Source organism: Curtobacterium sp. L3-7 (genome assembly GCF_048756585.1).
Classification (GTDB): domain Bacteria; phylum Actinomycetota; class Actinomycetes; order Actinomycetales; family Microbacteriaceae; genus Curtobacterium.
This window is the reverse complement of the sequence record NZ_CP151474.1, coordinates 780,882-837,430: the sequence shown is the minus strand read 5'-3', so window position 1 is coordinate 837,430 and position 56,549 is coordinate 780,882. Positions and strand designations below refer to the sequence as shown.

General features: G+C 67.6%; 55 protein-coding genes, 1 tRNA gene and 2 pseudogenes (2 of these 58 cut by a window edge). 23 read left to right on the top strand and 35 right to left on the bottom strand.

Annotated features, from left to right (window positions below; genetic code table 11):
- Both AAEP80_RS04300 and AAEP80_RS04295 read right to left on the bottom strand, forming a co-directional pair.
- Positions 1–10, bottom strand: partial view of an alpha/beta fold hydrolase gene (locus AAEP80_RS04300; protein WP_420366086.1) — the 5' end (the start) only. The gene continues 827 nt to the left of window position 1, outside the view; 10 of the gene's 837 nt are visible here — the first part of the coding sequence; the start codon lies at positions 8–10; the stop codon falls past the left edge of the window.
- A 69-nt stretch (positions 11–79) separates the two neighbouring features.
- Positions 80–799, bottom strand: coding sequence for an alpha/beta fold hydrolase (locus tag AAEP80_RS04295; protein WP_420366085.1), 720 nt, complete (start codon positions 797–799; stop codon positions 80–82).
- A gap of 90 nt (positions 800–889) precedes the next feature.
- Here AAEP80_RS04295 and AAEP80_RS04290 point away from each other — a divergent pair, with 90 nt between their 5' ends.
- Together AAEP80_RS04290 and AAEP80_RS04285 are read left to right on the top strand one after the other, a co-directional pair.
- Positions 890–3,139 (top strand): helix-turn-helix domain-containing protein, encoded by a 2,250-nt coding sequence (locus AAEP80_RS04290; protein WP_420366084.1) that lies wholly within the window; start codon positions 890–892, stop codon positions 3,137–3,139.
- Positions 3,140–3,305: 166 nt separating this feature from the next.
- Complete coding sequence (locus AAEP80_RS04285) at positions 3,306–5,627, top strand: fibronectin type III domain-containing protein (RefSeq protein ID WP_420366083.1); 2,322 nt, start codon at positions 3,306–3,308, stop codon at positions 5,625–5,627.
- Between the two features lie 179 nt (positions 5,628–5,806).
- On the opposite strand, the gene AAEP80_RS04280 is transcribed toward AAEP80_RS04285, so the two are convergent.
- On the bottom strand, positions 5,807–7,003 hold the full coding sequence (locus AAEP80_RS04280) for an FAD-dependent monooxygenase (RefSeq protein ID WP_420366082.1): 1,197 nt from the start codon (positions 7,001–7,003) through the stop codon (positions 5,807–5,809).
- A 55-nt stretch (positions 7,004–7,058) separates the two neighbouring features.
- Between AAEP80_RS04280 and AAEP80_RS04275 the strand changes: the two genes are divergently transcribed.
- Entirely contained in the window at positions 7,059–7,586 is a 528-nt protein-coding gene (locus tag AAEP80_RS04275) for a MarR family winged helix-turn-helix transcriptional regulator (RefSeq protein ID WP_420366081.1), read from the top strand.
- Positions 7,587–7,696: 110 nt separating this feature from the next.
- Entirely contained in the window at positions 7,697–8,041 is a 345-nt protein-coding gene (locus tag AAEP80_RS04270) for a YciI family protein (RefSeq protein ID WP_420366080.1), read from the top strand.
- Between the two features lie 82 nt (positions 8,042–8,123).
- Here the strand turns inward: AAEP80_RS04270 and AAEP80_RS04265 are convergent, their stop codons facing one another.
- Positions 8,124–8,735, bottom strand: coding sequence for a TetR/AcrR family transcriptional regulator (locus tag AAEP80_RS04265; RefSeq protein ID WP_420366079.1), 612 nt, complete (start codon positions 8,733–8,735; stop codon positions 8,124–8,126).
- A 109-nt stretch (positions 8,736–8,844) separates the two neighbouring features.
- On the opposite strand from AAEP80_RS04265, the gene AAEP80_RS04260 reads away from it, so the two are divergent.
- From AAEP80_RS04260 to AAEP80_RS04250, 3 genes are read left to right on the top strand one after another with little or no spacing between them, the layout of a single operon-like run.
- Positions 8,845–9,789, top strand: a complete 945-nt coding sequence (locus tag AAEP80_RS04260) for a zinc-binding dehydrogenase (protein WP_420366078.1) — start codon at positions 8,845–8,847, stop codon at positions 9,787–9,789.
- A 52-nt stretch (positions 9,790–9,841) separates the two neighbouring features.
- Entirely contained in the window at positions 9,842–10,627 is a 786-nt protein-coding gene (locus AAEP80_RS04255) for an SDR family oxidoreductase (protein ID WP_420366077.1), read from the top strand.
- A gap of 40 nt (positions 10,628–10,667) precedes the next feature.
- Positions 10,668–11,750, top strand: coding sequence for a zinc-binding dehydrogenase (locus AAEP80_RS04250; RefSeq protein WP_420366076.1), 1,083 nt, complete (start codon positions 10,668–10,670; stop codon positions 11,748–11,750).
- A gap of 703 nt (positions 11,751–12,453) precedes the next feature.
- On the opposite strand, the gene AAEP80_RS04245 is transcribed toward AAEP80_RS04250, so the two are convergent.
- The 8 genes from AAEP80_RS04245 to AAEP80_RS04210 form a co-directional block, all read right to left on the bottom strand.
- The gene (locus AAEP80_RS04245; RefSeq protein ID WP_420366075.1) at positions 12,454–14,331 is read right to left on the bottom strand and encodes a hypothetical protein; all 1,878 of its coding nucleotides are present in this window, start codon (positions 14,329–14,331) and stop codon (positions 12,454–12,456) included.
- A gap of 87 nt (positions 14,332–14,418) precedes the next feature.
- Positions 14,419–14,730 carry a putative quinol monooxygenase gene (locus AAEP80_RS04240; RefSeq protein WP_420366074.1) on the bottom strand — a complete coding sequence of 104 codons (312 nt, stop codon included), beginning with the start codon at positions 14,728–14,730 and terminating at the stop codon, positions 14,419–14,421.
- A gap of 264 nt (positions 14,731–14,994) precedes the next feature.
- Positions 14,995–17,640, bottom strand: coding sequence for an ATP-dependent chaperone ClpB (clpB, locus tag AAEP80_RS04235; protein WP_420366073.1), 2,646 nt, complete (start codon positions 17,638–17,640; stop codon positions 14,995–14,997).
- 17 nt (positions 17,641–17,657) lie between these two features.
- Entirely contained in the window at positions 17,658–17,948 is a 291-nt protein-coding gene (locus AAEP80_RS04230) for a chaperone modulator CbpM (protein ID WP_420366072.1), read from the bottom strand.
- On the bottom strand, positions 17,945–18,904 hold the full coding sequence (locus AAEP80_RS04225; protein ID WP_420366071.1) for a DnaJ C-terminal domain-containing protein: 960 nt from the start codon (positions 18,902–18,904) through the stop codon (positions 17,945–17,947). The genes AAEP80_RS04230 and AAEP80_RS04225 overlap by 4 nt, the downstream gene beginning before the upstream one ends.
- A 4-nt stretch (positions 18,905–18,908) precedes the next feature.
- Positions 18,909–19,445, bottom strand: a complete 537-nt coding sequence (locus AAEP80_RS04220) for a nucleotide exchange factor GrpE (protein ID WP_420366070.1) — start codon at positions 19,443–19,445, stop codon at positions 18,909–18,911.
- A 13-nt stretch (positions 19,446–19,458) separates the two neighbouring features.
- Positions 19,459–21,348 carry a molecular chaperone DnaK gene (dnaK, locus tag AAEP80_RS04215; RefSeq protein ID WP_420366069.1) on the bottom strand — a complete coding sequence of 630 codons (1,890 nt, stop codon included), beginning with the start codon at positions 21,346–21,348 and terminating at the stop codon, positions 19,459–19,461.
- Positions 21,349–21,374: 26 nt separating this feature from the next.
- Positions 21,375–21,719, bottom strand: coding sequence for an Hsp20 family protein (locus tag AAEP80_RS04210; protein WP_420366068.1), 345 nt, complete (start codon positions 21,717–21,719; stop codon positions 21,375–21,377).
- Positions 21,720–21,864: 145 nt separating this feature from the next.
- Here AAEP80_RS04210 and AAEP80_RS04205 point away from each other — a divergent pair, with 145 nt between their 5' ends.
- Entirely contained in the window at positions 21,865–23,523 is a 1,659-nt protein-coding gene (locus AAEP80_RS04205; protein WP_420366067.1) for a helix-turn-helix domain-containing protein, read from the top strand.
- A 180-nt stretch (positions 23,524–23,703) separates the two neighbouring features.
- Here the strand turns inward: AAEP80_RS04205 and AAEP80_RS04200 are convergent.
- The 5 genes and pseudogenes from AAEP80_RS04200 to AAEP80_RS04180 form a co-directional block, all read right to left on the bottom strand.
- Positions 23,704–23,977 (bottom strand): annotated as a pseudogene (locus AAEP80_RS04200) (DUF1931 family protein); the annotation flags it as partial.
- An 18-nt stretch (positions 23,978–23,995) separates the two neighbouring features.
- Positions 23,996–24,412: a hypothetical protein gene (locus AAEP80_RS04195; RefSeq protein WP_420366066.1), complete on the bottom strand. Its 417-nt coding sequence runs from the start codon at positions 24,410–24,412 to the stop codon at positions 23,996–23,998.
- A 605-nt stretch (positions 24,413–25,017) separates the two neighbouring features.
- The gene (locus AAEP80_RS04190; protein ID WP_420366065.1) at positions 25,018–25,284 is read right to left on the bottom strand and encodes a helix-turn-helix domain-containing protein; all 267 of its coding nucleotides are present in this window, start codon (positions 25,282–25,284) and stop codon (positions 25,018–25,020) included.
- Positions 25,285–25,332: 48 nt separating this feature from the next.
- Complete coding sequence (locus AAEP80_RS04185) at positions 25,333–25,716, bottom strand: cupin domain-containing protein (RefSeq protein WP_420366064.1); 384 nt, start codon at positions 25,714–25,716, stop codon at positions 25,333–25,335.
- Complete coding sequence (locus AAEP80_RS04180) at positions 25,713–26,300, bottom strand: TetR/AcrR family transcriptional regulator (protein ID WP_420366063.1); 588 nt, start codon at positions 26,298–26,300, stop codon at positions 25,713–25,715. The genes AAEP80_RS04185 and AAEP80_RS04180 overlap by 4 nt, the downstream gene beginning before the upstream one ends.
- A 55-nt stretch (positions 26,301–26,355) precedes the next feature.
- Here AAEP80_RS04180 and AAEP80_RS04175 point away from each other — a divergent pair, with 55 nt between their 5' ends.
- The 3 genes and pseudogenes from AAEP80_RS04175 (at position 26,356) to AAEP80_RS04165 (ending at position 28,022) form a co-directional block, all read left to right on the top strand.
- Positions 26,356–27,135, top strand: coding sequence for an oxidoreductase (locus AAEP80_RS04175; protein WP_420366062.1), 780 nt, complete (start codon positions 26,356–26,358; stop codon positions 27,133–27,135).
- 118 nt (positions 27,136–27,253) lie between these two features.
- Positions 27,254–27,625 (top strand): annotated as a pseudogene (locus AAEP80_RS04170) (SDR family NAD(P)-dependent oxidoreductase); the annotation flags it as partial.
- A 118-nt stretch (positions 27,626–27,743) separates the two neighbouring features.
- Positions 27,744–28,022, top strand: coding sequence for an SDR family oxidoreductase (locus AAEP80_RS04165; protein WP_420366061.1), 279 nt, complete (start codon positions 27,744–27,746; stop codon positions 28,020–28,022).
- Positions 28,023–28,051: 29 nt separating this feature from the next.
- Here AAEP80_RS04165 and AAEP80_RS04160 read toward each other — a convergent pair whose 3' ends face one another.
- Positions 28,052–28,921, bottom strand: coding sequence for an alpha/beta fold hydrolase (locus AAEP80_RS04160; RefSeq protein WP_420366060.1), 870 nt, complete (start codon positions 28,919–28,921; stop codon positions 28,052–28,054).
- A complete protein-coding gene (locus tag AAEP80_RS04155; protein ID WP_420366842.1) occupies positions 28,914–29,333 on the bottom strand; it encodes a helix-turn-helix domain-containing protein in 420 nt (139 codons plus the stop codon). Before AAEP80_RS04155 ends, AAEP80_RS04160 begins: the two co-directional genes overlap by 8 nt.
- Before the next feature lie 102 nt (positions 29,334–29,435).
- On the opposite strand from AAEP80_RS04155, the gene AAEP80_RS04150 reads away from it, so the two are divergent.
- Both AAEP80_RS04150 and AAEP80_RS04145 read left to right on the top strand, forming a co-directional pair.
- Positions 29,436–30,005, top strand: coding sequence for a HEAT repeat domain-containing protein (locus tag AAEP80_RS04150; RefSeq protein WP_420366059.1), 570 nt, complete (start codon positions 29,436–29,438; stop codon positions 30,003–30,005).
- Positions 30,006–30,053: 48 nt separating this feature from the next.
- Positions 30,054–30,623, top strand: a complete 570-nt coding sequence (locus AAEP80_RS04145; RefSeq protein WP_420366058.1) for a GNAT family N-acetyltransferase — start codon at positions 30,054–30,056, stop codon at positions 30,621–30,623.
- A 199-nt stretch (positions 30,624–30,822) separates the two neighbouring features.
- Here the strand turns inward: AAEP80_RS04145 and AAEP80_RS04140 are convergent, their stop codons facing one another.
- From AAEP80_RS04140 to AAEP80_RS04130, 3 genes are all read right to left on the bottom strand, one after another.
- Positions 30,823–31,440, bottom strand: coding sequence for an arginase family protein (locus tag AAEP80_RS04140; protein WP_420366057.1), 618 nt, complete (start codon positions 31,438–31,440; stop codon positions 30,823–30,825).
- Between the two features lie 1,052 nt (positions 31,441–32,492).
- The gene (locus tag AAEP80_RS04135) at positions 32,493–33,902 is read right to left on the bottom strand and encodes a carboxylesterase family protein (RefSeq protein ID WP_420366056.1); all 1,410 of its coding nucleotides are present in this window, start codon (positions 33,900–33,902) and stop codon (positions 32,493–32,495) included.
- A complete protein-coding gene (locus AAEP80_RS04130) occupies positions 33,899–35,191 on the bottom strand; it encodes an MFS transporter (RefSeq protein ID WP_420366055.1) in 1,293 nt (430 codons plus the stop codon). The genes AAEP80_RS04135 and AAEP80_RS04130 overlap by 4 nt, the downstream gene beginning before the upstream one ends.
- Positions 35,192–35,375: 184 nt before the next feature.
- Here AAEP80_RS04130 and AAEP80_RS04125 point away from each other — a divergent pair, with 184 nt between their 5' ends.
- Positions 35,376–36,002: a GntR family transcriptional regulator gene (locus AAEP80_RS04125; RefSeq protein ID WP_420366054.1), complete on the top strand. Its 627-nt coding sequence runs from the start codon at positions 35,376–35,378 to the stop codon at positions 36,000–36,002.
- Positions 36,003–36,623: 621 nt separating this feature from the next.
- A complete protein-coding gene (locus tag AAEP80_RS04120) occupies positions 36,624–36,887 on the top strand; it encodes a hypothetical protein (protein ID WP_420366053.1) in 264 nt (87 codons plus the stop codon).
- A gap of 419 nt (positions 36,888–37,306) precedes the next feature.
- Here AAEP80_RS04120 and AAEP80_RS04115 read toward each other — a convergent pair whose 3' ends face one another.
- From AAEP80_RS04115 to AAEP80_RS04105, 3 genes are read right to left on the bottom strand one after another with little or no spacing between them, the layout of a single operon-like run.
- A complete protein-coding gene (locus AAEP80_RS04115; protein WP_420366052.1) occupies positions 37,307–38,863 on the bottom strand; it encodes a PIN domain-containing protein in 1,557 nt (518 codons plus the stop codon).
- A gap of 16 nt (positions 38,864–38,879) precedes the next feature.
- Positions 38,880–40,031 (bottom strand): helix-turn-helix domain-containing protein, encoded by a 1,152-nt coding sequence (locus tag AAEP80_RS04110; RefSeq protein WP_420366051.1) that lies wholly within the window; start codon positions 40,029–40,031, stop codon positions 38,880–38,882.
- The gene (locus AAEP80_RS04105; protein ID WP_420366050.1) at positions 40,024–40,785 is read right to left on the bottom strand and encodes a hypothetical protein; all 762 of its coding nucleotides are present in this window, start codon (positions 40,783–40,785) and stop codon (positions 40,024–40,026) included. The genes AAEP80_RS04110 and AAEP80_RS04105 overlap by 8 nt, the downstream gene beginning before the upstream one ends.
- Before the next feature lie 253 nt (positions 40,786–41,038).
- Between AAEP80_RS04105 and AAEP80_RS04100 the strand changes: the two genes are divergently transcribed.
- Together AAEP80_RS04100 and AAEP80_RS04095 are read left to right on the top strand one after the other, a co-directional pair.
- Positions 41,039–41,239: a hypothetical protein gene (locus tag AAEP80_RS04100; RefSeq protein ID WP_420366049.1), complete on the top strand. Its 201-nt coding sequence runs from the start codon at positions 41,039–41,041 to the stop codon at positions 41,237–41,239.
- 294 nt (positions 41,240–41,533) lie between these two features.
- A complete protein-coding gene (locus AAEP80_RS04095; protein WP_420366048.1) occupies positions 41,534–41,782 on the top strand; it encodes a hypothetical protein in 249 nt (82 codons plus the stop codon).
- Between the two features lie 36 nt (positions 41,783–41,818).
- Here the strand turns inward: AAEP80_RS04095 and AAEP80_RS04090 are convergent, their stop codons facing one another.
- The 7 genes from AAEP80_RS04090 to AAEP80_RS04060 all read right to left on the bottom strand — a co-directional run bounded on the left by AAEP80_RS04090 (position 41,819) and on the right by AAEP80_RS04060 (position 48,029).
- Positions 41,819–42,799: a hypothetical protein gene (locus AAEP80_RS04090; protein ID WP_420366047.1), complete on the bottom strand. Its 981-nt coding sequence runs from the start codon at positions 42,797–42,799 to the stop codon at positions 41,819–41,821.
- A 324-nt stretch (positions 42,800–43,123) separates the two neighbouring features.
- The gene (locus AAEP80_RS04085) at positions 43,124–44,248 is read right to left on the bottom strand and encodes a hypothetical protein (protein ID WP_420366046.1); all 1,125 of its coding nucleotides are present in this window, start codon (positions 44,246–44,248) and stop codon (positions 43,124–43,126) included.
- Positions 44,245–45,123, bottom strand: a complete 879-nt coding sequence (locus AAEP80_RS04080; protein WP_420366045.1) for a hypothetical protein — start codon at positions 45,121–45,123, stop codon at positions 44,245–44,247. Before AAEP80_RS04080 ends, AAEP80_RS04085 begins: the two co-directional genes overlap by 4 nt.
- A 296-nt stretch (positions 45,124–45,419) precedes the next feature.
- Entirely contained in the window at positions 45,420–46,430 is a 1,011-nt protein-coding gene (locus tag AAEP80_RS04075; protein WP_420366044.1) for a DUF4365 domain-containing protein, read from the bottom strand.
- A gap of 76 nt (positions 46,431–46,506) precedes the next feature.
- The gene (locus AAEP80_RS04070; protein WP_420366043.1) at positions 46,507–46,926 is read right to left on the bottom strand and encodes a hypothetical protein; all 420 of its coding nucleotides are present in this window, start codon (positions 46,924–46,926) and stop codon (positions 46,507–46,509) included.
- Between the two features lie 280 nt (positions 46,927–47,206).
- Entirely contained in the window at positions 47,207–47,362 is a 156-nt protein-coding gene (locus AAEP80_RS04065; RefSeq protein ID WP_420366042.1) for a hypothetical protein, read from the bottom strand.
- Between the two features lie 241 nt (positions 47,363–47,603).
- On the bottom strand, positions 47,604–48,029 hold the full coding sequence (locus AAEP80_RS04060) for a hypothetical protein (protein ID WP_420366041.1): 426 nt from the start codon (positions 48,027–48,029) through the stop codon (positions 47,604–47,606).
- Positions 48,030–48,091: 62 nt separating this feature from the next.
- Between AAEP80_RS04060 and AAEP80_RS04055 the strand changes: the two genes are divergently transcribed.
- Entirely contained in the window at positions 48,092–48,322 is a 231-nt protein-coding gene (locus AAEP80_RS04055; RefSeq protein ID WP_420366040.1) for a hypothetical protein, read from the top strand.
- A gap of 153 nt (positions 48,323–48,475) precedes the next feature.
- Here the strand turns inward: AAEP80_RS04055 and AAEP80_RS04050 are convergent, their stop codons facing one another.
- Together AAEP80_RS04050 and AAEP80_RS04045 are read right to left on the bottom strand one after the other, a co-directional pair.
- The gene (locus tag AAEP80_RS04050) at positions 48,476–49,333 is read right to left on the bottom strand and encodes a Kiwa anti-phage protein KwaB-like domain-containing protein (protein ID WP_420366039.1); all 858 of its coding nucleotides are present in this window, start codon (positions 49,331–49,333) and stop codon (positions 48,476–48,478) included.
- A gap of 86 nt (positions 49,334–49,419) precedes the next feature.
- A complete protein-coding gene (locus AAEP80_RS04045; RefSeq protein ID WP_420366038.1) occupies positions 49,420–50,043 on the bottom strand; it encodes a hypothetical protein in 624 nt (207 codons plus the stop codon).
- Positions 50,044–50,239: 196 nt separating this feature from the next.
- Here AAEP80_RS04045 and AAEP80_RS04040 point away from each other — a divergent pair, with 196 nt between their 5' ends.
- The 3 genes from AAEP80_RS04040 to AAEP80_RS04030 all read left to right on the top strand — a co-directional run bounded on the left by AAEP80_RS04040 (position 50,240) and on the right by AAEP80_RS04030 (position 54,187).
- Positions 50,240–51,355, top strand: a complete 1,116-nt coding sequence (locus AAEP80_RS04040; protein ID WP_420366037.1) for a hypothetical protein — start codon at positions 50,240–50,242, stop codon at positions 51,353–51,355.
- Positions 51,356–51,581: 226 nt separating this feature from the next.
- Positions 51,582–52,244, top strand: a complete 663-nt coding sequence (locus tag AAEP80_RS04035; protein ID WP_420366036.1) for a hypothetical protein — start codon at positions 51,582–51,584, stop codon at positions 52,242–52,244.
- Positions 52,241–54,187, top strand: a complete 1,947-nt coding sequence (locus AAEP80_RS04030; protein WP_420366035.1) for a hypothetical protein — start codon at positions 52,241–52,243, stop codon at positions 54,185–54,187. The genes AAEP80_RS04035 and AAEP80_RS04030 overlap by 4 nt, the downstream gene beginning before the upstream one ends.
- Before the next feature lie 288 nt (positions 54,188–54,475).
- Here AAEP80_RS04030 and AAEP80_RS04025 read toward each other — a convergent pair.
- Positions 54,476–54,565 (bottom strand) — tRNA-Ser (locus tag AAEP80_RS04025).
- Positions 54,566–54,707: 142 nt separating this feature from the next.
- Between AAEP80_RS04025 and AAEP80_RS04020 the strand changes: the two genes are divergently transcribed.
- Positions 54,708–55,742: an SGNH/GDSL hydrolase family protein gene (locus AAEP80_RS04020; protein ID WP_420366034.1), complete on the top strand. Its 1,035-nt coding sequence runs from the start codon at positions 54,708–54,710 to the stop codon at positions 55,740–55,742.
- 9 nt (positions 55,743–55,751) lie between these two features.
- Positions 55,752–56,549: the 5' portion of a DNA repair protein RadA gene (radA, locus tag AAEP80_RS04015; RefSeq protein WP_281266472.1), read on the top strand. It continues 564 nt past the right edge of the window; the window shows 798 of its 1,362 coding nt (coding positions 1–798); the start codon lies at positions 55,752–55,754; its stop codon lies beyond the right edge, outside the window.

The following is a 56,549-nucleotide window of genomic DNA, read 5'->3' as shown; positions in this document are numbered from 1 at the left end:
CGAATCCCATGGTGTTCTCCTGTACGTGGTCGTGGGTGGTGGATGGTCGTCGCTGGTGGGTCGGTGGTCGGGCGCGGCGCTAGTCGGTGGTGGTCTCGCGGACGGCGGTCTCGATGACGCGGGCGACCTCGGCCGGGTGGGTGTGCATCACCAGGTGCGGCGCGGGGAGTTCCACGACGTCCCGGAGGCCGGCGCGTTCGTACCCGAAGCGTTCGACGTCGGGGTTGATGGTGTGGTCGTTCGTGGAGACGATGCCCCACCCCGGCGTGGCCTTCCACGCCGCCGTCGACGCCGGATCCCCGAACGCTGCTCCGGTCAGCGGCCGCTGGGACACCGCGAGGACCTCGGCGGTCTTCGGGTCGACTCCGTCGGCGAACACGGGCGGGAACGCGTCGACCTTCACGGAGACGTCGGTGCCGTCCTCCGCGCCGGCGATCGGGTACGGCGTGTACACCAGGTTCGCGGCGAGGTCGGAGTCCGGGAAACCGCCCTGCAGCTGCCCGAGGCTCTCACCGACCTCGAGGACGTAGCCGGAGACGAACACCAGCCCGACGACGTTCTCCGCGGCGCCGGCGACCGTGATGACCGCGCCACCGTAGGAGTGGCCGGCGAGGACCACGGGGCCGTCGACGTGCTCGGCGACGGCCCGGACGGAGGCGGCGTCCTCGGCGAGACTGCGGTTGTAGACCGGCGGCACGAGCACCGTGTGACCGCGGTCGAGGAGCTCCCTGGTGACGGGAGCCCAGCTCGCGGAGTCGGCGAAGGCGCCGTGCACGAGGATGATGGTGGGCGTTGGCATGAGCAGTTCCCCTTCCCCGTGGTGCGGTCCTCTCGCGTCTGATCGGACGGTCAGGCACCATGGTGATGCCCCTCATGAAAGGGCCACCGGGTGCACCGACGCCAGGAAGAAAGCATGAAGAAACCGCACGCAGAACCACTGGGTGACCGGCTGCGCCGGCATCGCCTGCTGTCGGGCTTCACCTTGGAGAGCCTCGCGCACGCATCCGGCATCAGCGACCGGACCATCAGCAACATCGAACGCGGCATCAGCGCCGCCCCACAGCGGCGGACCCTCACCGCGCTCTTCGACGCGCTCGGCCTCGACGACGCCGAGCAACAGGAGCTGCTGCGTCTGGCACGCGCCCCCCGTGTCGTCTCGGGGAGCTCTCGTCGTTCCGCGATGCTGGCCCCTCCGCTCGTGACGGACTTCACCGGACGGCCCGACGTGATGGCGGCGGTCGCGGCGTTCCTCCGCGGCACCGACAGCGGTCGGGCCGCGCCGGTCCTCGTCATCTGTGGCCCTGCCGGCGTCGGGAAGACCACCGTCGCGCTGGAGGCACTCCGCCGCCACGAACACGACGACTGCCGACGTGCGTTCATCGACCTCAACGGCATGAACTCGCTGCCGCTGTCGCCGCTCGGAGTACTGGCGTCGCTCATCGCGCAGACGTCCGAGATCCGTGACATCTCGAGCATGGACGAGGCCATCGCGCACTGGCGTCGGATCACCGACGCGCAGCGCGTCGCGATCGTGATCGACAACGCCGCGAACGAGGACCAGATCAGGCCGGTCCTGACGGCGACCAACATCGTCGTCATCGTGACCTCACGCAGGAGCCTCGCCGGACTGGTGAACGTGCAACGCATCACGCTCGAGTCCCTCAGCCGTGCCGAGAGCACCCAGCTCATCGGTCGGATCGTCCCAGCCGCCCAGCGCACAGACCGGGACACCGACGCGCTCGCTGCGGCGTGTGGCGATCTGCCGCTCGCGTTGCGGATCGCGTCGAACCGCGTGGCGGCGCAGCCACGCTCCACGGTCGGTGACTTCCTCGACAAGATGTCCGCGCGCCGCAACCCGCTGAGCGCGCTCGTCGCAGGAGACCTCGCGGTCGAGCCGGCACTGACGCTCTCCTACGACCAGACCGACACCGCGTCGCAACAGCTGTTCAGGAGCCTGTCGCTGATCGACGGTGCAACCTTCGATGCGCACCTCGCCGCAGCACCGACCGCCACCGACCCCGACGACGCTGCCGACCGACTCGACGAACTGACCGATCTCGGTCTCGTCGAAGCCCGGGGCAGCAACCGCTACCACCTCCACGATCTGGTCCGGCTCTTCGCCGCCGCCCTGTCCAGACGCGACGAGCCGGCCGTCGGGCACCAACGACGAGCACTCCGACACTGGGTGCTGCAGACCGCCCAGAACGCCGGCCTCTGGTTCGAGCCCGACCGCGAGCCTGATCAAGCAGCCCCCGGACGGCACTTCTCGTCGGCAGACCAGGCACAGACCTGGCTGCGCATCGAAGGCGCGCAGTGGGCCAGCGCGATCCAACAGGCGTACGCCCTCGGCGAGGACCAGCTCGTCCTCGACGTCGCCGAGGCGTTGCACTGGTTCTCCGACACGTGGCCTGCATGGGATCTCTGGCGCATCCTCTTCCTGACCGCCGCCGACGCTGCCACCCGATCCGGCACCGACCGGGACATCGCCGTGCACCACGGGTACGCGGCGTGGTTGCACCTCACACAGGACGAGTTCGATGCCGCGCACCGCGCCGCCGTCATCGCGGTGGAAGCCGCCGAACGCACGGACGACGTGAAGGAACAGGGCTGGGCGCTGTTCTACCTCGCGTGGACGCGCGGCCGTCTCCTCGACTTCGACACGGCGCTCCGTGAAGCGGGCCGGGCGATGGAACTCCTCACCGTCGCCGGTGATCAGGACGGCGTCACACAGACGCTCTCGATGACCGCGAACTTCCTCATGCACTCCGGCGATCTCGCCGGTGCAGCCGCCCACTACGAGCAGATCCTCCGGCTCCTCGCCGACCGTGGCGACCGGGTCCAGCCGAACCTCATGCTGGTCACCGGTGTCAGCACACGGACCGTCCTCGCGGACGTGCTCACCCGGTCCGGCAATCCCGCCTACGCCCTGGAGACGATGCCCGGCGTCATCGAGGAAGCCGCGGCGGCCCACTACGCCGAAGGTCTTGCCAGGGCGCACCTCGAACTCGCGCGAGCGCTCCGGCAGACCGACGAAGCCAAACGCGCGGAGCACCATCTCGCCGTCGCCGAGCGGATCGCCTCCGAGAACCGGTTGCTCGCCGTCCTGCCGGACGTCGAGCGGCTCCGGGCCGAGAGGTAGCGGCCCTTCGGGCGTCACTCGGGACCCGAACTGGGGTGAGCATCGCGGCGTAACGAAGCGAAGAGGGCTCATATGATCGGCCTGCTCCCTGCAGGAGGGAGCCTCTCCCGAAGGAACGCTCTTGCGCGCACGCACCGCTCCGTCTCCAACCCGAACCGTCCGGCCGATGCGGATGGCCGTCGCCAGCATCGCAGTCCTCGCGGCAGCGCTCGCGCCGGCGCTGCTCTCCGCGGGCGCCGCCCAGGCTGCCCAGCAGGGCACGCTCGACCAAGCGAGTGAGACGTACCGCCTCGGCCCGTGGTCGAACGGCGACAACGGCCAGACCTTCACGCCGACGGTCAGCGGACTCGTGTCGGGCATCGACCTGTACGAGGCGCAGGTCACCGGGTCTGCCACGTACAACCTCACCATCCGCGCGGCGCAGAACGGGCTCCCCACCGGCCCGGTCCTCGGTACCGGGTCGGCGACCGTCTCCAGTGTCGGATGGTTCTCGGTCCCGATCACGTCCACCGCCCCCGTCACCGCGGGGGGTTCGTACGCGATCTCGTTCCAGGGTCCGTCGAACGCGTACGTGGGTTGCGACACGAACGTCTACCCAGGCGGCGGCGCGATCTACATGGGCCAGAGCTACGCCTCCAGCTACGACCTCGCCTTCCGCGAGTACGTCGTCGCCGGTGGCACGATCTCGGGCACCCCGACGTCGAACACCCCTGTCGACCACCCCTACTCCTACGACTACACGGTGGGCGGCTACCCCGCTCCGACGCTCTCGGTCGTCGACGGCACGCTCCCCGCGGGCCTCACCCTCTCGCAGTCCGGCCGGCTCTCCGGCACGCCGACCGAGGTCGGCTCCTCGACGTTCACGATCCGCTCCGCGAACGACAAGGGACAGCAGGACGTCACCTCGACCATCGTCGTCCGACCGGCGGCGGTGCCGTCGGCTCCGGGTGACGTCACCGCAGCCGCCGGCGCGGGTTCCGCGACGGTGTCATGGTCGGCACCCACCGACGCCGGCGACGACCCCGTCACCGGGTACACCGTCACGTCGACCCCTGGCAACGTGACGGCGACGACCGCCGCCACCAGCGCGACGATCGACGGCCTGACCCCTGGCACCGCCTACACGTTCCAGGTCGCCGCCACGAGCGCCTCCGGCACCGGTGCCGCGTCCGGCCCGAGCGCCGCTGTGACCCCCTACACGACGCCGTCCGCTCCGGTCGGTTTCCGCATGACCCCCGGTGACGGATCGGTCGAGCTGAACTGGGCCGCGCCCGCGAGCGACGGCTTCAGCCCGCTGACCGGCTACACCATCTCCCAGAGCGTCGACGGCGGACCATGGGCCGACGTCGCCACGCCGGCCGCGGCCGACACCAGCGCCGTCATCGACGGGCTGCAGAACGGCTCCACCTACGAGTACCGGATCGCCGCGTCCAACGCTGCGGGCACCGGGCCCGCCGCGTCGAGCAACCCGACCACCCCGTTCGGCGTGGCCGGATCGCCGCAGGCGGTCAAGGCGACCGGTGACGACGAGTCCGTCTCGCTCACCTGGTCGGCGCCGGCCGACGCGAACGGCGCCCCGGTCACCGGGTACCAGGTCGAGTACAGCAGCGACGGTTCCACGTGGAGTGAGCCCATCGCCGCCGCCACCGGATCCGCGCACGTCACGGGCCTCACCAACGGCACCGAGTACTCCTTCCGCGTCGCCGCCGTGAACGCAGCCGGCACCGGCCCCTGGAGCGAACTCGCCACCGCGACGCCCCTCACCGTGGCGAGCGCACCGAACGACCTGGCCGTGAACCCCGCCGACGGGGCGGCCGTCCTCTCCTGGACCGCGCCCACGGACGACGGCGGTGCGGCCGTCACCGGCTACCGGGTCGAGTACCGTGCCGCCGGCGCTGAGTGGACCGGCGTCGACGCGTCGACCTCCCCGGTCACGATCAGTGGTTTGGACAACGGGTCCCGCTACGAGTTCCGCGTGCGTGCCGTCACGCCCGTCGGGCCGGGCACCCCGAGTGCCAGCGTCTCGACCACGCCGTTCGTGTTCGATCCCACCGCGCGGATCGACGGGGACTCGATCGACGGCACCACGCTGTCCGTCGGTGCATCCGTCCACCTCGGCGCGACCGACCTGCCCGCGGGTGCCACGGTGACGATCGACCTGCACTCGACGCCGGTCCGCCTGGCGACGGTGACGATCGGCGACGACGGCGTGCTCGACACCGACGTGATCATCCCGGCCGGCACTGCCGCAGGTGCCCACGAGCTGGTGCTGACGCTGGACGGCACCGGGGCGGACCCCGTCACCGTGTCGCACGCATTCACGGTCGCGCCGGCCACCGTGGCCGCCACGACCACCGCGGTGGCTCGTCAGGCCGCCGCGGAGCTCGCCTTCACCGGGTCGACGATCTCGCCGCTCCTCGTCGGCGGTGCCGCACTCGCGGTCCTGCTCGGTGTCGGCCTGATCGTGGTACGGCGCCGCCGCGCCTGAGCGCTGACCTGACGGCCTGGCGACGACGTGCACGGAACGCTGCACGCCGTCGCCAGGCCATCGACGCACCGCTGCTCGACACCGGCGCAAACTCGTCGTCGGTGCATGTCAGGTTGCCGAGCGCGGCGACGTTTCGAACTCGCGCGAGCGCTCCGGCAGACCGACGCAACACCTCGCCATCACCGTCGTTCGTCATGGAGCGGCGGCAGGTCGCGTTCGGTCTGTGCGACCTGGGTCAGCTTCGCCGCGAGTGGGCGGAAGGGCCGGGAGAGCAGGACCTTGTCCGCGACCCCGCGCACTGCGAGACCGACGCGCGTCTGCGGGTACGCGAAGGCCGTGATGCCGCGCGGCAGGTGCTGGACGTCGTCGACCAGTGGGCGCATCCACCTCTCGTAGGCGATGAGCGCGCCGGGTTGATCGTCGGGTGCTGCGGCGAGTTCGGCGGCGAGCACGTACCCGGCGGTGAGGGCGAGGGATGCACCACCACCACCCATCGGTGTCACGCACCACGCTGCGTCGCCGGCCATCACGACCCGGCCGCGGTGCCAGGTCTGCATGCGCACCTGCTGCAGCTGGTCGACGTAGACGTCGTCGGACGTCTCGAGCGCCTCCAGGATGCGCGGTGCCTCCCACCCTGCCCCGTCGTACCGCTCCCGCACGGCGGTGAGCATCTCGGCCCGCGTCAGGCCGAGGAGGTCGCCGCCCGGCGAGTACGCGAGGATCGCGCGGATCGTTCCGTACGGGTCGGGCCGGAGGTGGACCTGCCGGCCGCCGACGGAGTTGTGCCAACGCCAGCGGTCGTCGTCGCCGTCGGTCCGGGGGATCGTCCCGAAGACCATCGTGACGTCGAGGTCGCGCTCCTCGACGTCGTCGCCAGAGAAGAGGAGTCGACGTGTGGACGACCGAACACCCTCGGCGACGACGAGCAGGTCCGCGTCGAGCGCCCGGCCATCCGCGAGGCGCACCGTGACCGCGTCACCGCGGTCCTCGACCGCGGTGATGGTCTGTCCGTACACAAAGTCGACGCCGTCCGGCAGGTGGTCGAGCACCACCCGGGCGAGGTCGCCGCGGAGCACCTCGAGCTCCGCCGTCGCACCGTCCGTCCCCTCCGAGGGCAGTTCGGCCGTCACCTTCCCGTCGGCGTCGACGAGGACCGTGCCTGTCTCAGTGGTGTTCTTCGCCTTCACGGCATCGAAGAGACCCATGCGACGGAGGACGTCCCTCGCGACGCCGCGGACATCGACGTTCTGGCCGCCGTCCCGGAAGGAGACCGCGCGTTCGACGACCGTGACCTGCCAGCCCGTGCGCCGCAGCCAGTAGGCCACCGAGAGTCCGGCGATACTGGCTCCCGAGACGATCGCGGTGCGTTGTTCCATGGCTCCTCCTCGATACTGTCTTTACAGTAAAGCGACTGCACATTGAAGGAGTCTGATGGAAAACGTCTTCGACACGACCTGGTCTGTCCCCCAGGTCGACGTGATGCAGGCGCTCCGCGACTGGGCCGTGGCCTTCACGGAGCTGAACCAGCAGATGGCGGTCTGGCTCGACCTGCCGACCAACGACGCGCACGCACTCGGACAGGTGCTCTGGGCCGCCTCTGCCGGGGAACCACTGTCCCCCGCACGGCTCGGGCAACTGATCGGCATGACCTCCGGGTCGGTCACGGTGCTGGTCGATCGCCTCGAGGGAGCGGGCTTGATCGTCCGGAGCCGGGAGCACACCGACCGACGGCGCGTGACGCTCCGCCCGACCGCGGCGGCGGAGGACCGGGCGCGCGCGTTCGCGGAACGGTCGAGCGAGGAGATCGCCACGGTCCTCCGACGCACAGGCGCCGACGACCTCCGCCAGGTCACCACCTTCCTCCACACCATCACCGACGCCGCGACCACGGCGGCCGGTCGCCTGCGGGAGACGCCGGCGCCGCCGCGCACCGGCGCCGAGCCCGTACGGCGCCGGTGACACTCGGGCCCTGCCGAGGTCAATTACCGAACGACGTCCGTTTCGGCGAAGCACCGTGTATGCCGTGTACGTGAGACCGCACGAGCGGTGGACGACCGAAGGAGACAACGATGCAGTACCTCGTCAACGTCCTCGACGGCAGCCCGACCACGGGCGGGCAGACATCCGGGCGCGCCACCGACGCCGAGATGGCCGCCATCGATGTGTTCAACGACCGGCTCCGCGCCGACGGGCACTGGGTGTTCGCCGCCGGCCTGGCGGCGCCCGAGCTCGCGACGGTCGTCGACAACCGGGACGACGCCGGCTTGGTCACGGACGGCCCGTACGTCGCGACGACCGAATTCGTCGCCGGTGTGTGGATCTGGGACGTTCCCGACGCCGACGTCGCCCTCTGGTTGGCGGCAGAGGCGTCGAAGGCGTGCAACCGGAGGCTCGAGATCCGTCCGGTCCTCTGAGGGCGTGCGGATCAGTGCCGACGGCGCCGCGGCGCGGGGCGTCTGGCGCGAGAGCCACAACACCACGCACGCGCTCCGAGACTCAGTCGTTGGTGGTCAGCCAACTCGGTAGCAGCTGCGCGACCGTGTCGACGATGTCGTCGTCACTGCGTCCGCGCGGGCTCTCGAGCCATCCGAGGAGGACACTGAGGACCCCGCCGGCGATGTACTCCCCCGCCGTGTCGAGGAACTCGTCCGATGCGTCCGGGCGTTCGGTGAGGATCGTCCTCCGCAGGCTCGCAGACATCTCCTCGACGAGATGCTCACGGACACGCTCGGTTGCCGGCGCCGACACCGCGTACAGGAGGTAGCGGCGATGGAGGCGGAACGCGGCCAGGAGCTCCTCGAGACCCGTCCGTGTGATGGCGGCCCTGGCCATGACCTGGCCGGTTCGCCGCGAGACGTCTCGCGGTCCGATCTCGTCGAACATCGTGTCGACGACGTACACGACGACGTCTCCGACGGTCGCGAAGTGCGTGTAGAAGGTGCTCCGGCCAACCCCGGCTCGCGTGCAGACGGCGGCGACCGACACGGCTTCGCCGGCTTCGAGCAGCGCGTCGAGCGCAGCGACGAGCCGGTCACGCGTCCTCGCCGCTCGGGGATCATCCGTCGCAGCGAGTTCCCGCCGCCGATTCCCCTGCGCTGCACTGGTCATGTGTCGATCATCTCGCATGGCACAGTTCATAGACACCTGTCCAGAAAATGGCGTAGGGTCCGATCAGGCGCGCAAGGAAGCCACGCCGCACATCGATGAAGGAGTCGACATGAGGGCCTGGGTACTCGGGCAAGTCCACGGAGCGGTCACCGAGACGGAAGTGGACACCCCGACACCGGGTCCCGGTCAGGTCCTGATGAAGATCGTCGCGTCCGGCCTGTGCCACAGCGACGTCGGCTACATGGAGGGCGTCATCCCGTTGACGATCCCGCTGCCGGTGATCCTCGGGCACGAAGCCTCTGGCACCATCGCCGCGGTCGGCGAAGGCGTCACCGGATGGGCGGTGGGCGACGCGGTGGCCAGTGCCATCTCCCCCGACGACGCCCCCGGCGTCTCCCGCGACGGCGCGTACGCGGAGTACACGATCGTGAGCGCCGCGAAGCTCGTCCGGCTCCCGGAGGGCATGGACTGGTCCCAGGCCGCGGCCGCCACGGATGCCGGCTTGACCTCGTACACGGGCGTCGTCGTGTACGGGCAGGTCGGCCCCGGTGACCGCGTCGGCATCGTCGGACTCGGCGGGCTCGGGATGACCGGGGCGCAGATCGCGATCGCGCAGGGCGCCACCGTGGTCGCCGCCGATCCCCGTGAAGCGCTGTGGGAGACCGCGAAGGCGCACGGCGTCAGCGAGGTCGTCGCGGACGTCGAAGAGCTCGAGGGACGCGACCTCGACGTCGTCATCGACTTCGCCGGCTTCGGCACCACGACCTCCGGAGCGATCCGCGCCGTGAAGACCCGTGGCCGCGTGGTCCTGGTCGGTCTCGGCCGGTCCGAGTGGACGATCAACTCCATCGACCTCGTCAGCCGCGCGATCGACCTGCAGGGCGCCACCGTCGCCGGCATTCCGGAACACCTGGAGGCAGTTCTCGCCCTGATGGGCGACGGTCGCGTCACGGTCGCAGCGGAGGAAATCGGGTTCGCTGACATCGCCGAGGGCCTCGGTCGGTTGCAGCGCGGCGAGGTCGACGGCCGACTCGTCGCCCGACTCGACCGCTGACCGACCCCACCCGCACGAACACACGCTCGAACCCGATCGAAGGAGATCACCAATGACCCGCACCTACGTCGTCACCGGAGCCGCATCCGGCATCGGGAAGGCCACCACCGAGAAGCTCCGCACCGACGGTCACACCGTCGTCGGGGTCGACATCAAGGACGCCGACGTCGTCGTCGACCTGAGCACCGACGAGGGCCGCACCGCCCTGGTCCACGAGGTCTCCCAACGCGCCGGCGGACGCATCGACGCCGTCATCGCCGTCGCAGGACTCGTCGCCGCGAGCCCGGTCACGGTCGGAGTGAACTACTTCGGCGCGAAGGCCACCCTCGAGGGACTCCGACCGCTCCTCGCCGGCTCGGACGCTCCCCGCGCGGTCGTCGTCGCGAGCCTCGCCGCCCTCGAGGACGTCGACGACGGTCTGTACGCGAAGCTCCTCGCCGACGACGAGCCCGGTGCTCGTGCCGAAGCCGAGCGGATCGGGACCGCGACGAACGCAGCAGGGTCGAGTGCTATCTACTCGACGACGAAGAAGGCGATCGCGCACTGGGTGCGCACCCACGCGAAGGACCCGGAGTGGGCCGGCGCCGGCATCGCCCTCAACGCGATCGCGCCCGGAGTCATCGAGACTCCCATGACCGCGCAGGCACTGCAGACGGCGGAAGGACGCGCGGCGCTCGACGCCGGCGCGCCCTCGCCTCTCAACGGCCCCGCAGCGCCGCCGACGGCCCCCGCGGCGCTCCTCGCCTGGCTCGCCAGCGCGGAGAACACGCACGTCACCGGTCAGGTCGTCTTCATCGACGGCGGGGCCGAGAGCATCAGACGTCCCGAACTCGTCTGACACCCCCACTCATCTCGACGAAGAGAAAGCGAGAAACACGATGAAAGCAGCAGTCGTCCGCGAGTTCGGCGGAGGATTCCAGACGGAAGACGTCACGATCGCAGACCCCGTCGGTCGCGAGGTCCTCGTGGAGGTCAAGGCGTCCGGCCTCTGCCACAGCGACGAACTCGCCGCGAGCACGAACCTCGGCTACGACGTCCCGATGGTCCTCGGGCACGAGGTCGCCGGCGTCGTCACGGCAGTCGGTGACCAGGTCCGCGACATCGCCATCGGCGACCACGTCGTCGGCTGCCTCGTCCAGTACTGCGGAGCATGCACGAAGTGTCTGACCGGCCGCGTCGGCCTCTGCGAGCACCCCGAGGCCACCGTCCGCGACGGCCGGCTCACCGACACCGACGGCCACGAGCTCGCGCAGGGCATGGGGCTCGGCGGCTTCGCCGAGTACGCGATCATCCACGAGAACCAGGTCGCCAAGGTCCCGGACGCGATCCCGTTCCCGCAGGCCGCACTACTCGGCTGCGGCGTCGTGACGGGCGCAGGAGCGGTGATGAACACGGCGAACGTGCAGCCAGGGCAGACCGTGGCGATCATCGGCACCGGCGGCGTCGGCACCAACGCCATCAGCGGCGCGGTCATCGCCGGCGCCGGTCGGATCATCGCGATCGACGTCGCTGACGACAAGCTCGACAACGCACGGCACTTCGGTGCGACGGACACCGTCAACTCGACGACGACGGACGCAGTCGCCGCCGTGAAGGAGCTGACGGGCGGGCTCGGCGCGGACTTCGTGTTCGACTTCGTCGGCCTGCCGGCGGTCACACGCTCCGGGTTCGACATGCTCGCGCAGGGTGGCGGCCTGTACCTGATCGGCGTGCTGGACCCGTCGAACCACCTCGACCTCACGTCGCTCGAACTGCTCAACGGACGCAAGCGGGTCGAGGGCGTCTACATGGGCTCGACGAACCCGAAGCGCGACATCCCGATGATCGCCGAGCTGTACCTCCAGGGCCGGTACAAGCTCGACGAGCTCGTGTCGAAGACCATCTCCATCGACGAGGTACAGGCGGGCTACGAGTCGCTGCACGACCCGAAGATCAACCGGGTGGTCATCACCTCGTTCTGACTCATCGCGCCCCGTGGCCTCTCGCTCGGTAGAGAGAGGCGATGGGGCGCGGTCGTCGAAGGCACGCCGACTCGTGCGGTCGGCCACCAACGAGCGCCGTAGCCGAGACGCTGACAAGCCCCGACTGCCCCGATCCGGCGGGGCGTTGGTCAAGCAGCAGATCAAAGAAAGATGTCCCAATGTGGGCGACGCGACCGAGGCGAGGCCCAGGCAGGCTCGCACAGGAGGCTGGGCGCGGACCTCCCAGCGAGGAAGATATGCCGCCGCCCCAGGAGGTGGGCCAGGGGGCGAGATCCCCGTCCTGCCTGAGGTGTTGGGCGCGGTTGCTCCCATCACCGCACGTCTCAAGACCAGCACTCGGTTACTGCTTGGTTACCGGAACGCCTGCGGCGAGGCCGAGGGGTGGGTGACACGAGTGCTCGAGGGTTGAGCGATCGATCGGCCTCCCGCAGCACCGGAGCAAGAACGGTCTACGCGCGGGCGTGCACCGGCCCAGCGCAGAGCGATGCGAACGGATCACTGCCACTTTCACGCAAGACCACCACTGCCATCACTTGCGCCCCCAATGGTCGCCACAGGAGCCCGCTGCCGAACGTTCGAGGCAGCTCGTGGAGGCCGCTTGAGCTCCTGCACCATGCGACCCACCCCTGCCGTCGATGTTCCCCGACCAACGACTCCACCGACAGATGCGGATGACCCGATCTCACCGGGGCGCGGCGTTCCATCGCTCGAGCTCCGCCTCCAGCCCCTCCCGCAGTGAGTCCTCACCCTCGTCTGCGCCGGGTTCTGCGTCGGGAATCAGGCGAAGAAGGCGCTCGTACTGGGAGGCCGTCTCCTGATCGGTCGCCGTCGGCAGGCGTCCTGACGAGCCGGCGAGCACGGTCACCTGCGCGAGGTCGATGAAGCCCGGAAGCACCGAGGATTCCACGGTGCCGGAGTCCGAACCGTTCGTCTCCCACCGGTCCCACCGGCTGAACGGAGTCCCGCCCTCCACGACGTCGCGTGCCGCGCAGATGTCGCGCCAGGATTCATCCGGGGTCAGCGCCGCCGCCAGGCCCGCGTCGGCGGTGTAGCGCTCATCGTGGGTGTCGGCGAGGTAGCGGAGCCACCCCGAGAGGACCAGAAGACCGGCGCGGACTTCAGCGCGGGCCGGTCCATCCGGCTGCCGCTCGAAGAGGCGCCGGAGCTCTTCCGCGGCTATCTCCGCGAGGTCCGGCCGGTTCGCGTCGAGAGCGAGCTTGACGAGCTCGACCATCGCCCACGTGCCGCCCGAACGCAAGGCGTGCGGGTCTGCCGCCGACGCGTCGGAGTACACCGCGAGATCGCGGACGCACCCGATGATGCGGACGAGCAGCGCATCGAACTCGGGACCCCCATGCATCAGGATGTCGGACCACTGCCGCGTGAAGCTCCGCAGACATTCCTCGACGTACCCCCCGGAGCCGGTCGCCGCTGCCTCGACGGCCCGGGCAGTCGTCGCTGTGATGAAGACGTGCGCTACCTGCGGGGACAGCAGGACGTCCCGCTCCACTTCGACGATGCTCTCCAGGAGTCCGCTCCCCCGCGCGAGCGACGCCCCGCGGGAGGCACCTGATCGGTCGAGCTCCGCCATCCAGACCTCGCGCACGATCTGGCCGAGCAATTCCAACGCCCGCTCCGCCGTCGCCAGGGCGCCCGACCGGAGGTTGCTGCCGATCGCATCCTGCAGGGTGGCTATCTCGTGCTGGGTCTCCTCGTACGCGGTAACCGCCTCCGGCGCCTCCAGCTCGATGCTCGACTGCAGAAGCTGGACCATCCGTCCGGCGGTCCCGTCGTGGAGCCGGTTCGGCGTCACGACCCGGAACGCCGTGGCACCGAGCAGGGTGCGGTCCCCCGGGTGGACATCCAGCAGAACCTGCGGCGCGACCTCGTACGGGGACGGTGTGGGAGCCGCGGAAGCGCCTTCTGGGTCGAGCGACGCGATCGCTTCCCGGACGCCTTCGGCCTTGATGGCCCGGACGACGCGCCCGGCCTGCGGCACCGGCACGTGCAACGTCGACGCCGAACGGGTGGAGGTGCGCGCCGTGTCCGTGGTCAGGAGCTCCTCCAGCCCGCGGCTCGCGCCGGCGTACCGGCGCGCAATCTCGCCGAACCGATTTGACAGCGTCTCGACGAGCGAGGTGCGCACCACTTCGTCCAGCCGGGAAGGGTGCCCGAAGAGGTGGGTGAGCCTCGAGGTCGAGACCAGCAGCAGCACCGCGGTGGCGACGAACCAGGCGAAGGTGATTACCACGCCCGTCGCGCTCGGCAGCCAGATGGACTCGATGGCCATGGCCGCGTTCGCGGCGAGCCCCACGGCCACGAACCAGCTGGCGCCGATGTACGCCAAGATGCGCTTCCGTGACGTCCCGATTGCGAGAGGAGCCTCCGCGAACAGCTGCGCCGCGATCGTCAGCCCAGCGAACCCGACCGACAGAAACGTCGTCTGAACCGTCCAGAGCACCGTGTCGGAGCCCGGCGTCGGGGACAGCAGGCGGCGCACCCAGGCGGGATCGCCGGCGGCGTGGAACACGATCAGGAGCACGAGGCTGACGAGCAGCACGCACATGACGATCGTGAGCTCCCGCCGCCATGCGCTCGCTGAGCCCCCGGAGGTGCCGCGTTCGCCCGCCATGACGCCACGACCGCGTCAGTCGCGTTGTTCGTGCTTGACCGCGAGGAGGTCGACCGTGCGGAGATCGGGATCCTTCGCGAGGAGGGTCGGACCCTGCTCGCCCAGCGCCCGCGGGATCGCGCCGCCCAGGTGCGCCTTGCGCGCATCATCGTCGGGGAACGTGTCGAAGATGCCGAAATGCGTGTCGTCGATCTGGAAGGCGTACCAGGTGCGCGTCCCCGGCTCCGAGTCGACCGCAGTCTTGCCGCCGATGAGGAAGTCCTTGACTTCCGCCGCTTTGTCCGGTTTGGCTTCGAGCAGTGCCAGTACGCCGAGTGTGAGTTCCATGCGAGTCTCCTTCGCCGTCACGACGCCTCACTCCCCCACAGAGGTATCACGGCGGACGATACGCCTGCACCGGCGTGCCTGCGCGGCCTCATCGCGCTGTCGCCAGGCGGGAGGCCGACACGCTCGCGGTCGCGGACGCGACCTCCAGCGGCGCTCCCGGAACCGCGACCGCGGCAGTTCCCGCAGCGGGGGTGTCCGCTCTCGGCCGAGGGCAGGGGATCTTTCGCCCGCAGTTCGGGCACCGGATAACTCTGGTCGTGGCGCTCATACCGGTGCGTCCGCTTCGGCACCCGACTCCGCCCGGGCGACGTCGACGGCGATGTCGCCGTCCCGCACGTCGATGCGCACCGTCGAGCCGTCCTGGACCGACCCCGAGAGCAGCGCCCTGCCCAAGCGGGTCTCGATGTCGTGCGAGATGTAGCGGCGCAGCGGCCTCGCGCCGTAGAGCGGGTCGTAGCCCCGTTCCGCGATGAGGCGTCGCGCCTCCGGCGTGACCTCGAGCCGGATCTGGCGTTCCGCCAGGCGCCGCGCCAGGTCGCCCATCGAAAGGTCGACGATCGACTCGATCTGCGTGAGGCCGAGCGGGGCGAACACGATGATGTCGTCGACCCGGTTGAGGAACTCCGGACGGAAGCGGCCACGCAGCTCGGCGAGCACCAGGTCCTTCACATCCTCGGGAATCGCCCCGTCGCTGTTCCGGGCTTCGGTGAGCAGATGCTGCGCGCCGATGTTGGACGTCATGATCACAATGGTGTTGCGGAAGTCGACGGTGCGGCCCTGGCTGTCGGTGATCCTGCCGTCGTCGAGCACCTGCAGCAGCGTGTTGAACACGTCCGGATGCGCCTTCTCGATCTCATCGAAGAGGACGACGCAGTACGGCCGGCGACGCACCGCTTCGGTCAGCTGGCCGCCCTCGTCGTATCCGACATATCCAGGAGGGGCTCCGACCAGCCTGCTGACGGTGTGGCGCTCCTGGTACTCGCTCATGTCCAGCCGGATCATCGCGGACTCGCTGTCGAACAGCGCGTTCGCCAGGGCCTTCGCGAGCTCCGTCTTGCCGACGCCCGTCGGTCCCAGGAAGATGAACGAGCCGATCGGCCGCCGAGCGTCGCGGATTCCCGAGCGGGCCCGGATGATCGCGTCGGTGACGAGCCGCACCGCTTCCTCCTGGCCGACGACGCGTTCGTGCAGGATCTCGTCGAGTTTCAGCACCTTCGCGCGCTCGCCCTCCTGCAGCCGCGCGACGGGGATTCCCGTCCAGGCCGCCACGATCTCGCCGATCTCCTCCTCGGTGACGACCTCGCGCAGGAGCTGCTGCCGTCCCTGCTTCTCCTGCAGGCGCTGCTCCTCGGCGGCGAGCTGCCGCTCGAGTTCGGCGAGCCTGCCGTAGCGCAGCTCGGCAGCCCTGTTCAGGTCGTACCGGCGCTCGGCGTCCTCGGCCTGGCGGCGCACCTGCTCGAGTTCGCTCCTGAGCTGCTGCAGCTTACGGATGGCCTGACGTTCCGCCTCCCATTGGGCACGCTTCGCGTTCGCTTCCGCCCGCAGGTCGGCGAGTTCACGCCGCAGCTCCTCGAGACGGACACGGCTCGGCTGGTCCGTCTCCTTCTCCAGCGCCGCCTCCTCGATCTCGAGACGCGTCACCCGCCGGGTCAGCTCGTCGAGGTCGGCGGGCATCGAGTCGATCTCGGTGCGCAGCCGCGCGCACGCCTCGTCGACGAGGTCGATGGCCTTGTCCGGCAGGAACCGGTCGGTGATGTAGCGGTGCGACAGGGTCGCAGCAGCCACGAGCGCATTGTCCTGGATGCGCACGCCGTGGAAGACCTCGAGCCGCTCGCGCAACCCACGGAGGATCGAGATGGCGTCCTCGACGCTGGGCTCATCCACCAACACGGTCTGGAACCGCCGTTCGAGCGCTGCGTCCTTCTCGATGTGCTGCCGGTACTCGTCCAGCGTGGTCGCGCCGATCAAGTGCAGCTCGCCGCGAGCGAGCATGGGCTTGAGCATGTTGCCCGCATCCATTGCTCCCTCGGTGGCCCCCGCGCCGACCAGGGTGTGGAGTTCGTCGATGAACAAGAGGATGCCCCCATCGGCGGCCACGACCTCGGCCAGCACCGCCTTCATCCGCTCCTCGAACTCGCCACGGTACTTCGCGCCCGCGACGAGAGCCGCCAGATCGAGCTGGAAGACCGTCTTGTCGCGGAGTCCTTCGGGAACGTCGGTGTTGACGATCCGCTGTGCCAGCCCCTCCACGATCGCCGTCTTGCCGACACCGGGCTCGCCGATCAGCACTGGGTTGTTCTTCGTCTTGCGGGACAGGATCTGGATGACGCGGCGGATCTCGATGTCGCGGCCGATGACCGGGTCCAGCCGACCCGCGCGTGCGTCGGCGACCAGGTCGCGGCCGTACTTCTCCAGTGCCTCGTAGGTCTGCTCCGGGGTGGCCGAGTTCACGTGCTGGTTGCCGCGAACGGCCGTCAGCGCCTGGAGGAAGGCCTCGCGGGTCACGCCATTGGTCTGCAGAACTCGCGCGGCCGGGCCGCCGCTGGGGTCGTCGGCCAGCGCGACGAGCAGGTGCTCGACGGACACGTACGAGTCCTTGAGACGTGTGGCCTCCCGCTCGGCGCGGTCGAGGGTGGCCGACAGCGAGCGGGACAGGTACACCTGTCCGGGCGTCGCCCCGGGACCTGTCGTCCGGGGTTTCCGCTCGATCGCCTGCTGCACCTCCGCGAGCAGGAGGGTCACGTCGACGCCGGCCGCTTCGAGCAGCCGAGGGATCAGGCCGCCCTCCTGCGCGAGGAGGGCGAGCAGGAGGTGTTCGTTCTCCGTCTCCGTCTGTCCGTTCCGGCTCGCGATGCTCTGCGCCTCCTGCAGCGCCTCCTGACACTTCTGGGTCAGCTTGTTCATCTCCATGGCGGAGACTCCCTTCCTCAGCGGATGACCGATCTCTGCGCCTCGAGCGCGTCAATCCGGGCGAGCAGGTCGATGACGATCGCGATGCCTGCGTAGTTCAGTGCCAGGTCGGCGTGGAGGCGCACGATCCGCCGCACCTGTTCGGGTGCGTCCGGCGTGAACCAGAGCCGGCCCGACGCGTCGACGGCGCCGCGAACCAGGCCCAGGTCGACGAAGCGTCGGACCAGGTCGGGATGCACGCGCGCCGTGACAGCGACCGTGCCGAGGTCGAGGCGAGGCGGGATCACCGGGAGCAGAGGAGGAGTCATGATGACGATCTCGGATCGAAGGAGGACTCGCGCTGCAACTGCTCGAACAGCTCGCGTTCACGGCTGGTGGGGTGCGGGGGGACCATGATCTTCAACTTCGCGAACAGGTCGCCGGGCTTCCCTCGCGGCTGCGGCATCCCCTGGCCCTTGAGCCGCAGGCGGCGTCCGCTCGACGAGCCCGGAGGGATGCGCACGTTGATGGGGCCGCCGGGAGCCCGCGTCGAGACGCTGGCACCGAGGACGGCCTCCCACGGCGCGATCAGCATGTCCATCTCGATGTCCTTGCCGTCGAGACGGAACCGCCGGTCCGGCTTGACGCGGAGCGTGATCACAAGGTCGCCCGACCCGCCATCCTGCCGCCCGGGCTGTCCGCCGCCGGAGACGCGGACACGCTGCCCGTTGAGCGCGCCGGGCGGGATCTGGAGCTCGAACGTCTGACGGTCGCCGTCGGGGTCGGCGAGGACAACCGTCCGAGGGCCGCCCCGGAATGCCTCCTCGACCGTCAGCTCCAGTTCGGCCTCGGCGTCCATGCCGCGCCTTGAACCGAAGACGTCGCCGAAGAGGTCGTCCCAGTCGACCGACGCGCCGCCCGGGCCCGCTCCGGCCTGCGCGCTCGACCAGCTGGACCCCGACGGTCCCGGCCAGGTGCGGGCGCGCCCTCCACCGCGCGCGCCGCTGCCGGCACCGCCGGCAGCGCCGGCGCCCTGCGAGGCGTGATCGCGCTCTGCGTCCGCGTAGCGGCGGAACTCTGGGCCGAAGCGGTCGTACTGGGCACGCGACTCAGGGTCGGCGAGCACATGGTATGCCTCGCTGATCTTCTTGAAGGTGTCCTCGGCGCGCGGCTGCTTGTTCACATCCGGGTGGTACTTCCGGGCGAGCGCACGGTAGGCATGCTGGATCTCCTTGGAGTCGGCGGATCGTGAGACCCCGAGCAGCTGGTAGTAGTCGTCTGCCACGAGGTCACTCCCGCGCCGACGTGACGACGACGCTCGCGGGTCGCAGCAGCTGTTCCGGGGTGCCGAAGCCGAGCCGGGCGACCGCGACCACCGTCTGCGGCGGCACGTTCTCCTGCTCGATGACCGACACGACCTCGTGGATTCGTGGGTCGAACGGGACGCCGACCTGGTCGACGCGGGGATACCCCAGGTGTTCGAGGGCGACGACCGCCTGTTCCCGAATCGACTCGATGCCGTCGGTCAACGGATCCTTCATCTGCCTGGCGTAGGCGAGCGCGTCCGTAAGGCCGTCCACGACGGCGAGGAAGACGGACGCCGCACGCGCTCGCTCCGTGTCGCGGACCAGGGCGAGCTCGCGGGTGGTCCGCTTTCGCACGTTGTCGAGATCGGCTGCGGCTCGGCGCCAGCGATCCTCCAGCTCGGCGAGACGGGCGTCCGGTTCGGTCGGAGGGGCCGCGGGCGGCGCGGCCGTCGCGTCGCTGGGGGCGCCGACCTCCGGCTCCTCCGCGTCCGCAGCCCCGCGCGTGTCCGAGGTGTCCATGTCCCCGCGTCCCTCAGTTGCGGTCGAAGTCGGCGTCGACAACGTCGTCATCGGAGTCGTCCGAGCCGCCGGGGCCGGCCGCGGTGTCCGGCGAGGTCGACCCTTGGGCTGGGTGCCCCACAGACAGCGCGGCGTCCACTTGCCGGAGTTCACTGGTCAGCTCACGCGCCTCCGACGCGGGAACCTCCCGTTCGACGGCGTCCCTCGCCTGCTGCACCAGCAGCTCGGCGCGCGACCGCTCGTGCGGAGGCGCGGCGTCGCCGTGCTCCACGAGAGCCCGCTCGACCCGGTAGGCGGCGGCGTCCAACTCGTTGCGGGCATCGATGTCTGCGCGCAGCCGCTGATCCTGCTCGCGGTTCTGCTCAGCCTCGCGCACCATGCGGTCGATCTCCGCCTGGTCGAGGTTCGTGGTGCCGCTGATGGTGATGCCCTGCTCGGCCCCGGTGTGCTTGTCGCGGGCGGTGACGTTGAGGATGCCGTTCGCGTCGATGTCGAACGTGACCTCGATCTGCGGTTCGCCCCGTGGCGCTGGCCGGATGCCGGTCAGCGAGAACCGGCCGAGGACGCGGTTGTCCGCCGCGCGTTCGCGCTCGCCTTGGAGCACCACGATCTCGACCGAGTCCTGGTCGTCCTGGGCGGTGGAGAAGACTTCGCTCCGGCGTGCGGGGATGGTCGTGTTGCGTTCGATGATCGGCGTCATGACGCCGCCGCGCGTCTCGACGCCGAGCGAGAGCGGGGTCACGTCGAGCAGGAGGACGTCGTTGACTTCCCCTTTCAGCACGCCGGCCTGGATGGCCGCGCCGATAGCAACGACCTCGTCGGGGTTCACGGTCATGTTGGGGTCCTTGCCGCCGGTGAGGCGCTTGACCAGCTCCTGTACCGCGGGGATCCTGGTCGAACCGCCGACGAGGATGACCTCGTCGATGTCGTTCTCGGTGACCTTCGCGTCCTGCATCGCCTGCCGCACCGGGCCGAGGCAGCGCTCGACCAGATCGGCGGTGATGTTGTCGAAGGTGGCGCGCTTGAGCGTCGTGGTCAGGTGCTTCGGGCCGGAGGCGTCCGCCGTGATGAACGGCAGGCTCACCTGGGTCTGGCTGACCGAGCTGAGTTCGACCTTCGCCTTCTCCGCGGCCTCGAACAGCCGCTGGAGGGCCTGAGAGTCGTTGCGCAGGTCGATGCCGTTCTCCTTCTGGAATTCGTCGGCGAGGTGGTCGACGATGCGGCGGTCGAAGTCGTCACCGCCGAGGTGCGTGTCCCCGGCGGTCGAGCGCACCTCGACGACGCCGTCGCCGACGTCGAGCAGGCTGACGTCGAAGGTGCCGCCGCCGAGGTCGAACACCAGGACCGTCTCGTGCTCCTTCTTGTCCAGCCCGTAGGCGAGGGCGGCCGCGGTCGGCTCGTTGATGATGCGGAGCACCTCGAGACCAGCGATCCGCCCGGCGTCCCGCGTCGCGGTGCGCTGGGCGTCGTTGAAGTACGCCGGGACGGTGATGACCGCCTCGGTCACCTTCTCTCCGAGGAACTTGGCGGCGTCGTCGGCCAGCTTCCGCAAGACGAGCGCGCTGATCTCCTCGGGGGCATACAGCTTCCCTCGCACGTCGACCCGGGCTTCGCCGTTGGGGCCGGGCACGACGTCGAACCCGACCGCCTTGGCCTCCTCCCCGATCTCGTCGAACGAGCGCCCGATAAAGCGCTTCGCCGAGGAGATCGTCCCCTTCGGGTTCAGGATGGCCTGACGCCGGGCGAGCTGACCGACGAGTCTCTCGCCGGTGTCGGTGAAGGCGACGACGGACGGGGTGGTGCGGGCACCCTCGCTGTTCGGGATGACTCTCGCCTCACCGCCCTCCCACACCGCGATCACGGAGTTCGTGGTGCCGAGATCGATGCCGACTGCCTTAGCCATGGAAGCTCCTTCTCCGAAGTCCTGTCTCACTCGCCGGACGACTCGTCGCCGTCTCGGTGTTCCCCGCCGCCCGAGTGGGGCGAGATGTCCACGTGCCGCGATGGACTCGACTCGTCCACCGCGACGAGCAGCGCCAGCACACCGTCTCCCGGGCGCGCGGTGAGCGTGGAGTCGTCCGGGCTGTCCTCGAGGACGAGCCGGCGGACGAACTCACAACAGGGGCGCTCATCGATGAGGACCATGTCGTCCGGGGCGGATCTTGCGCGTCTCTCCACCGTGAACGGCACGGCGTCGGTGCGCCGGTTGGCGCCGAGAGCCTCTTCGCCGGCGCGGTCGACGTCGCGGGGCGGGTCGAAACGCATCAGGCTCACGGCGTGCTCCTCACCGACCGGACGGCGCCGGCTCGAGGTACACACTCCGCCCCCGAGGCGGGTTCCTCCTCGGCCGCCCGGAGCGAAGATCCCGACCGCCCGTTGCACTGTCAGAGCCAGTGGATGAGGGCTAGCGTTGGCCGCGATGGACGCCTCGAGCTCTTCGAACCGTGTCGCACACCCCGGCCCCGATGAGGACGCACCGGCGGGCCTGTACGACATCTTCAGAGTGGGCTCGGCGATGTTCGAACGCCCCTCCACCCGGCGGACGTTCCGCCTGGCCGAGGCCGCGGTACGGGGGATCGCCGGATGCACGGTCCAGTCCGCCTATGTCGTGTCGCACGGCCGTCTCACCCGGTACTCGGGGGCGGACGACCACGATCTCGACCTCCTCGTTGAGGCGTGCCGGGGGGTCAACGGTGTGCTCACCCTTGGTGCGGGATGGATCTACGCGCTCTTCTTCCGCGGGACCGGTACGGTGCGCGGGGCCCTTGCGATCCAGGCGGACCACGCGCCGACGGGGCCGGAGGTGGACCTCCTGCTGGCGCTGGCGGAGCCGACCGGGGCCGCACTCGCTGCGGCCGACGTGATCAGCCGGGAACGTCGTCAGGCGCGGGAGCTGCGGAGGCTCGGCCAGGCGCGCGAGGCCTCCAACCGGGCACTGGCGGCGACGATCGTCCAGCTGAACGCGCAGCAGTCCATTCGCGAGGCGATCGTCACCGCGGCCGGGTCCGGTCGCGGCGAAGACCGGATCGTCGAAGCCGTGAGCACTGTCACCCAGCGCCCCGTCGTCCTCCAGGACTCCTTCGGCAACGACCTGGCGTTCGCGGGTGCCAGGGACCCTGCCATCGTCCCCGTCGGGAACTTCTCCGCGGCCGGGTCCGCCCCCGCCGGGTGGCGGGTGGCGCCGATCCGTTCAGGCGGGGAGATGCTCGGTGCCATCGGCATCTACGATCCGGACGACGGTCGCAGCGACGACGACCGGTTCGCGATCGAGTATGCCGGCGCGACGCTTGCGGTCGAGCTCGCGCATCGTCGCAACGTCGCAGAAGTCGAACTGCGGCTCGGTCGCGAGCTCTCGGATGACCTGGTCTCTGGCGCCGGACCCCCCGACGCGCTCGCGCGCGCCGAGGCCCTACACTTCGACCTGGGGGGACTCCACCGGGTGGTCCTCTTCGCCTGGGAGAAGCCCACCCCGAACGGTGTCGACGTCAGCGCTGCGGTCCGGCATCAGCTCGCCACGATGCACGTGCCGGCGCTGATCTCGCGGCGCGCACAGATGACGCTCGCCGTGGTGGCGGACGGTCATGATCTGTCGCAGCTCTACCAGAAGGTCTCCACCGCGCTGAGCAGCACGCGGGGCACGATCGGCGTCGGCGGCAGCTGCACGGCGAGCGACCTGCCGCGCTCCTTCGCCGAAGCGACACGGGCACTCCGCATCAAGGCGGAATCGCGGCAGCCACTCGGCCTGTCGAACCATGATGAGCTGGGCCTCCTCCGTGTCCTCGACATGTCGGAAGACGGAGTGCGGCTCGAACGGTTCATCGACGAATGGCTCGGTGTCCTCATCGTCCACGACCTTCAGCACCACGCGGACTTGGTCCTCACGCTGACGGCCTATCTCGACGCCGGCGGCAACTACGACCGAACCTCTGCCGCTCTTGTCATCCACCGGAGCACATTGCGCTATCGCCTCCAACGGATCCGGGAGCTGAGCGGTCTGGAAATCAACGACCCGGAGGCGCGCCTGAATCTGCACGTCGCCGTCCGGGCGCGCGCCGCGCTCAACGACCACTTCCGCTGAGTCCCGCACCCGACCTCCCCCTGATGCCCGTTCCAGATCCGCGTACCGTGACCGGCGTTCACCGGAGCATCCGCACCGATCGCCGGAGGAATGGTGGCCATCCACGACACGGCCGAGTTGGAGTGCACGACGAAGGCCTGCGTGGCCTGGCCCCAGTGGCGGGACTGCGGATTTCACCTTCTCGTCGAGGATCCGGAACGTCCGGACCAGCGCGACCCCGAGAGCGCCGGCGATTCGCGGAAGCCGCTCCTGGGTCTCAACGCTGTACGAGAGGTCGAGTGGAGGCCGCCGTACCGTTCGCCTCCGTGTTGGCCACTCCTCGCAGGAGGAGGACGTACAGCAGGTCGTCGACGAAGTCGTCGAAGCGCCGCAAGTCATCCTTGTCGGCGTCGAGGCTCGTGGCTGCACGGAAGAAGCGATCGAACGTGGCGATGCCGAATATATCCACGATCATGTGCTCCCGGTCTGCGGCTCAGCCGTGCCCGTCGGCTGCGCCGTCGTGCAGGTGCTTGAGCTTCTCCGCCAGCTCCTTGGCCTTTCCCTTCGCCTCCACTTCGACCCGCTGCGCCAGTTGCTGGAGCTTGCGCAAGGGTCGGATGGCGACCGCCTTCCGAACATTCGGCTCTTCACTGGTCTCCTCGAGCGGCACGATGAACTCCTCATCGGCGACCGTCACGACGTAGCCGGAATCGTCGTCGTTCAAGACGATGCTCACCGGCACCGCCTTCCCGGTGTCCGGATCGACGCTGACGGCGGTGATCGCGATGTCGACATGCGAGCGGTCGGCGGTCTCCACGATCTCGATGTCGGCGAGCGGACCGCTCTCGATCGCGAGGACGAGGTCGTCCTGTGCGGGTGTCATGTCCGCGTCGTCACGTGCGTTGGCCATGATGGCTCCTTCGTCGGCAATGGGTGGTAGCGCCGCACGCTATGCCAAGCACCGAACCCGGACCATGTCCTGCCCGGCCGAAAGACGGCCCGCTTCTTCGCCTGCGGGGGCAGTCCGCGGACGAGCCGGTGTCACGATGACCCGGCAATTCGCTGGGTACCAGTCAGCGCGCGGGACGACACAGACGACCTGGAATGACCCAGCGAACGGCCGTCCTGTCAAAGGATTCCTCCGAACGAAGCGGCTGTCGAGAGGTCCCGGGCCGCGGCGCCGCCGCCAAAGAAGCCACCGACCAGCGACAGTCCGTCCTGAAGCACTGACTCGCTCCATCCGTCAGCGGCGCAGTCGCAGCCCCTGCGCTCACAACAGGAAGCCGGCCGCGGCACAGCGCAAGCGGATCGAACCGACGACCGCTCTTGCACGGCACAATCGACTGCCGCTCCTCCACGAGCGACACTCCCTGCGCCGTGGCGAGGCGGCCGCGGCCCTCGTGAGAAAGCGCGTCCGCTGCTTTGGGATGCGCCCCGTGGTCCCCGGAGTGATCCGTAGGTCATCAACGACATAGGGTCACGACGGATCCCGCCCACCCGAGCGTTCGTGGCAGATCAGTGGCGCCGTCCGCGCTGCAGAGTGCGGGATGGCAGCTCCCCGAACCGCTCGGCGTACGCCGCGGCGAACCTGCTGACGTGCAGAAACCCCCAGCGAGAGGCAACTCCCGTGACGGTGACACTGTTCGATCGGGCGCAGAGGAGATCCTCGCGGGCGCGTTCCAACCGCAGTCGCCGAAGATACGCCATCGGCGTGGTGTCCAGGCCGCGCCGGATCCCTACCCGAACTATCGGAGGCGACCGTGGGGAGGACGTCCTCGGCAAAGCTAAGGCCGGGGCAGCGACCTTGCCACCGAAGACCTGATTGGCGAATCAGTGGAAGTCGCCAACCTGAACTGCGACTGGCACTGTGCCGTCGACGACGACAGCGCCCGTGTGCGCTGTGGTGACAGTCTCGATGAGCACAATGTGCACCTCCTCGTCGGCGATCGGGTTGTGCTGAACGCCTCTCGGCACGACGAAGAATTGGCCCGGCGTCAGGGTCACCTCTTCATCGTCAGGAAGCTGAATGCGGAGCGTGCCGGCCACGATGAAGAACATCTCGTCTTCAGCGTCGTGGGCATGCCACACAAGCTGCCCAAGGAGCTTGGCGACCTTCACAAACTGGTCGTTCACACGTCCAACAACTCGCGGCGTCCAGTGAGCGTGCACCTGCTCGAGCTCAGCCGCGACATCCACTCCAGCGAGGGCGTTCACGAGCGCACCGGCGAGAGGGCGATGCTGCCGATCGCGGCATCAGCGATGCGGTTCCGCGTCGCCGGGTCGACACCGGCCTTCGCGAGCGCTTCGAGACCACGGTGCGTCGTGAGGACGAGACCGCCGAGGGCGCTGGCATCAGCCTCGGGGTCCACGAGCCCGGCACGCTGCGCTTGCTCCACGAGCTGCTGGCAGCTGTCAAGCAAGGTGCAGTAAGCGGCCAGCGAGCGAGCTGCGATCGCGGCGTCCTCGGAGGCCAGCTCGGCGGTGCCCTTTGAGAGGAGGCAGCCGAACCGGTCCGTGATCTCGGGAGAGTGCAGCCACGCCCGCAGTCGGAGGAGCGCTTCATCCTCGGGGCCGTCGACACGGGCGGCAGCCATCGCGTCTGAACCGTCGCAGTAGTCGTCGAACACACGCTGAAACAGGGCGTGCTTGTCGCCGAACGCCCCATAAAGGCTGCCCTTGCTCAAGCCTGTCGCGTGGGACAAGTCGTCCACCGAAGTGCCGTGGTACCCGGTCTCTGTGAACCGCTGACGCGCAGCATCGAGGACGTCACCCTCATCGAACTTTCTCGGCCTGGCCATGCCCCGATTCTACCGTGTTCTGTACAAACGGTCCAGAATCACTATTGTGGACCGTATGTTCAGAACCATTGCAGCGTCAGACCCGTCCGAGTTCGCCGGAAAGCGAGTCGTCGTCACCGGCGGCTCCCGCGGCATCGGAGCCGCCATCGTGCAGCGCTTCGTCGACGGCGGCGCAACCGTCGTCGCCACCGCCCGCACCGCCACCGCCGACACCCCTGCCGATGCAACCTTCATCCAGGGCGACATCAGCAGCAGCGACGGTGCCCAGGCATTCGCCGCTGCCGCCTTCGACGCCCTCGGTGGTGTCGACATCATCATCAACAACGCCGGCGCAGCGCGCGCTCACCTCGGCGGCATCGGCTCAATCCCGGACGAGGAATGGATCGACGCCCTCGACCTCAACTACCTCTCCGCTGTCCGCCTCACCGGCGCCCTCCTGCCAGCCCTCCGCGAGGCCGGCGCCGGGAGTGCAGTGGTCAACATCTCCTCCGGTGCCGCTATCACCCCGCAGGGCCCGATGGCGCACTACGGCGCCGCAAAGGCAGCCCTCGCTGCCTACGGAAAGGCGCTTGCCTCCGAGCTCGCTCCCGCCGGTATCCGTGTCACGACCATCACCCCCGGCAACGTCCTGACCCCGGGTGCTGACGCGCTTCGTCAGACGATCGCGGACGCGATGGGCGTGCCCCTCGAGGCGACGACGGCAGGTGTCCCTCTCGGGCGGCCCGGTGACCCGCGCGACATCGCCGAAGCAGTCGCGTACCTCGCCTCCGACCGCGCCCAGTGGGTCACCGGAGCGAACCTCGTCGTCGACGGCGGAGAACTCCCCATCTTCTGATCAGCACACCGCCCTCACTGGGTGAACCACTTCCTTGCCGGCGGTGCGGAATCTCAACCGCACCGCCGGCCTTTCCCGGCACACACCTCCCAGGGCCACCGCCCACGAAAGGCCTCTCATGAGCACCACCGCCCCCGCTTCCATCAGTCGACTCGCTGGCCGACGAGCCCTCGTTACCGGAGCATCCCGCGGCATCGGCGCGGCGATCGCCCGATCCTTGGCAGGAGCCGGTGCCTCTGTCGTCATCACCTACTGGTCCTCGGCGGACGCCGCCAATGCTCTCGTGCAGGACATCAGGGCCGCCGGCGGGCGTGCGGACGCGATCCGCACTAACGCCGGCGACGCCACCGACGCAGTCTCGAGCGTGCAGCGTGCCGTTGAGATCCTCGGAGGCCTCGACATCGTCGTCCTGAACGCCGCCACCGCATGGAATGAGCCCTTCGCCGACGCGAGCGCGGAGCACATCGAGAAGACCCTCGACCTGAACCTCCGCGGCCCCGCCTATACAGTCCAGGAAGCCCTCCGGCACATCAGTGACGAGGGGCGCATCTCTTGTCAGCTCCCTCAGCGCACAGATCAGCCCGTTTCCCGGCCAGACCGTCTAGGGCATGAGCAAGGCAGCACTCACCGCTCTTGGCCGTGGGCTCGCCCGGGACCTCGGCGCGGCCGGTCGCAAGGTCACCGTGAACGTGATCCAGCCCGGTCCGATCGACACCGACGGCAACCCCGCCTCCAGCGACTTCGCACCCGTCATGTCCGCCCTGACCACCCTCGGCCGCTACGGAACGCCTGACGAGGTAGGCAACCTCGTTGCATGGCTTGCCTCGGATGAGTCCTCATACATCACCGCCAGCGTCATCAACATCGACGGCGGCGTCACCGCATGAGGTCAACAGACCGTCTCAATAGCCGATCGCTAGCCGGACGCCGCGAGTTGCTCGTGTGTCAACGCGGCCTGGTCACCGATCAGGTGGCCGGCACCGGTTCGGAGCTCGACGACGGCCGCCGGGAAGAGGTTTCGGATCCGGTCGGCAGCGGCTCGAGCATCGAGCATCCTGTCGAGTTCCCCGTAGGCAGCGCTGACCCGTGCGCGGATCTGCTGCATGTCAGCGCTGTCGTGCTCAGGGAGCGGGTCGGTGCGGGGCCTGAAGTGCTCGAACGTCCGGAGCGAGAGGGCATCGAGGTCTCGGTTCATCGGCGTGCGCTCCGACGGAGCGGCGTGGGGACCGGTCAGGTACGAAAGCGCAGATCGACGCCCCCGTTCGCCGAGCACCGTCAGGGCGCCGGCGAGGACGAGCGGGAGCACCCGACGGGGTCCGAGCCCGCTCGCGGATTGGAGCACGAGATGAGCCACCAGCTCAGGGTTGCGTGCTGCGAGCGCGGTCGCGATCCATCCGCCGATTGAGACTCCCACGACGGCAGCGGGCCGATCGGCCACCGCGCGGACGACCTGGGCGGACCAGTCCGCCTGTTCTGTCGCCCGGAACGGAACACGGGTTGCTGTGCTCGGGCCAGGCTCCCCGGGGAGGTTTACGGCGTGGACGCGGTACTCGTCGGACAGGCGTCGGATCGTGGGCGCCCAGGAGAGTGCTGTTGCTCCGGAACCGTGCAGCAGAACGACGGGGTGGCCATCCCTCGGACCGGCACTGAGCACGGCAACCGGCCCAATCGTGGTCGCGATCGTTTGCCGGGCGACTTGAGGCAAGTGCTCGTCGACGAGGGCGTCGTACATCCGCCGGAGTTCGGCTGCACCGTCAGCGCTGCGGAACCGGCGATCCTCAGTCACGAGTTGCCTCCATCGCGTTGCTGATGAACGTCAGGACGTCCAGCGCACCGGCGAGCTCTCCTGTCGCCACGACCTGGAGCGCACCGTCCTTCGGTATGCGTGCGACCTGCAACGCGACCCCCGAGGTCCCGCCCACGACGTTCAACAACGTGAACACCCGTTCCTCCTGCCGGCTGTCTGCGGCCTCGATGCGAACCACCACTGTCGCCGAGACCGCGGCTTCACCGTCCGACGAGCCAGACGATGGTGCAGCGGTGGTCGGCCTTTGCGTGCCGATCAGTTCGAGGTCTTCGACCCGGATCCGGTACTGCTTACCGATCCGCGTCGCCTGCAACCGACCCGTCCGGATGTAGTCACGGATGGTCCGCGGACGGAGCTGTAGACGTTCCGCTACATCTTCGACACTCAGCATCTCGCTCACGGCCCTATACTGACACAAACAACCATGAACGCACATACTGACCTACGACAGCGCGGCCTCGACGCCGCATCGCCTTCCGTTCGGCTGCAAGCCGTGCTCGCTATCGGCACGGCAGCAGACCCGGTCGACCTCGACGCCCTCATCGTCCGGTGCGCGGTCGAGCCCGACTTCTTCGTCCGCGACATGCTCACGTGGGCGCTCACACGCCTCCCTGCACGCGCCGTGCTGCCGCGCCTCCTCGATGAGGCCAAACGCGGCACCCCGCAGGCGCGGAGTCAGGCGTTGCACACGCTCTCGAAGATCGCCGACACGTCCACCCACCAGGTGGTGGTCGCATCCATCACCGACCCCGATGACGAGGTCGCGCGCGCCGCGTGGCGTGCCGCCGTCGCCACCGTGCCGGTCGGCGGAGCCCCAGCGTTGGGTGAGCTGCTTATCAGTCAGCTCGGGCGTGGAGACCGCGCCGTCCAGCTCAGTCTGAGCCAGGCGCTCGTCGCGCTCGGAGCAGACGTCATCACGCCCCTGCTCGAGTCACGCGCGGAGGAGCCACATGCCGCCGCGACCCTCAGGCTCCTCACGGATCCGGCTGCAGGCAGCCAGCTCGCGGTTGAGGCAGCGCGCCGCGAGGTCGCGAAGGGGAACACCCGGAACGCGAAGGGCTGAGGTGGCGTTTTGGACGGCCGCGCCGAAGGTCCCGGTAGCGTTCCTGCCGTGCTCGAGTTCCCCATCCTCACGGAACGATTCACCCTCAGCGTGCTCAGCCGGGCTGACCGAACGGCCTTCACGGCCTACCGCCGCGACCCCAACGTGGCACGGTTCCAGTCGTGGACACCGGGCTGGTCCGACGCCGACACCGACGCGCTCATCGCCGACCAGCCGACGAAGCTGCTTCCAGGCTCGGGCGAATGGCTCCAGATCGCAGTCCACCACCGAGATACCACATCACTAGTCGGCGACGCCGCCGTGCACGCCATCGCGGATCAGCCAGACACGTACGAACTCGGCGTGACACTGGCACCCGAGTGGCAAGGTATCGGAGCGGGCCAGGAGACACTCCGTCAACTCATCGACGATCTGTTCCGCTTGCAGGAGGCTCACCGGATCATCGCGATGACGGATGCGCGCAACATCGCCGCGGCGCAACTCTTCAGGCGGCTCGGCCTTCGGCACGAGGGCCGCGCTGTGGATGCGGATTGGTTCAAGGGTGAATGGACGAGCATCGACACCTGGGCGATGCTGCGCGAGGAGCACGGCCGGCGGGCACTGCCTTCGACAAGGTAAACAACCGCAGGCGTAGATCCTCCGCCCAAGGACGCCGTCGACGTCCTTGACCGAACGGCCCCGGGTAGAACCACGACAGGAGCCGCAGCTCCAGGCCAACCGAACGCCAAGAGGAGCACCCCGGCCCCGTGCCAGCATGTTCATCCGCGGGACTCGCTTCGTGCCGAGCGTCCGGCTGCCGATCTGCTACCGGACGTTGCTACCGCAGCTCGCTTCCGAGGTCACCAAGGCTGACCGTGAGAATCTCCGTCAAGAGGCGGGCGTACGTGCCATTGGGATCGAGGTCCGGGTCGTAGACCGTGACCGAGGCGCCGACGGCGCGCGGTGCAAGGCCACGGAGCAGCTCGATCAGCTCCTCCGGCGTGCAACCACCAGGGTCCGGACTGTCGACCGCGGGCATCACCGACGGGTCGAGCACGTCGACGTCGACCTGCAACCAGTAGCCGGCAGCACCCGCTGTCGTCCGCAGGGCGTCGACGACGGCAGCGGTGCCGCGACCGCGCCACTCCGAGGTCGGGACCACCGCACCGACCACGGTGCGGACCTCCGCGAGTTCGGCGTCGTCGTCACGGCAGCCGACGTGTGCAGTCCGTGCGGGCTCGAAGTACGGGCCGGCGCCGTCGATGTCGGACACGGCTGGCCAGTGGAGCCCGACAGCGGCGGCCAGGTCCTCCCCCGCGACGCTCGCGCACCCGTCGCTGTTGCCCGGGTGCCGGAAGTCGGTGTGTCCGTCCACGTGCACCAGCCCGACACCGCCACGTCGCTTCATCGCCAGGCCGGCCCCGAGGAGCACGCTGCAGTCTCCACCGATGACCAACGGCGCCGCCCCGGTGGCCAGGACCGCTTCGACACGGTCCGCGAGCGGCGTGCGTTCGAAGCGGGGGCGCTCGCGTCCGGGGCGACCCTGTCGATCACGCCCGAAAGCCAGCCCTACGCAGAGTTCCGAAACGACGCGTCGGCGCTCCGGGCTTGGCGTGTGAACGCAGCCGCGCTTGGCAGGACGGAAGCCGCAGGCGGCGCCTCGGGTCAGATGGCACGCGCTTCAACCGACATGGGCAACGTCTCGCAATTCGTTCCGGCTATCCATCCCTATGTCGCCGTTGACGCGAGAGGCGCGTCAAATCACCAGCCAGAATTTGCGGCCGCATGCACCGGGGCCAGCGCTGAACTAATGATTCGTGACGCAGCGACAGCACTCGCGTGGACGGCTGTTGATCAAATCTGACCGACTAAGCGAGCTGGTCCTGTTCATCCCAGACCGGCGCCCGTGTCGATTCAGGCGGGCGGACGGGTGTACCGCGGCTGACCAATCCGTGCGGCATCGCTCTCGCCGGTCGGACCGCCGTGACTCTTGGGCTGGTTGTCCGCGACACACGAAGCGGAGTTGTGATGCGATTCGGCGGCGCGATTGAAGCGGATGATCGAGGATGAAGTAGTCGACGTCGATACCTGATGAACGCTTCGGGCGAGTCGTGCCGGAGGTACTTGTCAGTCACTCGTGATGCCGTGACCCGGTCCGTTCACACGCCAGAAGGCTCGGGAGCCCTCCGCTGCGGCAGGGCGGTGAGTGCCATCGGCGACCGAACCGCGGCCCACGCGGACGGCTCCGAACTGGCCGGTCGAACCGTTGACCGCCGGCAGCTGATCTATCTACTGCCCGACATCTGGTCGGCGATCGAGACGGCTGGTGCGGAGTGCGCGTCGCGGGGGGCGGCAGGCGTTTCTGGCGCGAGTTCGCTGAGATCGAGGGTCTGTGCTGTTGAGCGAACCGTTCGAGGTGGGGGAAGCCTCTCTTCCGAGCAGTATTGGACGAGGAGGACAGCGAGGACGCCGGCGACAGTGGGGTTGGGCTGTGCCTCAAGGTCTCGGTCAGGGTCTGTGGATGCCGTCCCATGTCCGGAGCACGCGGACGTACTGCTCCGTCGCGTCGCCGTGCACCTCGCCGACAGACCCGGCGACCACCCCGGCACCGACCGGATCCCAGGACACCGTGCCGTCGCGGACGAAGGCCGCGACGATCTGCGTGATGCGCTCGTCCCGGGCACGGGCCGCGTCGGTGGCGCCGGGCATCGACCGCCCCACCAGTGCGGGGACGTCGCTGCCGTGTGCGGCCGGTTCGCCGTCCGCTCCCCCGATGAGGAGCAGGTGCGCCCGACCGCCGGCCGCCGACTGGGCGCGGGCGAGCCGCGCTGCCGGGAGCCGGTAGACGTAGTCGGTCAGGAGGCGTTCGCGCAGGTCACCGAGGTCGCCGCCGGCGGCGGCGTAGACGTCGAGGACCTCCTGCGCGCGATCGCGGGGCACGTCGAACCGTGCGAGCTCGTCGAGGAGCGTTTGCCGTGACGTCGGCACGAACGCGGCGGGGTCTGCTGCCCGGAACGACGCGATCTCGTCGGTGAGTGCACTGACGAGGACGTTCGCGTGGGCGATCGCTCCGGCCGCCACGGCGTCCGCAGGGTGCTGGTCGAGCACGCCGGCCGGGACCGCGGCGTCGAGCACGACACCGAGCGCTTCCGGCGCCGGCCCGTTCCGACGACCGATGTCGGTGCCGATCACACTCCGCTGTGCGGCGAGGACCCGCGCAGCGGGCAGCTCAAGCAACGGACCCGGGTCGGCTTGGAGCCCGAGGTGGTCGAGGAACCGGTCGGCCGTCTTGTCGGCGGTCGCCTGTGGTACGAGCCGCGACGCCCCGGCCGAGAAGACCGCGAACCGTCGGATGCGCTCACGCACGCGGGGGACGGCGGCGAGTGCCGCCGTCAGGAACCCGCCGGCGCTCTCGCCGAGGACGGTGACGTCGTCGGGGTCGCCGCCGAACTCGGGCGCGTGCTCGAGCACGAACTCGATGGCGGCGACCACGTCCTGCAAACCGAGGTTCGACGCGTCCACGAAGGGGCCGCCGAAGCGGCTGAGGGACAGGAAGCCGAACGCGCCGACGCGGTAGTTCGGGGCCACGACCACGACGTCCGCAGCCGCGGCCAGTCGTGACCCGTCGGACACCCAGCTCGTGTTGGAACCGTGCTCGAAACCACCGCCGTAGAGCTGCACCACGACCGGCTTCAGCACGGCGGACCGCGGCGGCGACCAGACGTGGAGCGTGAGGCAGTCCTCGCTGAGGGGTGCGCCGAGGTCGAGCCAGTCCGGCTGCTCTTGGTGTGGCGCGACACCCGGCTGCAGCGCGGGAGCATCGCGGTCGAACGGCACCGGGACGGGAGCCCCGAAGCGGCGGGCGTCGGCGAACGGGATGCCCGTCCAGACCCGGACGGGTTCGGCCGTACCGGTCACGCGACGCCGCTCCCGGCCACCGGTGCCGGCGCGGCGTCGACTGCAGGAGCGGCGGTCTCCCGGCGCAGCAGGCGACGACCCGCGGGCAGGGCGAGCACGATCAGCACGAAGGCGACGGCGTAGAACCCCATGTCGAGCGAGAGGGAGAGTCGGTAGCTGCCCGTCGCCGAGTAGAGCAGGCCGTGCAGGTACACGCCGCCGGCGTTCGCGAGCGATCCCGCCACGAGCACCTTGGCGAGGATCTTCCCGTAGTCCTTCGCGCCGAACGCCGTCCGGATGAGCACGGGTACCGCGACGAGGTTCACCGCCTGACCGATGCCGGCCATGAAGCTGCCGGTCGAGAGTACCGCGTCGCCACGGAAGGCCAGCAGGATGCCCCACCCGCCGATCGCGATCGCGACGAAGACCGCCGCGACGAGGACGGGGTTGAGGTGGTCGATGGCGGCGCCGATGGCGAGCTTGCCGACGGAGGCGCCGATGAGCAGCAGCGCGTAGATGCTCGACGCCGCGGTGAGACCGATCCCGATCGTGGTGAAGTACGTCGGGATGTGCTGGACGAGCGCTCCGGTGAGCTGCAGGAGGATCCCCATCGCGACGAAGCCGTAGAAGGGCGCGCTGCGGTAGGCGCGCGAGGCGGGCACGCCGACCGTCGGCAGCGCGGCTTCGACCGCGCCCGGCTCGGCAGGGGTCCAGCCGTAGGGCTTCTGGTCGCCGGTCGGTGCGAGCCGGACGACGAACAACGCCAGCGGCAGCAGCGTGACCAGGACGATGACGCCGGTCACGACGTAGCCGGTGCGCCAGCCGGACGACTCGATGACCGATCCGATGATCGGCGAGAACACCGCGCCGCCGACGGCGGTGAGCGCTCCCGTGATACCGACGACGAGACCGAGGTGCCGGTCGAACCAGTTGCCCAGCAGGAGGGGGATCACGAAACCGAACGCGATCGCCTTCACCGCCCCGAGGACGACGTTCGCGATGTAGAGGACGACCAGCCCGGGCGCCACGGCGGACAGGCCGTAGGCGAGGGTCGCGGCGACGATCATGCCGCCGAGCGCCCACCGCACATCGATCTTCTGGAAGAGCGACCCTGCCCCGAGGAGTGCCACCGCCCCGGCGATCCCGGTGACGGTGCCCATCAGGGAAACGCTCGAGAGCGGGACGCCGAGGTCCTTCTCCAGCGAAGCCCAGTACAGGCTCGAGGTGTTGACGGTCAGGCCGAAGCCGACGAACGACAGCACGGCCGTTGCGGCGAAGACCGCCCAGGCGTAGTGAACGCGACGATGCATTCCGGGTTCCACTCTTCATCGATGAACAGGACGACCACCTGGACGGCGGTCGAGACGACGTCTGACACTGCGGGCAGTCCCGTCGCCGTCGTCAGTGTACGCACTGTCCGCAGTGAGGACAACGCGGACACTGCGCCCTGGTTGCATAGGATGTCGACCGCACCCACCGACGACGAGGAGCGCTGTGACACCGGACGAGGTTGCTCGCGAACTGGCACGCGCCATCCGCGAGCGGACGATCCTGCCTGGCACGCAACTCGTCCAGGAGGATCTCGCTCGGCGGTTCGGCGTCAGTCGCAACCCCGTCCGGGAAGCGCTCCGGCTGCTCGAGGGCGAGGGGCTCGTCGAGATGCGCGCCGGGGGCGGCGGCACCGTCCGTTCCCTCACCGCGGAGGACCTTGACGAGGTCTACATGCTCCGCACGGCGCTCGAACCGTCGATCGCCCCGCTGGTCATCGACGGCGCCACGCCCCGCGCCATCGCCGCGCTGTCCGCCCTCGCCGAGGAGATGCGACGCACGGACGACGTCGACACGTGGATGCGCTCGAACTACGACTTCCACCGGCAGATCCACGAGTTGACCGGCCGTCCGCGGACCGTGCGGATCCTGTCCGGCCTGCTCAGTGCTGGCCAGCCGTACTCCTACGAGAACGTCGCCCACCTCGACGGTCGCCGGCAGGCCGAGGACGAGCACGACGCTATGGTCGCCGCAATCCGCGCCGGGGACAGCGAGGTCCTCGGCGCGACGTTGCGGAAGCACGTCTCGAGTGCGCACGCTCGACTGTCGACGACGCGACCGACACCCGGGTAGCGGTTGCCGGCCCGGGACCGGGCGTCGTCATCGCGACGTTCGTCACCGCAGTAGTGGTGGTCTAAGGCGTCGAAGATCCTGACTGATGGCCGCAGCTCCGCACGCTCTCGCAGCGTGGCAGCCAGCGCGCTCTCGCAGGCGAAGGGCGGCAAGAAGTAGCCTCCCGCGTTCGAGCCCCGGTACACCGACCTGTGCCGGGGCTTCTGCGTTGGCAGACGCTTCCTTGAGTCCTGAGGAGTCGTCCGACAGCCGGTCGGCGATCGGCCAGCCAGAGTAGATCAGCCCTCTCGCGAGCCGCCGCGTCGCAGATACCCCGTCCGATTTGATTCTCACTCGGCTGCGCCATACGGACGCTCCGCCACGGGCGAGATCGCCTACCGGCCGACCGTGGATGTTGCCCGGCACTGGTCAGAGCAATCGCACGAGGGCCAGCCTCCGCAGCAGCCAACTGCTCGCCCAACATGCTCAGCCCCATGTCACTTCAAGGGGCACGATCCACGCCGGTGATGGTGCCCCTTATCCGAAACTTCCGGAGCCCCCTCCGGTGCTCGAAGACCGCGCGATCCCTCCAGCACGCTAGATCCCCGCCGGTGAACTGGCTTCGGACAAAACGGAGCCCTCATGCACCACGTCAACCCCCAGCACGCCGTCACCGGGTCCGGCACCGCGAAGCAGCTCGAGACCAAGCCGGCACGCACCGACGCCGAGATCCAGCGCGCGATCACCCGTGCTGACGCAGCCCTCGGTGCCGCTGGCCACCAGGTCACCGACGAGGAGACCCGGGAGCTCGGCCCTCAGGTGGCCGCCGGCACCGTGTCCGGCGACGAGGCAGCGGCGCGCATCATCGTGAGGCTGCGGAACCCACCATCGAGGTTGAACGTCTAACGCCAGTCAAGCCTGCGACTCGAAGTGCGGTTGCTCACACTTGCCGCGAGAAGGTCCGTTACCGCCTGGTTACCGGAGGAGCTGACAGGGTGAAGCGAAAGAGCCCCAGATCCCCGTCGTAACGGGGATCTGGAGCTCTTTGCGTTGGCGGGTCATTTGCAAGTCTCGTTCACCCGCGCAGTGATGCGGATCCACGCCTTCGCCGGAGACCCCAGCACCTGCGTTTCCCCTGAGGCGCCGTTGATTTTCCCCTCTTGACAGGAAGCCCTGGTCAGAGGTGGAGTTCGTCAGACGCAAACTCCCCGGCCCGAGCGACTCGGATCACCACAAGCTGCGGGTCAACCGCCGGAGACACGGTGGTCGCGGCGGGGCCATGAGATGGTCGTAATGTGAGTACCTCGCAGCCCCGAACGTGGCTCTCAGTTGCGCAATTCGTTCGCTTCGGGTGAGCCTTGTTGATCCTGCGCTCCCGTGACTGCTTCCTCGGTGGGAGCCTCCTCGGGGCCGAAGTCTTCCCCACGCGCAAGTCGCCCCGCTGCGTTGGCGACAGCGCCCTGCGCGCAAAGACCGCGGGCAGCCTGCTCAGCCGCAGCCGCCATAGCGCCCTGCGCGCCAAGACCGCGGGCAGCCTGCTCAGCCACAGCCGCCATAGCGCCCTGCGCGCCAAGACCGCGGGCAGCCTGCTCAGCCGCAGCCGCCATAGCGCCCTGCGCGCCAAGACCGCGGGCAGCCTGCTCAGCCACAGCCGCCATAGCGCCCTCAGCCGCAGCAGCCATGTGAGAAGCCCGCATCATGTCGGCCATCCACTCGTTACGGAGCCTGCTCGCTGTGATCTCAGCGATCGGTAGGTGCCCGATGTTCCGGAGAAGGTTGGCGACGCTGTCCCTAGCGAGCGAACTGGTGTCGACGTCGCTCACACGCGTGCCCTTGAGTGCCTCCCAAGCAGCATTGCCCGGGTAGCCGCTCCGGCTTGATGTGCGTCGAGGGGATGGCTCGATCGGTGCACGTTGCACGTCAGCGCGATTGAGCTCCATTCCGTTTGCGTCGCGGACGTACCAGACGGTGATGTCGAAGTCTCCGCGCAGGCTGGGGTCGGCGGGGTCATCGATCCAGTCGACCCAGTCAAGGGTGATGTGTCCGTTGAGTCGAATTCGGACCTGGTAAGCAGTGCCTCTGGTGGTGAGCTCGCGGGCTCGCGCAAAAATCACGGTCGGGCGCTTCGGGTCGGTGATCTCGACCCCATCAGGCTGGTCCGGGTCGAGATCGGGTGCGCGCAATGCGCCGTCGGCGAAGAGCTCCGCGACGATCTCGTCGCGTTCCTCATCGGTGAGCGTGACCGGCTCCTCGGCCTTCGTGTATTTGCTCGGGATTGAGATGTCCGAAAGACCCTTGCCGAGGGTGAAGGTAGCTCCATCGGCGAGCAGTGGCTCGTATTCGGCGACGATGTCCGGGTGCGGGCTGTTGCCGTCCCAATAGGCCTTTTTGTCTCCGGAGAGCAGCACAACGTGCTCCCCCGGGTTCTCCCGTAACAGCTCAAGCACGGTGTACCAGTGGAGCGTGTCGCGGTACCCATTTCCGTCGTCGTCGAATGGCCGTCGGCGGTTAGCCGCACGCCAGCCAAGGTCCTCGTGGGCAGCAACGGGTGCGGGCCGGATGGTGAAGCCGGCCTCCGTGAGGACGCGGTGGGCGTCGTAGGACTGCACCCATCGCTCAATCTGCTCGTTGGCCGCCGTATACGCGGCATCGACGGCGCTGCTGATGCGCGCCGGGATTCGATGGTAGCCCTTCCCCTTCGGGCGGACGGGCTTCGTCTCGGCGCGTTTAGCGCGTACACGGGCGGTGAGCTCATCAGCGACGACGTGCGGAATCACGACAGTGAGGACGTCGTCAGCAATGGCCTGCACTACTTCGTCCCATTGCTGTCCGTCAAGCTCAGGATGACTAAGCAGCAAGTTCGTATCAATGACCAGGATCATTTATTCTCCCCCCGGATTAGAGCAGCGCCGTCAACTTCGGGCGTTCATCACCGCTCCGGAGCAGCTCTCGCACTCGCGCAGGATGCCATGCCAGCTCAGCGGCGATTGAGGCTATGTCAGCTCCTTGGGATTCCGCATACTCATAAGCACGCTTCAACAAGACGGGCATCTCTCCCTCGTAGCGCGCGGTGGGCGACGGCTTGATGAGCCCCGAGGATTTCATCGTCTCTAATCGCTGATATGCACGGCGGGCAGACGCGTCGGAGATGATGTCAAGTTGCCGAGATCTGAAAATCAGCGACTTGATCGCGACGCCCCAAACTTGACTAAGTTTCGCCAAGCGATCCCACTCGACCCGTGGGCCCAGTAGGGTTCGCATCGGCTTCTCCGGCATCAGCAGCTCGCCGGCAAACCGGTCCGCTTCCCGTTCTATCTCGATATCGCCGTGCACTCCATCTTCGTGCAGAACGAAGTGCCCGAGCTCGTGAGCCAGATTGAACCGATGCGTGAAGACGTCATCCACTCGATCCGGAGGCGTTACGACGATCGGGCGGGACAGTTTGCTCGTTGAGAAAGCGCTAATCCGCTTTACCTCGTCATCGCTGGCAAACGATGCGAACACCACCACGACACCATTCGCTTCCGCGGTGCGGGTCAGGTGCGGGAAGGGACCGTCAAGCGAGACACCCCACGCGCTGCGGAGTTTCTCAGCCGCGGAGCGAGCACGGACTCGGTCGCGCGTCAGGCCGGACCAGCTATCGATGTCGAGATTGACCGTCGGAAACTGAATCCAGCGTTCCAGCAGGTGCGTGAGCTCCCAGACCTGCTCGGTGTACGCCAACGCCTTGTTGCGCTGTCCGGCAGTCGTGGAGCGCAGCGACTTGAAGTGCGCGTCCGAAGTGTCTAGGGGCGCAAGCGGACGGCCGGTGGCAAAGAACCTCACCGGCACGTCGAGTGCGGACGCGAGAGCCGTCACGACCTCCGGGCGCGGCGCGATGACGCCCGACTCGTATTGACCTATCGCCGCGGGAGAAACTCCAACGTCGATCGCCAGCGCCTGTTTCGTCTTGGACGACAAGCGCCGCGCCTGACGAAGCCGGGCGGCGTCGAACAGCGCTGCGACGTCGGCGGCATCGGAGGGAGTTACTGAACGAAGTGGGCTAATCATCCGTTCCAGTTTCAGGGCTCCGACGTTCCGTGTCCGCCACATCGTCAGCTTCCGGATTCTCGACCGGCTGTACGCGCGGACGCAGGAACGGCTCCGGCAGCGAGCCAGACGCGAAGGTCGACTCCTGGCCAGAAGGCACTGCACGCGGCACCGCACGTCGGGCACCAAGGTCGAGCTCTTCGAACGCAAGCCAGTCCACGGCGCCGTCATCTAGCAGAACACCCTGCCCGATTCCGACCGCCACGAGACCGGTATCCGCATCAACGTCGTACGGCACGAACAGCACACGCGCCGCCGTGTCCTTCGGGATGATGAATGACGGGTCAAAGAGCTCATCCTCGTCGTACTCGAGGTTCGACAAGTCCAGCGTCTGACCGGGATCCGCGTACCGGTCCAACGCGCTGAGAGCACGACGGACCCGTGTCGGCTTCAGCCGCGCATCGGCGAGACGCCCTGTCGTGCGCTTGACTCGGCACGGACAGATGACCGTGCCGTTGACAACTACCAACTCGTACGGCGCCCCCTTCGGCCGCATCAACCCCGCGTTCGGCAAGGCGCCTAGCGCTAACACGAACTCCTCAAAGACGACCAACCAGGAGGTGTTTCCGTAGGGGTTCAACTGCCGCAGACCACTGGCTTGCTGCGTATTGCGAGCGCGCTCGTGTCCGGCCATCACCGCCTCGGGGATGAGCTGCAGTACATCGGCGGCGGAGGGACCGAACAGGTCGAGCAGCCACTGGGGGGCGTCACGCATCACAGCTCCTGAGTTTGTTAGTCGCGTGCGGCGATCGTACGCCACAAGTTCAGGTCACCGCTAGAGGCAGGCATGGAGACTTCAGTTTTCGGCGAGAGTGTGCACCCTTCGGGTATGCTGTCGTTGTCTCGTCCGAGACAAACGAACAGCGACCCCGCCGGCGGTCGTGCGCAAGCGGGGTCGAAGGTTCTGGCCGAACACGACAATGCTAGCCACGTCCACGGCGAGACGCTCCAACACCAGAGGAGCCAACATGGCCACTCCGAAGAACCACAACAAGCCCTGGACCTCGGCGGATGACTCGCAGTTGCGTCGGGAGGCGAAGGGGAACACGCCCACTCGCGTGATCGGCATCCATATGGACCGGACCGAATCCGCGATCCAGTCCCGAGCCCAGGACCTCGGCATCTCGCTGAAGCCGACGAACCAGAGCCCATACGGCACGAAGAAGTAGTCCCGGCCGGTGCCCCTACGACGTCTCCCGTTCCGGGGTCGGCGTAGGGGCATCACCATGCCTGGCAGCCGCTGAATACGACCGCCACCACCACCACGAGGAACAACCTCGACAGGCTCCCGCCGTTCTAAAGGCGATGAGATGCCGCCACGACGCCGTGGCGGCATCTCCCGGCGCACCGACACGACGTCAAGGAGCAGCCTCATGATTGGGCCCACCTTCAGTCCCGTCGACCGCCGCCGATAGTAGGGGTTACAGCCCCAAAGCGGCTGCCTCGACCCCAGGAGCCATGTCATGACTGTCCGCCTTGCCCGCCTCACCTACGAACGCCACATCGGTATCTGGCGCTTGCGCCTCGACCCCGACGAAACCGGCGCCGGCGACAAGGCCGGCGACCTCATCGGATTCAGCGGCGACATTCACGACCCAGACGACGAACTGAAGGTCACGATGCTGCTGTCCGCGTGGGGCGTCCACCCGGAGCCCGGCGGCTGGCGGGACGGAGGCGGAACGTGGGTCGTACCGGTGGTGGCGGTCGCGTAAGCGCAATCCGGTGCACGCCTGCTGTGTGCCGACGGGTCACCGCTCCGTGCGGTTTCGAAGGAGCTCTTCGACGATTTGGTGGCTCGTGCGAACGGACTGCATCATGAGCACGATCGGCATCGCCGCAGCGTTTTTGGGGTGCGCGGCGACGTTTCGCAGTCGCCGCCCGCTGTTCAGCATCTCGGCATCGAGAGGGCCGTCTGGATGCGTGGCTAGGTAGCGGTTGATGAGCTTGCTGTAGGGCTGCCTTGGGTTCGCGTTGAACACGTGTCGGAGCGTCGTTTCCACTGCCTGCAGGGCTTTCTCTGCACCGAGCGCCGCGAACTCGTACTCCACGGACGACATGACGAGCAGTCGTCGGCTGAGCTGTAGTAACGATGCGACGCCCGCGGGCGCGTGAGGGATTTCCGGCAACTCCGCAACGGCTGTCTCGAGGGCGTCTGGTGTTGCGTAGACGGCCGGCCGCTCCTCGCTCGTGACAACAATCGACTGTCGGCGCGTCCGATCGTCGAGGGCGAACAGATGGGCGCCGGGCGCCGGCATGATGAGCTGCATGACGAGGTCGCTGACGATACGAACGCCGGTGTGCACGTCATCTGGGTCGACTTCACGGTTGTCAAACTCTGCATTTGCGTCGAGGTGAAGTGATGCTTGGAATCGCTCGACCTTGCGCATGAGTTCGTAGAGGCAGACGATGAGGTTTTGCTTTGCCGGAGCGTCTGGGTCGATCAGAGCTTTCGCCAGTTCATGCGCAAGTGAGTTCCGGTACTCCCGGACTTCCGCCATCGTTTCCTGGTCGGAGTCCTCGAGCACATCTTCGTCGATCAACCATGAGATTGACTCCTTCACGCGGTTTTGCCCGCGCCGAAGGAACCGTTGTTGGTATTCGGGCGTGTAAATCGGACCCGATTCGGCCCACCCACGTTCGTGGGAGGATGCAACGATCTCGACGATGCTTGTCGTCACCAGTTCATAAATTGTGAGGAACGCGCCCGCGCGGACGAGCGTGTCCTGCATAGTATTTCGTTGGATATGTGCGTGCAGTCGCTCCTCGTAGCTTCTTGATTGAGTCATGATTTTCGACGTGCCTCACTTGTCTGCGTGCTATCGCGATCAGGCTTCAGGGGTGACGCGCTTGTGCAGCACCCGATCAGTCCGAGGTGACGCCCTCCCCCACTGGCTTGTGTTCCCTCTGGCGCCTCGGCGGGACGTTGACGGGACGTGGCTCTTCCGGCAGTTCAGCTCTGGAACGGAGTCCCCGTCGGCCGACGAGGAGTCGAGCGAAGGCTTCTCGGAACGGGGCGTCCGTCCGCGGGTTTGCCTAAGCAGCAGTTGCCGCCGTCAGTCTGGCGGCGTGTGCAATGCGTCTGCGAAGGATGGCCCGGACGGCGGTGGGGTGAGCATCCACGTCGTCAGGGTTTCACCGAGGGTGTACAGACGCTCCTTCGTCCGCTCGTCTACTTCGTCGCCTGTCAGACCTGTGTACGCACTGATGGCTTCGTCGGGTGAGTCGCCTCGGTGCAGGCGCGAGGCGATGTCTTGCATTCCGAGGTGGATCAGTCCATTCCGCAGTTTGTCGTTCATGAGCACCCAGCGCGTTCGCTCATCGTCGATGAGGTCGGAGACGTTCGCTGGTACGAAGGCTGGCTGCTCACGGCGGAGGTCGTGTAGCGCCAGCAGCCCCTGATACAGAGCGACGAACCGGTGTTTCCGCGCTGCTGTCTCGCACCACGAGCAACCGACCCGAGCACTACTGAGCTCTGCGGAACGAACCACGCTTTGGACAGTAGCGAGCGCGATTGCAAGCGTCGGGGGTAGTGTTCGCGCAAACAAGCGGGAAAGCGCCTCAGCACTCGTTGCATCCCATGCCACAAAATCGAGGCTGGCCGACGGCGAGTGATACGCGACCTCCGAGCCGTTTAGGAGCGCCCCTGCGATATTGCCGGCGCCGACGCTGAGGCGGTACGCGGCAGGCCCTGCCTGATCGAGCGTCGCTGTCTGGTCGGACCGCAAACCCATGAGGAAATGCGCGCTGACGGAGGTCATGTAGGGGCGACCGTCCAGCGTGACGACAGAGAGGTCGTCACGGAGGAAGTCAAACTCCGGCCGGAGCCGGTTGACGGGGAAGTACGCCTGATGGTTTGCGTCGAGTAGCTCCTCGAAGTGACTGACTACTCCGGAGAGGTGCTGCTTGTTGTCAGCGAAGAACTTTCCGCTCATCCGCGCTGCTTTCGCTGTGTCTGCGTCCCAATCAGCCTGTAGGTCGATTCCGAGCGATCGCTTGAAGTGCGTTTGCGCTTCGTATGCAGCCATCACGCCGTACTGCAGTAGCCCGAGTTCCGCGGCGTTCGCGATGCCGTCGAGGCCGATCAGCGAGCAGGACACGTAATGCATGTCGCTGCGCGCGATGGCGAGAGCGATCGTCTCCGCTGGATCGAGCTCAGGCCACACGATGTCGCCGTTCACGCCCTGAGTTCTTCGTAGTCGATCGCGTCCAGTAGCGCCCGCAGCTCCGGTTCATCGTCGAGCGTCAATGGTGTCAGGGTCTTGGCAGCTCCGGCTTGCTTGAGCTGAAGTTCGGTGGCCACGTCGTCGAGGATGCGGAGGGACTCGGTGGTTTCCCACTGCACGCCTTCCAGTCGGTGCCGCGCGAATCGGGCGGCGACGAGCGCTTCCGGTCGCCGGTTTCCGTATGCGTCGCGCTCCGGAGTCGTCGCAGCAACGATGCGGATGGTGCGCAGGCCCGGAGCGACAGCGAATGCCTCCCTGACTGTGACGAGGATGCATCCGGCGACCGCGGTGGCGTGCCATGCCGATGCTTCTTTTTTCGGCAGCGCTTTGATGGTGCGCCGGCCTGTTGGAGTGACGTCGGGTTTCTTTTGCGGCATGCCGGCGAGCGTCGGCACGATGACCACCAAGGATGCTTCGTCGCCGGAGACACCAAGTGGTGCTGCGGCGGCGTCGTTGTCCTCGAAAGCTGCCGCGAGAGCGCCGATGACTGTTACGGGGTCGTTCGCGTTGAGCAGCGACCACTCCTGGTCGTGCTGGCGTTGCCGTTCCAGCTGCTGACGTGCGTTCTGACGTCGTCGGTGTTCCACTTCATGCAGCGCGTCGACGTTGGCCTGCGCAAGCGCAGCTCTCCGCCGGGCCCGAGCAAAGAAGCTGATGCCTTCGAGTTTCTCCTTCTGCTGCCGTTTCAACACGTCAGCCTCGTACACCGGCGCTGGCGGCGGTTCCACGCGTCGCTGCGCCGGCTGGAAGGTCTCCCGATGGAGCCCCGCGATCCGCCGGTACACGTCCTCGAGCTGTTCGGCTGCTTCCGCGCGGCTCGATGCGACCACCGCCCTGGTGACTGCCCCGGATGAGCTCCGCCGTCCGACACCGAGACTGGTCGAATATGTCACTGGGCCGATACCTGAGGAGAAGCCGGTCGCTCCGCCGCCAATATGCACGCGTGCTGCACGCGGGCCGATACTTGTCCGCACTCCTCGGCTTGACACACGTACCCGGACGCCGGGCGCCATCCGCACTGAGAACCCCATGGCGGCAGCTTAAGTTCGTGAGAGGTCGACTGTGCTACCCCAGTTTTGGGATGCCGCTAGTGTCTTGGCTTTGGTCGCGAGTCGATTGCGTGTCCTCATGCGGTACTTCCGGGCACCGCGCGAAGCGTCGCACTGATCCGGTCGATTCGAGTTTGTCGGATTGCTGCTTCGTCAACCCATGACGGGTTGAAGAGCATCTGCACGACACGCTCTTGGATTGCAGGGAACTGGGTCGGTTCTTCGGGCACGGTCAGCTGCGAGTCGAGTGCGATGATCGCGTCTCGAACGGCGCACCCCTTCGTAGTGAGCGGTGCCATCAGCTTCGCGACCATCTGTCGCGACAGCGTGGTTTCTCGCCAGGTGGCGTAGTCGAGCCGCGCGAGGTCGTGGGCGACAAGAAAGTCGACGTAGCGGTCGAGGAACGCAAATTCATGAGCGCCGAAGCCGTACCCCGGCGGATCCCAGGTCGCTGACTTGATGTCAAGAATTTGGTCGGTCACCTCTACCGAGATCCAGATGCTCCGGGCGATGTCTGTCATTCCCTGCGCGAACATGTCGAGGAACGTCAGCCCTTGTGCCTCCACGTCTGGTTGCGCCATGGCGCGCAGGATCGAATCCACGTCGAAGCCTGCCGACGGGAGCGGTCCGGAGGTTGCGAGAGCGGCAAGGACGCCCTCGGGATCGAACGTGTTATGCCGGGAAATCTCAAGCGTGGTGTTCTCGTCGTGTACTCGGAGCGCTTCGCGGGCGTCCGTCCACAGCGTTTCCATGGTCTCCGGGTTGTGGAGAACCAGGATGACGGGAAGCGGGTAGCTCTCCCAGTACTGGCGGTGTTTTGCTTCAGGCGTGAAGCGGAGGGCGTCGGTCGTCGTGTTCGCGAAGCGGGACGCGCCGCTTTTCACCTGGACTGCAACTGTCCGTCCGGTAGCCTCCCCGTCAGGAGTTACGTACTCGATGTGACCGTCGATACCAACGTCTCGGTGCAGCACTTCCCGCCAGATACAGCGCGCCTGATTGACGATGCCGGCGACCGTCAGAACGCCGGCCTGCTCGACAAAATCTGTGTCTTGTACCCGTGGAAGGGACGGTCGTTTTGTTGTACTCATAGCGCGACGGTATGTGATAGCACCGGTTCTCCATACGCGACGCGCACTCTGCGCTGCTACTGCCTGCCGCGTGCGTTTACGATCGGCCTCCCGGTACCCAGTACCAATCGGCGGGTGCGCTGTTGAGATGCGTGAAGCCGTCACGTTCCAAAGCTTCTCCGAGGTCAGCGATCCTGGCAGCGGCAGCGTCGGTCCACGCCGCGCCGGTTGCTTCGCGCAGGACACGGAGAAGTCTTGTCGGCCGGTTGCCGTGCTTCTTCCGCCAGATCGGTTCCGGCTGTTCGGCGTCGTCGGGCACGGCGATCGTCCACCCCCACCCGGCGGGCGCGTCTCGCAGCCACGTGAGGTTCGCTCGTTCGAGCTGCTCGGCGAGTTCAGCGAGCCACAGAGAGGAAGGTCCGGTTGATGCGACGGCGTCGCCGCGCAGATCAGCAACGGACCGCGTCCCAAAACGGGTGCGGTGAGATTCGGTGATTGTGAAGAATCTGTCGGTCATGTTGGTCTCCAGTTTTGAGCGGTTGTGCGCTGCCGGGGTTTGTTGCCATCCCCATGCGCGGAGGACGTGACCGGCTGATTTCACTCGTTCAGGGGCGCTGAGTTGGACGTGAGCAGTCATCGACAGCTCGTAGCGTTGGCGGGTGACTTCTGGTTCGGAACGCGAAATCCTGTCGGCGGCGCAACTTGCCGACGTCCTCTCACACGCGACGGCGGAGCTCCGGACGGTGGGTTTTCCGAGCGGGCCGTTTGGATCGTCGACGCGCATAGAAGAAGCGCATTTACTGCGAGCGATGAGCGACTTGGTTGCGGAACTGGGCGTGCACCTTCGCGCTCGTGAAGTTGTCTCGGAAGAGCAGGTGGAAGCGCTCCTGACGCGGGCGCAGGGTCTCGCCGACGTGCTCGCCGGTCCGGACGTCGCGTGTCGGTGCCGTCATGCTGAGCCGGGCGATCACCGCTCGGACGGATGCAACTGGTCGCACCCGGCGTCCGGCGTCGGGTGCGACTGCGATCAGCGCACGGGAGTTGCTCCGATACCGACACGGGCTTGGCTTGACCGGCCGCAATCGATGCCGGACTTCTTGTGACCGAGCGGCGACCGAGCCCGAGTTCGTGGGGAGTGTCATGATGGTCGATTGGTGGAGTGTTGGTGTCGCAGCAGTCGGCGCGGCGATCGCTCTACTGACTGCGATCGCGCAAGCTCGTACGTATCGAGCTCGTCGTCATCTTCGCGAGTCCACGGAGGCTGCGGCCGTCCTCCGAGACTTGAAGGCTACGTCCCAAAACCATGACGCGGCGCTCGAGCAACGCCTTGCGGTCCTCGTCAGGTACCACGCTGCCGCGTACGCGTGGAAGCGTCACCTGAAATTCATCGATCCGGTGAACGCAGTGTTCGAAGCGGTGTTCGGCATCGGCATCATCGTCGCCGGTGCACGCATAGTCCTCGACCGTCCGACCGTGCACACCGCCGATGTGCTCTTCGGTCGGTACTTCGGTCTGGGGTTCGTCTTCGCTGGCGTGATCTGCACCTGCTACGGCGTTGTTCGGCTGACGCAACTGCGGCGGGAGCGCCGGATCCGGAGCGCAGCTGGGCTCGACGGGCACGACCCTCATCGGCAGTCCAATTGCTGCGAGCAGCCAGCGACCGACGAACCAAGTGGCCGGAGGTGGGGCAGTTCATCGCGGGTATCGAGTTCGCCGTCGCCGTGTGCCGCTGCGTCCTCGCCGTCGCCACCGCACCTATCCAGCACGAAGTCCTCGACGCGGTCGTGCGCTTTGCTGCCGCGATTCCTGCGCTGGGTGCCTTCGCGGCGCTGATCCTTTCACGGGCGGCAGGATGGACCTCGAGCGCCGCGGCCCGGGTGCGGGCGCCGTTGTCCCTGTCATCCTCCCGGTGACGTGGTTCGGAATCTGCGTATCGGCGATCCTCGGTGCTGACGCCGATATCACGCTGATCGGCGACGCTTGCATGTCGATGCGCTCTGCTGGGGAGCGCGTCAAGCCATCAAAGAAAGATGTACGGACCGGTCCGCGGGTCGGGATAGCGGGCCCTAAATACGCCGCTTTGAACCGGCCGCGAAGGTCTCTCCGGAGAAGTCTCCGGAGTAAATGTCTTGGTTGAGCACCCAGAACAGTTCTCGGGCAGTTTCCGCTGTGAAGGAGAGCTTGTCGTCGACGAGCAACGCCTCGTCGTCGAGGCCGTGCTCGCGGATCTTCTCTCGAAGCACGTCGACCGTGAGTGTTTGCAGGTACTCCCGTTTGAGGATGCTGGTCAGCTTCCGCCGGAAGATCGAGTTCCGCTTGACCGTGTCGGTGAGGAAGTCTGCGGAACCGTCGGCGAGTGGAAACGCTGAATTAAGCTGTTGCACCCATTCGTCCGCGCGTGCGAGTACCGCGTCGGAGTCCTTGAAGAGGGCTTCGAACCGCTTCTGGTTGAGCGCGTACACGGCTTCGGCGGTGATGATGACGTCGAAGACGCTGTCGAAGGCGAAGAGCGGCTCTCTGATCTCGCTGACGGCTCCGTCGAGGAACCGAGCGACGAGCGGTTTGGTTCCTAGGGAGAGTGGGCTCGTCTTCCGGACGTACAGCGTCGGAGATTCGGATGGCCCTACCGTGAGCGCGTAGCAGACGAATCGGTGCTTCAGGTCGTCGTTGCTCGCCTCATCCAGGTTCGCTCCCTGGGCGAGCTCGCTAAGAAGTTCCATGTCCCACGCGTCTCCGCGTGTTGCCCGGACGTACGGAGCATCATCTTGCTCGTCGTCCGGATCGTAGTCACGGCCGCCCGGCTCGTTCATGGTTTGCGCCGCCGCGTTTGCGTACTCGACGAACGCGGCATGCACCGCGCCAGCAATTTTGATTCGTCGCGCATGGACGTGCGTTCCGGTGCGCCAGGCGACGACGAGTGTCATCGGCGTTGTGCTAGTGATTTGTTCGACGGCCGGCATGAGCATCCATTCGCAAGATCGGTGCCGCAATCCTAGCCGTCTTCGAGCAGTTACAGGGGATTCTGTTCGACGCGATCGACTCGGACGTCGTCATTCAAGCTTGTGGTCGTAACCTTCTCCCCCGCTCGAATCTTCCGCTTGCTGAGGAGGTAATATTCCGCGCCGGTAGCGTCCGTCACCTGGAAGACAGAGTAACGGAACACAAACAGCAGTGGATTGACCTGGATGACGCCTGTCTTCACAGTGACGACTCCAACTATCCCGAGGAATAGGACGTAGGCGACGACGTCGGTGGTCGTCGGCTGCGAAACGGTGAGGAACGGCAGCAGGTACCCAGCGAGGTAGCTCGATGCTTCCGCACCCGCGTTGCGGACCGACGTGATGGTGGACCCGGCCCTGGCGCTTCGCCGGTCGAGGTTCAAGACGGCTATAAGTGCCGCAACTCCCGCTGCGGCGAGCCCAGCGGTGACGATGCGGATCCATGTGTTCTCAATCCGGAGCGCAAGGATCGCGAAAAGTGGCGCGTACGACGACAGAAACAGCAGGGGTTTCGCGAACATGGTGACCTCGAGTTGGGGAGCATCAGTGTAGATGTGGCCGCCGACAGTGGTGCGGCGCTCGCTCTGATCTATGCGGCGAGGTCGTTCGTGGCAGCCGACGTCTATAACCTTCAAGCTGCCGTCCAGGTGACCTTACTGACGGGGGCGGAACCGGTCGGCTGTTAGCGCATCGGGTGGGCTCAACTGTCCCGCCCCCGCGACGACGCAACACGACCTCTCACCTGTGGTTCGGATCGCCTCGCGCAGAGCGAGGTCGCGTGCGATAGTTCGACGTGGCCCGCACTTGAACGTGGTCGTTGGAGGCGCTGCTGTGAGCTCGGAGATAGACACGGCGTGGCAGGACACTGAGAGCGCCTACGCATCCGTTGATCGGTTGGCGCGTGCGGATGCCAGCGCCGATGAACTTGAAGGTGAGCTGCTCGATCTTTGGAGCAGCCGTTCCGACGGCAGTCTGACTGTCTTCAAGCACGGGACTGCCACCTACCTGTTCGAGCTCGCCTCAGGCAATGTTCCCGACCGAACGCTCGCCTGTGTCGGCGTGCCTCCGCAGACCGTCGACCGCCGAGATGTTTCGTACCAGGGTGGGTTTCCTCTGGCTCAGGCCGGCCGGCCGGTCGATCGTAGCCACCTCATGCCGCACAGCGGCGGCGGCCTGTTCGGGCCCAACATCTTCCGCCAGGACCGCGCAATGAACCGAGGACTCTCCCGTGATGGTCAGCGGTACCGGGACACTGAACGAAAGGCGGTGGAACAGCAGGCGATGTACTTCGCCTCCCTGCGATATGCGGATGCGACGGATCATGCGGCCGTGGTCGAGACCGGAACCATCACCGTCGAGGGCGTCAGCGTGCGGGCGTATCGGAACCGGTTTGACGCGACAGCGTTTGCGTCCTACCCGCCTTCCGCCGAAAACGACGCCGCTGGGCACGCGGTCTTGGAGACGCTCACCGCAGCACAGCTCGGCGACGTGGGCGAGGAAGTAGTTCGCATCCACCTCGAGACGCTCGGAGTTCCCATCGTCGCCGTCGGCGACTCCCACCTCACCCGCAACGAAGGTCGACAGGACCTCGATCTCGTGGTCCTGATCGACGACGAGCTCACCGTTGTTGAGGTGAAGACTCGCTACCTCGCGCGATTGGCCGGCACGCTGACCCGCGCCGGCAACCTGCGCCGTCCGCGGTTGAGCGCACGAGGCGGCACCAGGCAAGGCAGTGCCGACTACAACGCTGACAGGCTTACGTCGATCCTCGACGTTGATGGTCTCGGCCCCACACGTACGTACATCGTCGACCTGCAGGCGGGCCTCCTGCAGTGGTTCCCGGTCAACGCGTCAGGGCGCTTGCAGACACCTCCTGAGCCTCCGTCGTCGTGCGCAGAAGTGCTATCCGAAGCGATCGAGGTCATCCGAACCGCCGGCAGACTCTGACCACCACTGCAGCAACGACGCCGATCGAGCGGAGTCGTTGCTATGCCAGGACGCAACGGCGCTTGTCCGCGAGCGTTGCGTGCAGCCCTGAACCATCCACCATCGCCCGAAATCCTCTCGTCGCGCACGAACCTGCTACCGACCGCACGACTGGGGCGACGCTGCCCACCTCAACTTCGACCAGTGGCACGGGGCTGTCCGCAATCCCGCCGCATACAGACCAGTCGTGAACACCACCAGCGACGACATCATCGCGTCCGACGGACCCAGCTGGCGTGCCGTGCACGAGAGAGCTCGCGTCGAGGCCACATCGAGTGCCGTGAAGCCAAACGGCGCGCCCATGAGCTCCGCCGTGGATGACGCGGCCGAGTCGGACAGCACGATTTACCCGCCTCGTCCGCAAGGTCGACGCCGCCCGCGTGACCAGGACCACGGCAAGTACGCGCGGCGACCCAGGAGAGTCGACACCCACGAACAGGCGCTCACGTCGGACAGCACCGCCGTCCCTGCCGGGACCCTTGCGGTTCCGTTCAGGCGTGGCGAGCAGCCATTGACAGCTGACAGCACTGCGATTCCCGTCGGCACCCCGGCGGCTCCGTTCGAGCGTGCCGCTTCGACGGAGCCGCCGGAAGGCGATGGAGGCCGGCCCGCGCACAAGAAGGGGCGCGAGCTGCGGCGCATCGAAGCTCTCGGAGCCGATTGGATGCCCAAGCGCTCGCGAAAGACGTCTCGGTACGAGGCCCTGCCGCCCGGAATCGCGCAGCGCCCGGCGCGGGCGGAGGAAGCCACCGCGGAGGGCGCCTTCGACGCGAGTGACCTGATGTTCGCCGCCATCCGGGAAGGGCTCCTCGCTGAAGCGCGCCGCTCCGCACGGGGCGGGAAGCGATGACCGGCTTGGCGAACACGTGGGACAACACTGTCGCCACGACGTTCGACGTGCTCCGCACCGTTGGGGAGGGCAGGCTCACCGAGGCTGAGGTCAAGGCGGGTCCCGGCCCGATGACCCCTATCGACGGCGAATTGGCGCAGGCATGGCTTGACCGTGTGATCCAGTCCCAGGTCCTGCCGCCGCTGGGCGTGTGGCGGCGCCGGAACCGTGAACGCGCCGGGAAGCGCAACGGCGGCCCGGCACCGGCCATCAATGACGCGGTCATTCTCACCATCGCGCTCATCCTCGTCATCGAGCATTCGTCGGTGCGCGTGCAGGACATGGCGCGTGCGCTGCAGCACCGGCTCACTCCTGAGGCTCGAGAGGTGCTCGGCGTCGGTCACCTGTACGACAACCCGTTCACCAACTGGTACTTCATCGCGCACCGAGCCATCCATCGCGTCATCGCCACGTTCGACCCGTACATCACCAACGACGGGGCGGAACGGAACCAGTGGAAGGCGCTGTCGTACGAGGACCGCATCGCGTGGAAAGCCGCCGTCGACCAGGAGTTCGTCGCGGAACTGAACGCCCGCGCCGAGTGGTTCATGCACGCGCTTGTGGAGATGTCGCTCCAGCAGCAGGCTCGGAAGTATCGACGGCGGAAGACCGCGATGACCATCGACCAGAGCGGCGTGAAAGCCGGAGCGGTCATGGCCCGATGGAAGCGGGACCCGAAGACCGGCAAGGAGATTCCGCAGAAGAACGCGCTCGACCCGACGACCAACGAGCCGGAGGCCCGCCGCGTCCGGGCGATGGAGGCCGATTGGGTGACGAAGAAGAAGGGTGCGAAGAAGCGCAACGCTGACGAAGAGGAACGTATCTCCCGCTTCAAGTGGGAGCTCGGGTACATGGCGAACATCATCATCGACGTCCTCGAAGACCCCAACGCGGACAAGAAGCTCTACGCACCGCAACTCATCCGGGCCATCAGTCTCGGCACCCCGAACAAGCGCATCGGCGGTCACGCCATCTCGCTCCTCGACTCGTTGCAAGCACGCGGATATGAGCTCACACGGTTGAGCTTCGACCGCGGCTACTCGCAACTCAAAGACGAGTTCCATGAGCAGCTCGTCCAGCGTGGCATCCCCGTGGTGAAGGACTACGTCGACCGGCAGAAGGGCATCACCAACGGCGCCATCGGCAACTCCATCATGGTTGAAGGCCGCTACTACTGCCCGTCGACTCCCATCGACCTGCTCGAGTCGACGAAGAACTGGGAGCAGGGCAAGCTCACCAACGAGGAGTACTGGGCCAAGCGGAAGAAGCTCGAGAAGTACGAACTCATCCTCCACGAGCAGAAGACCAACGGCACGCTCCGCCTCAGCTGCCCTGCGTCGGGGCCGTCGCCGACAGCGTCGTGCCCGCTCCGCGAGCTGATGAAGGGTGCAGTGCCCGACGAGGAAGCCGACCGCGTTCACATCTACGAGGAGAACATCACCGACAGGCAGAAGGACTACAAGGTCTGCTGCCAGAAGTCGGTATCCGTGAAGCCGACGACGCACGTGCAGCAGCGGCAGAAGCTCCGCTACGGCAGCAAGGAATGGTTCGACACGTACCGAGCCGACCGAAACAGCAGCGAGTCCTCCAACGACCTGCTGCAGAAGGACCACAACCTCGAGAACACGATGGCCCGACCCATGCACGGCCTCGCTGCGCAGCAGTTCGCGCTCGCTCTCTTCGCCGTCGCATCGAACATGCGACGCATCATCCAGTACGAACACGACGTCTACGAACTGGAACGACGAGCCGCAGCAGGCCGCGCACCGCAGCCGCGAAAGCAGCCCGGCGAGTACCTCGAGCGCGCCCGCGACCGCAACCGCGAAACCCGGTATATGCGGAACCCGCCACCTCGGAAACTGGTGCCGTGGGAACCGTTAGAGCTACCACCCGTGCCCGCGTAGCGGGCTGACCCGCACCGGCAACGCCGGCAGAACCAAACAAGACACCCACACACCCCGACGCTCCGTCACGCCCGAAAACAGGGTGGAAGCAGCCGGGGTGCTTCGGGCGCCCGAAAACGAACTGGCGACGGCGCACCGAGCGCACAAGCAGCCGCAGATCCGTCCGGGAGCGCCGAAGCCGGGCACCGAACAGTCTCCAAGAAACAGAAGAGCCCCCGGCCGAAGCCGGGGGCTCTTCTGTTAGGTCAGACTTGCAAACGCTGGAGACCAGACTTGCAATCAACCCGTTGGCGGTACCGGTGGGATTTGAACCCACGGTGGAGTTGCCCCCACACATGTTTTCGAGACATGATCCTTCGGCCGCTCGGACACGGTACCGGGGAAGAGTTTACACGATCCGGGAGGCCCCTCGCGACACCGCGGGCCGGCCCACTCTCCACAGGTGGTCACGTCCAGGGCACTTCCCACAACCACAGATCCACTCTGATCCGTCATGGCCAGCGGGCGTACCGTCAGCGGCATGAAGTCTCGCACACTCATCGCACTGATCTCCTCGATCGCCGGCGGCCTCGCGGTCGCCGGCGGCGCGGCATTCGGCGCCCGGGCCGGCGTCAAGGGACAGCGCGCGGCAGCCCAACGCGTGGTCGAGATGCTCCCCACACACGCGGACTGGTGGCGCGAACGGCTCCACCACGAAGGGCAGATCACGTACCTGGCGATCGGCGACTCCGCGGCGCAGGGCGTCGGTGCGACGGTCCCGTCCCGTGGCTACGTCGGCCTCCTCGCCCGACGGATCAAGCACCGGTCGCGCAGCACGGTCCGCGTGGTGAACCTGAGCATCTCGGGCGCGACGACGTGGGGAGCGAAGAAGGACCAACTCCCGAAGCTCCGGAACTTCACACCCGACGTCTGCACGGTGTCGATCGGCGCGAACGACATCGCCGACTTCAACCCCGATAAGTTCGAGCGGAACCTCCGCGAGATCTACGCCGCGGTGCCGTCGCACGCGATCGTGGCGGAGCTGCCGTGCATGTTCGTTCCCGACCGTGAGCGCAAGGTCGCCGTGGCGAACGAGATCGTGCACCGGGTCGCGGACGAGCTCGGGCTGACGGTGGCGCCGCTGCACGCGATCACGAAGCGGGTCGGGCTCCGCCGGACCTTCTTCAACACGTACGGGGACCTGTTCCACCCGAACGACCGCGGGTACGAGATCTGGGCGAGCGCGTTCGAGCCGGCGATCGATGCCAGGGTCGACACCGTCGCGGCGATCCGGCACTACTTGTCGGTGCGGGAAGCCGAGGACCTGGGGCGAGAAGCCGGCGCGGTCGCGAACGCGCGCGCGGAGCAGGACACCGGCGGGGCGGACGATCTCGACCACGCGCACCGGCCGGGCCGCATCGACCGCCTCCGGCAGCGCATGACCGGGTCCGTCCCGTTGCCCGGCGAGTACGCCGGCGGCGCGCACGACGAGCGCGGCGACAACAACGGGCCAGACGCGCCGGACGCCTCGGACGCACCGGACCTCCGCCCGGGGGATGTCGGCGGCGCGGCCTAACCTCGTTCCATGGCCCGCCCCCAGTCTTCCTACCGCTGCTCCGAGTGCGGCTGGACCACCATCAAGTGGGTCGGGCGCTGCGGCGAATGCCAGTCGTGGGGCACCGTCGAGGACACCACCGCCACGACGGCCAGCGTCCGCGGCACGAGCGCGGTCGCCGTGACGGGCACCCGTGTCGCGCAGCCCATCACACAGGCTCGGGTCGGCGCAGTGCCACGCTGGCGGTCCGGCATCGGCGAGTTCGACCGTGTCCTCGGCGGCGGGATCGTCCCCGGTGCCGCGGTCCTGCTGAGCGGCGAGCCTGGCGTGGGGAAGTCGACGCTCTTGCTCGAGGTTGCTTCGCGCGCTGCCGCGTCCGGCAAGCGGGTGCTCTACGTCAGCGCTGAAGAGTCCGTCGACCAGGTCCGGCTCCGTGCCGAGCGCACCGGGGCGATGCACGACGACCTGTACCTCGCGAGTGAAGTCGACCTCGGCGTCATCCTCGGGCAGATCGACCAGGTCCAGCCAGACCTGCTCATCGCCGACTCCGTGCAGACGATCTCCTCCGCCACGGTCGACGGCATCGCGGGTGGCACGTCCCAAGTGCGAGAGGTCGCATCGACCCTCATCCGCGAAGCCAAGCAGCGCAACCTGCCCGTGCTGATCGTCGGCCACGTGACGAAGGACGGCTCGATCGCCGGTCCGCGGTTGCTCGAACACCTCGTCGACGTCGTCTGCCACTTCGAGGGCGACCGTCAGACCGCGCTCCGGTTCGTCCGTGCACTGAAGAACCGCTTCGGCCCGACCGATGAGGTCGGTTGCTTCGAC

Bases quoted from the DNA above. Each gene is read 5' to 3' on its own strand.
- AAEP80_RS04295 (WP_420366085.1), bottom strand. From the start codon at position 799: ATGCCAACGCCCACCATCATCCTCGTGCACGGCGCCTTCGCCGACTCC.
- AAEP80_RS04285 (WP_420366083.1), top strand. From the start codon at position 3,306: ATGCGGATGGCCGTCGCCAGCATCGCAGTCCTCGCGGCAGCGCTCGCG.
- AAEP80_RS04280 (WP_420366082.1), bottom strand. From the start codon at position 7,003: ATGGAACAACGCACCGCGATCGTCTCGGGAGCCAGTATCGCCGGACTC.
- AAEP80_RS04275 (WP_420366081.1), top strand. From the start codon at position 7,059: ATGGAAAACGTCTTCGACACGACCTGGTCTGTCCCCCAGGTCGACGTG.
- AAEP80_RS04270 (WP_420366080.1), top strand. From the start codon at position 7,697: ATGCAGTACCTCGTCAACGTCCTCGACGGCAGCCCGACCACGGGCGGG.
- AAEP80_RS04265 (WP_420366079.1), bottom strand. From the start codon at position 8,735: ATGACCAGTGCAGCGCAGGGGAATCGGCGGCGGGAACTCGCTGCGACG.
- AAEP80_RS04260 (WP_420366078.1), top strand. From the start codon at position 8,845: ATGAGGGCCTGGGTACTCGGGCAAGTCCACGGAGCGGTCACCGAGACG.
- AAEP80_RS04255 (WP_420366077.1), top strand. From the start codon at position 9,842: ATGACCCGCACCTACGTCGTCACCGGAGCCGCATCCGGCATCGGGAAG.
- AAEP80_RS04250 (WP_420366076.1), top strand. From the start codon at position 10,668: ATGAAAGCAGCAGTCGTCCGCGAGTTCGGCGGAGGATTCCAGACGGAA.
- AAEP80_RS04240 (WP_420366074.1), bottom strand. From the start codon at position 14,730: ATGGAACTCACACTCGGCGTACTGGCACTGCTCGAAGCCAAACCGGAC.
- clpB (WP_420366073.1), bottom strand. From the start codon at position 17,640: ATGGAGATGAACAAGCTGACCCAGAAGTGTCAGGAGGCGCTGCAGGAG.
- AAEP80_RS04230 (WP_420366072.1), bottom strand. From the start codon at position 17,948: ATGACTCCTCCTCTGCTCCCGGTGATCCCGCCTCGCCTCGACCTCGGC.
- AAEP80_RS04220 (WP_420366070.1), bottom strand. From the start codon at position 19,445: ATGGACACCTCGGACACGCGCGGGGCTGCGGACGCGGAGGAGCCGGAG.
- dnaK (WP_420366069.1), bottom strand. From the start codon at position 21,348: ATGGCTAAGGCAGTCGGCATCGATCTCGGCACCACGAACTCCGTGATC.
- AAEP80_RS04205 (WP_420366067.1), top strand. From the start codon at position 21,865: ATGGACGCCTCGAGCTCTTCGAACCGTGTCGCACACCCCGGCCCCGAT.
- AAEP80_RS04195 (WP_420366066.1), bottom strand. From the start codon at position 24,412: ATGGCCAACGCACGTGACGACGCGGACATGACACCCGCACAGGACGAC.
- AAEP80_RS04180 (WP_420366063.1), bottom strand. From the start codon at position 26,300: ATGGCCAGGCCGAGAAAGTTCGATGAGGGTGACGTCCTCGATGCTGCG.
- AAEP80_RS04175 (WP_420366062.1), top strand. From the start codon at position 26,356: ATGTTCAGAACCATTGCAGCGTCAGACCCGTCCGAGTTCGCCGGAAAG.
- AAEP80_RS04165 (WP_420366061.1), top strand. From the start codon at position 27,744: ATGAGCAAGGCAGCACTCACCGCTCTTGGCCGTGGGCTCGCCCGGGAC.
- AAEP80_RS04155 (WP_420366842.1), bottom strand. From the start codon at position 29,333: ATGCTGAGTGTCGAAGATGTAGCGGAACGTCTACAGCTCCGTCCGCGG.
- AAEP80_RS04130 (WP_420366055.1), bottom strand. From the start codon at position 35,191: ATGCATCGTCGCGTTCACTACGCCTGGGCGGTCTTCGCCGCAACGGCC.
- AAEP80_RS04120 (WP_420366053.1), top strand. From the start codon at position 36,624: ATGCACCACGTCAACCCCCAGCACGCCGTCACCGGGTCCGGCACCGCG.
- AAEP80_RS04115 (WP_420366052.1), bottom strand. From the start codon at position 38,863: ATGATCCTGGTCATTGATACGAACTTGCTGCTTAGTCATCCTGAGCTT.
- AAEP80_RS04110 (WP_420366051.1), bottom strand. From the start codon at position 40,031: ATGATTAGCCCACTTCGTTCAGTAACTCCCTCCGATGCCGCCGACGTC.
- AAEP80_RS04105 (WP_420366050.1), bottom strand. From the start codon at position 40,785: ATGCGTGACGCCCCCCAGTGGCTGCTCGACCTGTTCGGTCCCTCCGCC.
- AAEP80_RS04100 (WP_420366049.1), top strand. From the start codon at position 41,039: ATGGCCACTCCGAAGAACCACAACAAGCCCTGGACCTCGGCGGATGAC.
- AAEP80_RS04095 (WP_420366048.1), top strand. From the start codon at position 41,534: ATGACTGTCCGCCTTGCCCGCCTCACCTACGAACGCCACATCGGTATC.
- AAEP80_RS04090 (WP_420366047.1), bottom strand. From the start codon at position 42,799: ATGCAGGACACGCTCGTCCGCGCGGGCGCGTTCCTCACAATTTATGAA.
- AAEP80_RS04075 (WP_420366044.1), bottom strand. From the start codon at position 46,430: ATGAGTACAACAAAACGACCGTCCCTTCCACGGGTACAAGACACAGAT.
- AAEP80_RS04070 (WP_420366043.1), bottom strand. From the start codon at position 46,926: ATGACCGACAGATTCTTCACAATCACCGAATCTCACCGCACCCGTTTT.
- AAEP80_RS04065 (WP_420366042.1), bottom strand. From the start codon at position 47,362: ATGACGGCACCGACACGCGACGTCCGGACCGGCGAGCACGTCGGCGAG.
- AAEP80_RS04050 (WP_420366039.1), bottom strand. From the start codon at position 49,333: ATGACACTCGTCGTCGCCTGGCGCACCGGAACGCACGTCCATGCGCGA.
- AAEP80_RS04030 (WP_420366035.1), top strand. From the start codon at position 52,241: ATGACCGGCTTGGCGAACACGTGGGACAACACTGTCGCCACGACGTTC.
- AAEP80_RS04020 (WP_420366034.1), top strand. From the start codon at position 54,708: ATGAAGTCTCGCACACTCATCGCACTGATCTCCTCGATCGCCGGCGGC.